We start from the raw sequence: 56,441 nt of genomic DNA on the forward strand, positions 1-56,441 counted from the left end.
TCCCATGTTGCACGGTAGATCGGCCGAACAGTCCGTCATCGACCGGTTGCTGGCGGACGCCCGCGAGGGCCGGAGCGGCGCCCTGCTCGTCCGGGGCGAGCCCGGCATCGGCAAGACCGCGCTGCTCGACCACGCCGCCGAGACGGCCGAGGCCGCCGGGGACGCGCGGGTGATCCGCGGCACCGGGGTGGAGCCGGAGTCCGAGCTGCCGTTCGCCGGCCTGCACCTGCTGCTGCGGCCGGTGCTCGACCGGGCGGGGGCGCTGCCCGCGCAGCAGGAACGGGCGCTGCGCGCGGCGTTCGGCCTGGCCGCCGCCGAGCCCGGGGACCGGCTGCTGGTCGGCCTGGCCGTACTCTCGCTGCTGAGCGAACTGGCCGAGGACGGCCCGCTGCTGGTGCTGGTGGACGACGCGCAGTGGCTGGACCGGGCGTCGGCCGAGGCGCTGCTGTTCACCGCGCGGCGGCTGGACGCCGAGGGGATCGCGCTGGTCCTCGCCGCCCGTGAGCCGTTCACCGCGCCGGGCGTGGCGGAGCTGACGCTCGGCGGGATCGACCCCGTCGCCGCCGCGGCGCTGCTGGGGTCGGTCGCGGGCGAGACCATCGACCCGGTCGTCCGCTACCGCGTGCTCGCCGAGGCCCGGGGCAACCCGCTCGCGCTGATCGAGCTTCCCGCCGCCCTCTCCCGGGCCGGAACCCCCGGCGTCCCGCCCGGCGACCCGGACGACGGTACGGCGCTGCCGCTCACCGAGCGGGTCCAGGACGCCTTCCTCGACCGGTTCAGGCGGCTGCCCGAGGCGACGCAGGGGCTGCTGGCGGTGGCCGCGGCCTCCGGGACCGGCGGCCTGGACGTCGTGCTGCCGGCGGCGGCCAGGTTCGGGGACCACCTGGAGGACCTGCACCCGGCGGAGAGCGCGGGGCTGGTCCGGGTCGAGGCGGGTTCCGTCGTGTTCCGCCACCCCCTGGTCCGCGCCGCCGTCTACCAGGGGATCCCGCCCAGCCTGCGGCTGGCCGTGCACCGGGCGCTGGCCGAGGCGCTCACCGGAGAGGACGACGCCGACCGGCGGGCCTGGCACCTGGCCATGGCGGCGACCGGCCCCGACGAGGAGGTGGCCGCGGAACTGGAGCGCACCGCCGCACGGGCGAGCGAGCGCAGCGGGTACGCCGCCGCGACCTCGGCCTACGACCGCGCGGCCCGGCTCAGCGCGCTGCCGGAGACACGGGCCCGGCGGCTCACGCTGGCGGCCGAGGCGGCGATCTGGGCCGGTGAGCTGGACCGGGCCGGGGCGCTCGCCGAGCAGGGCGCCCGGCAGCTCGCCGCGCTCGCCGGTGACGCCGGACGTACGGACGGAGCGGACGGCCACCACGACCCCGGAGGCCCCGGCCACGACGGCGAGGGCGATGGGGCCGGCGAGAGCGACGGGAGCGGCGGGAGCCCGGCGCTGCGGGCCCGGCTCACGCACGTCCGGGCGACGGCGGCCTTCCTGCGGGGAGCGCCGCGCGAGGCGTACGACGCGCTGCTCGACGGCGCCGCGCCGGTGGACGGCGCGCGGGCGGCCCGGATGCTGATCCAGGCGTTCCACAGCGCCTGGTACCTCGGGGAGCCCGAGGTGGCGCGCGTCACGGAGCGGCTGCGCGCGCTGACCCTGCCCCCGGGCGACCCGCTGGCCCCGGTCGCCGGTTTCGTCACGGCGGTGCTGTCGGGGCCCGATGATCTCCCCCCGCTCACCGAGGTGGTCGCCGAGGCCCGCCGGGCGGGCGCCGACAGCCCGCGCGACCTGGTCCAGGTCTGCGGGATCGGGCTGGCGGCCGGGCAGGACGCCGAGGTCGGCGAGGTCGCCAGGTCCCTGGTGGACGAGGCCCGCACCCGGGGCACCATCGGGGTGCTGCCGACGCTGCTGTTCTTCTCCGCCGAGACGGAACTGTTCCACGGGCGGCACCGCGACGCGCTGGCCGCCGCCGACGAGGGGCTGCGCATCGCCCGGGACACCGGCCAGGCGCAGTGGGCCGGCCAGCTGAGCGCCTTCCTCGCCTATCTCGCCGCGGTCGAGGGCGACGACGGGCGCTGCCACGCGCTCGTCAACGACGCCCTGGCCGACGGCGTGATCGGGACGGGCTGGACGGCCTGGGCGCTGGGCACGCTCGACCTGGGCCACGGCCGCGTGGAGGCGGCGCTCACCCGGCTCGCGCCCCTGGCGGGCGGGTACCAGGTGTCGGAGACGCGGTGCGTGCCCGACCTGGTGGAGGCGGCGGTACGGCTCGGCGACCCGGAGCGGGCGGCCGGCCCCTTCGCCCGTTACCGCGACTGGGCCCGCCGTACCGGGCGGCCCTGGGCGCACGCCCTGGTGCTGCGCTGCCGGGCCCTGCTGGAGGACTCCGAGGAGTGCTTCACCGCGGCGCTGAAGACCGGAGCGCGGCCCTTCGAGCAGGCCAGGACGGAGCTGCTCTACGGCGAGTGGCTCCGCCGTACCCGGCGCAAATCGGATGCCCGCCCGCACCTGCGGTCCGCGCTGGAGACCTTCGAGCGGCTGGAGGCCGCGCCGTGGGCCGCGCGGGCCCGCACGGAGCTGGGCGCGACCGGGTCCGCCGCGCCCGAGGCGCCCGCCCCCGGCGTGCTGGCCCGGCTCACCCCCCAGGAACTGCAGATCGTACGGCTGGCGGCCCGCGGGCTGTCCAACCGGGACATCGCCGCCCAGCTCTTCCTCAGCCCCCGCACGGTCGGATACCACCTCTACAAGGCGTATCCCAAGCTCGGCGTCGCCTCTCGGGGCGAACTGCCGGATATTGTCCTTTTCACGTAAAAAGTCGCGAAAGGTCTTCCTGCTTTACCCGCCGCCGAATGTCCGGCTCCTAGTGTTTGGTGAGTGCCCGACCGGAAGGAGACCGGAGGAGGTCCGTGACCGTTTGGCGAGGCCCGCGCTCCTTGCAGGGGAGGGCGACGCTCATCACCGTTCTGATCTTCGCCCTCGTGCTGGGGATCGGCGCGCTCGCGACGTCGACGGCCCTGCGGAACAAAGCGCTGAACGACGTGACGGACAGCGCCGCCCGGGCCGCCCGGCTGGCGGTCAGGGAGGTCCATCAGGGGGCGCCCGACGGGGTCATCCCTGCTGACACCGTCAGCCGGCTGCAAGCCGTCGACCGCGCCGGCCGGGTCGTCGCGGCCAGCCCCATGCTGGAGAGGAGGCCGCCGATCAGCCGGGTGTGGCCTGGCGCCGATGACACCCGTGTGGTGGACACCCCCTGCGTGACGGTTTCTAGATCCGGGCGGACGTGCTTCGTCGTCGTCGGCATGGAGGACAGGTCCTCCCCATACGGCGACGTCATGGTCTATGCGGCCGAGCGGAAACCGCCGCTGCTGGTCGGCCACACCCTGGAGGGCGCGCTGGCCGCCTTCTGCCTCGTGCTCCTCGGCCTGGTGGGCTGGGGCACCTGGTGGCTGGTCGGCAGGGCCCTCGAACCGGTACGGCGGATGCGCGCCGAGATGGCGGAGATCGCCGTGTCCGGCCTCAGCCGCCGGATAGCCGTGCCCACCTCCGGCAGCGAGCTGAGCACGCTCATCGAGTCGATCAACGGGACCATCGACCGGCTGGAGCACGCCAGGGAGACGGAGCGCCGCTTCGCCTCCGACGCCTCCCACGAGCTGCGCACCCCGCTGACCGGCCTGCGCACCAAGCTGGAGCTGGCGCTGGCCGCTCCGGACGCCGAGGACCCGGCGACGGCGATGCGGTCGGCGCTGAAGGACGCCGAGCGGCTCCAGGCCGTCATCGAGGACCTGCTCACACTCGCCCGCCTCGACGCCGGGGCACGGCTCGAACACCATCGCGTCGACCTGGCGGAGCTGGTCACCAGCGAGATGGAGCAGCGGCCGTCCCGGCACGAGGTGCTCCTGCGGCTGCATCCGAACGTGACCGTCCGGGGCGACCGGCTCCAGCTCTGCAGGGTCCTGACCAACCTGCTGGCCAACGCCGAACGGCACGCCGCGGGCATGATCGAGATCAACGTCTGCCGGACCGGAGAGGACGCCGTGCTGGAGGTCGTCGACGACGGCCGCGGTGTCCCGCAGGCCGACCGGGAACGGATCTTCCAGCGGTTCACCCGCCTGGACACCGCCCGCAGCCGGGAGGCGGGCGGGACGGGACTCGGCCTGTCCATCGCCAGGGACATCGCGACGGCGCACGGGGGCACGCTGTACGCGACGGACCCGCCGCGGGGAGAGGGCGCCCGGTTCGTCCTGAAGTTGCCGCTCTTCAATGACGCGAAGGCGCCGTCCGGCGTCATGGAGGACGCTCCCCGACTGGGGAGACCGGACGAAGTCCGGCAAAACTAGACCAAGCCAGCGAAACCCGATGAAGGGGGCGCCATCGTACGGCGGACAGGCCGGCGGGACGGCGGGCCAGGCACGGGCCGAAGGGGGCGGCACGGCCGACGGGACGGGCGGATCAGGCGTGGCGCAGGTGCTCGCGGCTGAGGTCGAGCAGCATCCGCACGTGGAGATCGGCGAGGCGGTAGTAGACCATCCGGCCCGCCCGGCGGGCGGCCACGACACCCGAGGTCCGCAACAGCCGCAGAGCGTGCGACACGGCGGTGTCACTGACCTCCACCGTCTCGGTGAGATCGCAGACGCACAGCTCGCCGCCGTCGAGCAACGCGTACAGGAGGCGGGCCCGGGTCGGGTCGCCCAGCAGCCGGAACAGCTCGGCCAGCCGGGTGGCCTCCTCGGCGCTGAGAAGCCGGTCGCGCGTCGCCGCCACCCGGTCCGCGTCCGGCTCCCTGCCGGCGCAGGCGTCCGGGTCGGCGAGGACATCCATGAGAAAACTCCTGAACAACTGCTCAAGTGATAATGGGTATCGTACCAAGCCTTTCACCGTCTCCCCGGTTCCGCCGGCCACGGCGGGCCGACCGGGTTCCGTCCGCGAACGACCGAGCCCGCCGGGATGAGGCCCGGCGGGCTCGGAAACGGCCGGATCCGGCCGCTGCGACGATCTTCGGCTGAATCCGGCCGTAGCGGTGCGCTTCAGCCCGATCAGGCCGCCGCGGTGCTCTTGGCCGACGCGCTGCTCAGCGGCTCCGCGATCTCCTCAAGGCTCTTGCCCTCGGCCTTCACCCCGAGGAACACCTCGACCAGCCCGGCCGCGATCATCAGGACCGCGCCGATGGCGAAGGCCAGGGCCGTGTCACCCGGCCGGCCGCTCTCGACCAGGCTCGAGAAGATCAGGGGCCCGGCGACGCCGCCGACGAGGGTGCCGATCGCGTAGAAGAAGGCGATGGCCATGGCCCGGGTCTCCATCGGGAAGATCTCACTGACCGTCAGGTAGGCCGCGCTCGCCCCCGCCGAGGCGAAGAAGAGCACGACGCACCAGCAGGCGGTCAGCGTGACGGCGGTCAGCACGCCCTGGTTGAACAGCCAGGCCGTACCGAGCAGCAGCACCCCGGACCCTATGTAGGTGCCGGAGATCATGGGCACCCGGCCGACGGTGTCGAACAGGTGGCCGAGCAGCAGCGGGCCGAGGAAGTTGCCGACCGCGATGACCGCGAAGAAGTAGCCGGTGTTGGTGTCGATCTTGAAGAACGTCGACAGGATCTGGGCGTACCCGAAGGTGATGGCGTTGTAGAGGAACGCCTGCCCGATGAAGAGCGAGAAGCCGAGAACGGTGCGCTTGGGGTAGCGGGCGACCATCGTGTGCGCGATCTGGCCGAACCCGATCGACCGGCGCTGGTGGATGGTCATGGAGGAGGAGGGCTCGGAGAGGCGCTCGCCCTTCTCGGTCTCGACGCGCTCCTCGATGCCGTCGACCAGTTCCTCCGCCTCCCGGCCCCGGCCGTGGATGAACAGCCAGCGGGGGCTCTCCGGCACGTGCCGCCGGACGAGGAGGATGGCGAGGCCGAGGAACACGCCCAGGCCGAACGCGACGCGCCAGCCGATGTTGACCGGGAGGTCGTTGAGCAGGGGGACGGTCAGCAGCGCGCCGCCGGCGGCGCCGAGCCAGTAGCTGCCGTTGATGACGACGTCGATGCGGCCGCGGTGCCGGCTGGGGATCAACTCGTCGATGGCGGAGTTGATCGCCGCGTACTCTCCGCCGATGCCGAACCCGGTCAGGAAGCGGAAGAGGAAGAACCACCACGCGGAGAACGAGAAGGCGGTCGCCGCGGTGGCGACCAGGTAGACCACCATCGTGATGATGAACAGCTTCTTGCGGCCGAACTTGTCGGTGAGCCAGCCGAAGAAGAGCGCGCCCACGCAGGCGCCGGCCACGTAGAGGGCCGCCGCCGTGCCGGCGACCTGGGCCTGGGTGATCGCCAGGCCGCTTCCCTCCTTGGCGAGCTGCGCGGAGAGGTTCCCGATGATGGTCACCTCGAGCCCGTCGAGGATCCAGACGGTTCCGAGGCCGATGATGATCATCCAGTGCCATCGTGACCATGGCAGCCGGTCCAGCCGTGCGGGGACCTTCGTGGTCACCGTCCCCGTCTCAACGTCGCTCATAGCGCCACCGGCTACCCCGTGAAAAACATCTCATGCCACCCTAGACCAGCGCGAACACCTCGGAACGGTCCGGGTCCGGCGGCGGCTCACGTGAGGACCGGTGCTCGCGGACGATGGCGACGATCCCGGCCGTGACCAGGCCCGCCGCGAAGACGACGCGCAGGCCGACCCTGGGGAACAGGGCGAGCGCGTCGAAGATCGGGTAAACGGCCGGGGACGGGGGACCGCCGTCCGTCAGGGCGGGCAGGCAGAGCGAACGGACGGCGGCCAGCCCTGCGGTCAGCACGACCATGCTCGCGGCCAGCCCGAGCCCGGCGCCGGTGAGCGCGTCCCCGCGGTCGCCCGCGAGGATCATCCCCGCCGCCAGCGGCGGCACGGGCAGCAGCGGCAGCACCCATTTCAGCCGGACCAGCCAGCCGCAGACCGTCCGCGCGTCGTGCAGCGCCCGCACGGGGAACAGCCCGATCCGCGGGTGCAGGACGGGCAGGCGTGAGGCGCCCGCCAGCCCGGCCGCGGCCAGCTCCCGCCGGGCCATGCCGTACACCGGGGTGAGGTCCAGGTCCACCCGCTCGGGGACCGTCCGCCCGGGGCCGCCGAGCAGCGCGGAGACCGCCCGCCGGTGCGCCGCCCGGTTCAGCTCGGCCCACACGGCGGGGAAGTCTCGGCCGGTGACGACCGCGTTCACGGACCTGTGGACGAGGTCGGCGGTGGCCGGGCGGTCCATGCCGTGCAGCGGCCGGGAGAACGCGGCGGTGACGCGGTCGGCGACGGCGTCACGGACCGCGGGGTCGGCCGCCGCCGGCGCGACGTCCGCCACATAGCGGCCGGAGCCGGATATCTCGTCCGCCACCCAGAAACCGGCGAGCGCGAACGGGGTGAGCGCGCAGCCGAGCATGATCGAAAAGACGCTTATCGCTCCCCGCACCGCTCTCCCCACCGCCCGCCGGTCACCCTCGGACCGATTCCCTCACTAGCCCCTTAGCGGGAAATCCCCGAATTCATCGCGGAAAACCGTATATGTCGCTCTTTTGGCCGTGATTTGAGCGTGGTCAATTACCGGAAACGGCAGGGACCCCCCAACGAACCTTGACTCGGACTTCCCCGCGCGTCGCATCGCCTCATAGCGCATTCATCCGAAAACCGTTACTAACCTGTGACGTCTGGGGCCAACGGACAGGAGATGTTAGAGAGATGGCAGGTCAACGGGGTCGTTTGAACATTGGGCCGAGCCTGGCGATCACCTTGGGGTCGGCCGTCCTGTGGGGTCTGGCCCACCTGTGGACCGGGCGGCGCGCGGTCGGCGTCGCCCTGATGGGGACTTACGTCACCCTCGTCGGAGGGGTCGCGGTCCTCCTCCTCACCTCCCGGGACGAGCTGCTCGCCCTGATCGTCCAGCCGGCCTGGCTGTGGGCCTTCGGGCTGGCCGCACTGCTGTTCGCCGCCGCGACCGTGGCCGTGGTCGTGCGCTCCTACCAGCTCGTCCGGCCGGAGTCGCTGTCCGGCCCGGCCCGGCTGCTGTCGGCCCTCGCCGTGGGCGTGCTGTGCGCCCTGGTCATCGCCCCCATGGCGTACGCGGCCCGGCTCGCCTACGTCTCCCAGCACGTCGTGACCTCGGTCTTCGCCGCCGACAGCGCGCCGATCCCGGTGGACCCCTGGCAGGGCCGCGACCGGATCAACATCCTGCTGATCGGAGCCGACGCCGCGGCCAACCGGGTCGGGGTGCGCACCGACAGCATGACCGTGGCCAGCGTGGACACCCACACCGGCGACACCGTGCTGTTCGGCCTGCCGAGAAACCTGGAGAAGGTCCCGATGCCCCCCGGCCCGGCCCACCGGCACTTCCCCTACGGCTTCGGCGGCGAGCCGCCCTACACCCCCGGCCTGCTCAACGAGGTCTGGCAGTACGCCGAGGACCATCCCGAGGTCGTCCCGGGCGTCCCCCGGGGACACCGCGGCCCCACGCTGCTGAAGCGGACCGTCAGCGGCATCACCGGCCTGCCGGTCCACTACTACGCGATGGTCGACATGTTCGGCTTCGCCGACATCATCGACGCGATGGGCGGCGTGCGGGTCACCGTACGGGACCCCATCGTGTACGGCCGGCAGAACGAGGGACTGATCCCCGCCGGCACCCGCCGGCTGACCGGCGAGCAGGCCCTCTGGTACGGCAGGGCCCGTACCTACAGCGACGACTACGTCCGGATGGGCCGGCAGAAGTGCCTGATGAACGCCGTCGCCAAGCAGGCGAACCCGGTGACGGTCCTCCGGAGCTTCGAGAAGCTGGCCGACGCCACGATGCACGCCGTCTCCACCGACATCCCGCAGGGGATGCTGCCGAACCTGGTCGAGCTGGCGGAGAAGGTGAAGCGGTCCAAGATCCGGACCCTGCAGTTCGTCCCGCCGCTGATCAACACCGCGTACCCCGACTACGACCTGATCAAGCACAAGATCGAGGCCACCCTGACCAGGCCGGCCCCCGCCGTCGTGACGCACCGCGGAGACTCCCAGCGGTTCCGTCCGAACACCGCGACGGTCCTCGACACGGTCTGCGGCTGACCCTCCGGGGGCGTCCGGAACGGCGGGCACCGCACGGACCCCCCGGGGCCCCGTCCGAAACGGCGGGCACCGCGCGGACCCTCCGGGAGCGATCCGGGACGGCGGGCACCGCGCGGACCCGCCGTCCTCATCCATCTCGAAGCTCGCGGCACAGGACCCGCCTCGAAGCGCGCACCGCGGAACCCGTCGCGCCCGGCGCCCGCCGGAGGGGGTCGTGACCAGCTCGTGCCAATTTCCTACTTGACAGGTGGGTAGACTCGGCCTTTATATACGCATAGCCGACTTGTTTAGTAGGAATTAGGAGTGGCCATGAAGGCTCGCAGGGCTCGCGGGGTGGTGGCGGCACTGGCCGCACTGGTGCTCACGACCTTGGCGACCGCCTGCGGGGGATCGGAGACGGCGGGCACCGCGACCGCCTCCGGTGGCGGAGACAAGCTCGCCGAGGTGCGGCTCGGGTTCTTCCCCAACATCACCCACGCCACGGCGCTGGTCGGCGTGGAGAAGGGTCTCTTCGCCAGGCACCTCGGCTCGACCAAGCTCAAGACCAGCACCTTCAACGCCGGACCGGCCGCGATCGAGGCGGTCTTCTCGGGCGCGGTCGACGCCACCTACATCGGTCCCAACCCCGCCATCAACGCGTGGGCCAAGTCCAAGGGCAAGGCCATAAAGATCGTCGCCGGGGCGGCCTCGGGCGGCGTCTCGCTGGTCGTCAAGCCCGAGATCAAGAGCGTCGAGGATCTGCGGGGCAAGAAGATCGCCACCCCCCAGCTCGGCAACACCCAGGACGTCGCCCTGCGTTACTGGCTGCAGCAGAAGGGTCTGAAGGCCGACACCAAGGGCGGCGGCGACGTCAGCATCGTCCCCCAGGAGAACTCCCAGACGCTGCAGACCTTCGCCACCGGCGACATCGACGGCGCGTGGGTTCCGGAGCCGTTCGCCAGCCGGCTGGTCCTGGAGAGCAAGGGCAAGGTCCTCGTCGACGAGCGGGACCTGTGGCCGGGCAAGCAGTTCGTGATCACCCACCTCATCGTCCGCCAGGAGTTCGCCGCCGAGCACCCCGAGACGGTCCGGCAGCTCCTCGAAGGGCACGTCGAGGCCAACGCGGCGATCGAGGCCGACCCGGCCGACGCCGCGAAGACCGTGAACGCGGCCCTCGCCGAGCTGACCGGCAAACCGCTCAAGCAGGAGGTCCTGGACCGCGCCTTCGCCAACATCACCTTCACCGACGACCCCATCGCCTCCTCGCTGACCGCCAGCGCCGACCACGCGATCAAGATCGGCCTGCTCCAGCCCGTCGACCTGAACGGCATCTACGACCTGTCGGTCCTCAACCAGATCCACAAGGCCAAGGGCCGCCCGGAGATCGCCGACAGGTGAGCGCCGGGCCCGCCGTACCCGCCGAAACCACAGAACCCGCAGATCGGAAGGAGGAGGACGTGAGGACTCCGCTCGGAGAACGCGCCCGGGACGACCGGGGCGACCGGAACGGCCCGCACGCCCGGGGCGGCGGGGACGCGCCGGACGGCCGGACCGCCCCGGCCCCGGGGACCATCCGTTCCGGGATCGCCGGAGACGCCGGAACCACCGGGGACGCCGGAGACACCGGGGACACCGGCCCCGCCGTCCGGCTGGACGGCGTCTCCAAGGTCTACGGCCAGGGCAGAAAAGGGCTGCACGCCCTGGACGACGTCACGCTCTCCGTCGCCCCGGGCGAGTTCGTCTGCCTGCTCGGCGCCTCCGGCTGCGGCAAGAGCACGCTGCTCTCCCTGGTCGCCGGGCTGGACAGCCCCACGGCCGGCCGGATCGGCACCGGCGGACGGAAGATCGCCATGATGTTCCAGGAGCCGGCCCTGTTCCCCTGGCTCACCGTCTCGGCCAACGTCGAGATGGCGCTGCGGGTCCAGGGCGTGGCCTCCCGGGAACGTCGTGAGCGGGCGACTGCGCTCCTGGAGACCGTCCACCTGGGCGGTTTCGGCGGCAAGCGCCCGCACGAGCTGTCCGGGGGCATGCGCCAGCGGGTCTCCCTGGCCCGCGCGCTCGCCCAGGACGCCGACGTCCTGCTGATGGACGAGCCGTTCGGCGCGCTGGACGCGATGACCCGCGACCTGCTCCACGACGAGCTGGAGCGGATCTGGCGGGAACGCCGGCTCAGCGTCCTGTTCGTCACCCACAACGTCCGCGAGGCCGTACGGCTCGGCGACCGCGTCGTGCTGCTCAGCAGCCGTCCGGGGCGGGTCGTCGAGCATTTCCCCATCACGCTCGAACGGCCCCGCCGTACCGACTCCGCCGAGGTGGCGGAGATCGCCGGCGCGGTGACGGGCCGGCTCCGGGAGGAGGTCATGCGTCATGGCCGCTGACACCAGGATCACCACCGGCGTCGACGCCGGTCACACCGCGACCGCCACCGCGACCGCCGGGAGCCCCGGGAGCACCGCCGGCCCCGGAGACATCGGAGACAACGGGGCCGGCGGAGGCGGCGGGGTCGATGGAGCCGCCGCGGTCACCGGCGGCGCGGACGGTGTGCCCGCCGACGCCCACGCCCGGCAGCTCGCCGGACTCGACGCGCTGGAGCTGGGCGGCGAGTCGTCCGGTGGCCCGGCCGCCCGCGTCTGGGGCCGCCTGTGGCCGATGGCGCTGGCCGTGGCCATCGTGCTGGCGGTGTGGCAGAGCGTGGTGTGGGCCGGTTTCTGGCCGGAGTACGTCTTCGCCGGGCCCGCCGACGTCGCCCCGGTCCTGCTCGACCGGCTGACCAGCGGCGAGTACTGGGAGGCGATCGGGGTGACGATGCGCCGCGCGGTGACGGGCTTCGCCGTCTCGGTGGCGGTGGGGCTGGTCGTCGGCGCCCTGGTCTCCCGGGTCCGGGTGCTGCGGGCCGCCTTCGGCTCACTGATCACCGGCCTGCAGACCATGCCGTCGATCGCCTGGTTCCCACTGGCCATCCTGCTGTTCGGGCTGACCGAGAGCGCGATCACCTTCGTGGTCATCCTCGGCGCGACGCCGTCCATCGCCAACGGGCTGATCACCGGGGTGGACTACACGCCGCCCATCCTGCTGCGCGCCGGGCACGTGCTCGGCTTCCGCCGCCTGCAGCTCTACCGTCACGTGATCCTGCCGGCGTCGCTGCCGTCGTTCCTGGCCGGGCTGAAGCAGGGCTGGGCCTTCGCCTGGCGGTCGCTCATGGCCGGGGAGCTGGTGGTGATCATCGCTCACCAGTCGTCGCTGGGCGAGCGGCTGTTCTTCGACCGCGAACTCGCCGACTCGGCCGGCCTGCTCTCCACGATGATCGTGATCCTGGCTATCGGCATCGGGGTGGACCTGCTGTTCGAGACGGCCGACACCTCACTGCGCCGCCGCTGGGGCCTCGCGCGGACGAGCGCCTGACGGCATGCGCGTCTCCGCCAGGACCCAGTACGCGCTGCGGGCCGTCGCCGAGCTGGCCGCCACCGGCCCGGGGCCCGTGCCCGCGGAGAAGGTCGCCGCGGCGCAGAACATCCCGCGGAGGTTCCTGGACAACATCCTGTTGCAACTGCGCCGCGCCGGTCTGATCCACAGCCAGCGCGGCCCCGACGGCGGCTACTGGCTGGCCCGGCCCCCCGAGGAGATCACCCTGGCCGATGTGATCATGGTGATCGAGGGCCGGCCCGAGCACTTCAGGAACGACGACTACCCCGGCGTCGCCCGGCCCATCGCGCACGTCTGGAGCGTGCTGCGCGAGCACGAGGAGACCCTGCTCTCCGAGATCACCATCGCCCACATCACCCGGAACACCGTCCCCGGCGGCCGCGCGGAACCGGCGGCCGGGTCTCGCGAGCCGACCGTCCCGTGGGCCGGGGATCCCGCCGGGGGTCCCGCGAACCGGTGACCCGGTCTCCCGGCCGGCCCGCCGGACCGGCCGCGCGGCTCAGTGGAAGACCTTCAGGCCGACGACCCCGGCGACGACCAGCAGCAGGCAGGCGATCCTCGCCAGGGACGCGGAGTCGCCGAGCCACACCATGCCGGCGACCGCCGTGCCGACCGCGCCGATCCCGACCCACACGGCGTAGGCCGTACCGACCGGGATCGACTTCAGCGCGTACCCCAGCCCGGCCATGCTCAGCACCAGCGTGATCGCGAAGATGACGCTGGGCACCGGCCTGGAGAACCCGTCCGACCGGTCCAGGGCCACCGCCCACGCGGTCTCCATCAGACCCGACAACACCAGCAACACCCATGCGAACGTCATCTGGCCGAGCCTCTCACAGTGTTTCCGCCCCCGCTCACCCACCCTCCGTGGCATGATGATCCAGCGGAGTGAAACGGTTTTCATAATCATGATTGGACGGTCGACGTGAGGGTGGCATTCGTCGGTAAGGGCGGCAGCGGCAAGACGACCCTGTCGGCGCTGTTCGCGAGATACGTCGCCGCCAGGGGCGGGCCCGTCGTGGCGATCGACGCCGACATCAACCAGCACCTCGGCATGGCGCTCGGGATGCCGCAGGACGCGCTGCCACGCCCGATGGGCGCGCACCTGACCGAGATCAAGGAGTACCTCCGCGGCGACAACCCGCTCATCTCCTCCGCCGCGGCGATGGTCAAGACCACCCCGCCCGGCCGCGGGTCGCGGCTGCTGCACCCGGGGGAGCCCGACGACCCCGTGCACACCCGCTTCTCGGCCATCACACCCGACGGGCCGCGCCTGATGGTCACCGGCCCGTTCGAGGAGACCGACCTGGGGGTTGCCTGCTACCACTCCAAGGTCGGCGCGGTGGAGCTGTACCTCAACCACCTCGTCGACGGCGCCGGCGAATACGTCGTGGTCGACATGACCGCCGGGGCCGACTCCTTCGCCTCCGGGTTGTTCACCCGTTTCGACCTGACGTTCCTGGTGGCCGAACCCACCCGGCAGGGGGTGGGCGTCTACCGCCAGTACCGCGACTACGCCGCCGACTTCGACGTGCCGGTCGCGGTGGTCGGCAACAAGATCCACGGACCGTCCGACGTCGCGTTCCTGCGCGAGCACGTGGGCGACGACCTGCTGGTGTGCCTGGAGCACTCCGCGGCGGTCCGGGCCATGGAGCAGGGCCGTCCGTTCACCCTCGGCGAGCTGGAACCGGCCGGCATGAAGGCGCTCGGCACGCTTCTCGCGCGCCTGGACGCCCAGGAGAAGGACTGGTGGAAGTTCGGGCAGCAGGCGGTCGAGTTCCACCTGCGCAACGCCAGGGCCTGGGCGAACCGGGCGACCGGCGAGGACCTGGCCGCCCAGGTCGACCCCGGGTTCGTCTTCGGACCCACACGAGTGTCGCTCCCACGCTAGGTGGAGCGGCAGACAAGCCGACCTAGTGTCGGAAAACGTCCCCTTTGCGATCCGCGAGAGGAGAACGCAGCATGTCGCTGACCGTTTCGAAAGATCTTCTCGACCAGGCCAGGACCGGCGAGGTCGACGACGAGGCGTTCGTCGCCTGCGTCCGAGACTCCCTGCCCTACGCCTGGTCGGTGATCACCGAGCTGGTCGAGAGGCGTGAACGCACCGGCGCCGAATTCGCCGACAACACCGTTCCACCGCCGGACGAGCAGGCCCGCGGTCAGCTCCTGCGCTGCCTGGCCAGCGACTCCATGCGCGGCGCCCTGGAGCGCCACTTCGGCATGAGGCTCGCCTTCCAGAACTGCCACCGGGTCGCGGTCTTCGACCCGGCGGCCACCGGCGCCCTCGCCGAGTTCGTCACCGCGAGGTCCCAGATCCTCAACCAGTCACCCGAACTCGTCGACTGCTGACGATCAGAGACTCCTGACCTCGGGGAGCACCTGCTCCCCGAGCCGCCGGATGTTGTCGAGGGTGCGGGCGTGGTCGCCCGCACCCTCGACCATGAGGATCAGGTGCCGCAACCCGGTGGCCGCGGCGGTACGCGCGATCATCTCGACGCAGCGTCCCGGCGAGCCGACCGGGTGCGTGTCGCACAGGAAGTCCACGTACGCCCCGATGTCACGCCGCGGACCGGGCCGGCCGTCCACCGCCACGTGACCGGCCAGCCCCGGCCCCAGCCACCCGGGCATGGCCTCCCTGAGCTCCCGTACGGCCCGCTCGGTGGTGTCGGCCACGTACCCGACGGCCGCCCCCACGTGCCCGGGATCCCCGCCGCCGTCCCGGCCTCCGGCCCCCGGACCATCGTCCCCGTTCTCCGCGGCCAGGCCCTCGCTCGCCGTACGGTAGGAACCGATCATCGCGGCCCGCTCGGCGTCGCCGACGTGCATCCCCAGCAGCATCGGCAGTCCCCGCTCCGCGGCGAGCGCGACGGTCGCCGCGGAGGTGCACGCCACCACCGGCCGCAGCCGCGCGGGCGGGACCACCGGCACCGGACGGAACCGGAAGAACTCCCCCTCCGCCGAGACCGTCCCCCCGCCCAGGGCCGCGCACAGCAGGTCCAGCGACTCGCCGAACCCCCGCTCGAACCGCGCGAGCCCCGTGCCGAACACCTCCAGGTCCACCCACGGGCCGCCCCGCCCCACCCCGAGCGTGAACCGCCCGCCCGAGACCCGGTCGAGGATCGCCGCCTGCTCGGCCAGGTCCACCGGGTGCCGGGTCGACAGCACGCTCACCGCCGTCCCCACCCCGATCCGGGACGTACGGCCCAGCGCCACCCCGGCCAGGGTGGCCGCCGACGGGCACACGCCGTACGACATGAAGTGGTGCTCGGCGATCCACGCGTCGTCGAAACCGGCCTCCTCGGCGACGGCGACCGCCTCCACCGTGTCCCGCAGCACCTCTCCCGCGTCCCGTCCGGGAAAGCCCGCCGCGATCAGAAAGACGCCCATCCGCATGCCGCCCACTGTGGATCAGCGGACCCGCCCGGGAAAGACCAGACCACCGTTACCTCTGGTCCCCGGAGGCCGGTGACGAGATCGTCGTTCACCCGGGCACGAGCCGGACGGCGTGGCACGATCTCCTGTACGTCCACACCGAAGGCGCTTCCCTCGGCCTCTTCGAGCTCATGGCTCTCCAGGAGGAGCTGGAAGACCTCTTCGGCCGCCCCGTCGACCTGGTGGCCAAGCGCTACCTCAACGAAACGATCAAGGACCAGGTCCTCCATGACGCGCGAGTCCTCTACGCGGCTTGACCGGCTCCACCTCGCCGGCGTCGTCACGCCGCCTCAGTGAGCCTTCAGCCGAAGAGCCCCAGTTGGCCCTCGCCCGCCAGTGGGTTGCGGTGCCGCTTGAGGTGGCGCCAGCGGGGGAGGTCGTCGAGATAGGACCACGACAGGCGGTGGTGCTCCGTCGGCCCGCGCTCGGCCAGCGTCCGCTGGTGGACCGGCGACGGGTAGCCCGCGTTGTCGGCGAAGCCGTACTCCTCGAAACCGAGTGAGGCCATGTGGGCGTCGCGGCGGACCTTCGCGACCACCGACGCCGCGGCCACCGAGACGCATGACAGGTCGGCCTTGACCTCACACCGCACCGGCCACGGTGCGCCGAGGTAGTCGTGCCTGCCGTCGAGGACGACCACATCGGGCCGGACCGGCAGCTCGGCCAGCGCCCGGCGGGCGGCCCGGCGCAGGGCCTCGGTCATGCCCAGCTCGTCGATCTCCTCGCACGACGCCTCGCCGTACCCGATCCCGGCGGCCCAGCCGGTGATCTCGGCGGCCATCGCGGTGCGGCGGGCGGGGGCGAGCATCTTGGAGTCGGTCAGCCCCGCGGGCGGCTCCGACAGGTCGGTGACGACGGCGCAGACCGCGACGGGCCCGGCCCAGGCGCCCCGGCCGACCTCGTCGATCCCGGCCACCGTCTTCGAGCCGCCGGCCGCGAGCAGGCGTTCGAGCGCGTAGGAGGGAGGCACGGCCCCGACGTTACCGGTCGGCGGGCTGGACCGGGGCGAGGTCGGCGGACAGCAGGCGCGCGGCGACGTGCAGGGCGCGCAGCGTGACGGCCACGGCGGGACGGTGAACGCTCCCGGCCCGCGCCACGGCGTGGACCTCGCGGACGGTCGGGGAGCCGGGGAGCTCGCGTACGGCGACGCCGCGCACTCCGGCGGCCAGGGTCAGGGCCGGGACGGCCGCGATGCCGATGCCCTTGGCGACCAGGCCGAGGACGGTGCCCAGTCCCTCGAACTCCCACGGCACCGGCCGGGCGCCGCCGACGCCGGCCAGCAGGCGGTCCACGGCCAGGCGGGACGGCTCCCCCTCGGGGGTCGCCATCCACGGTTCGTCGCGCAGTTCCCGCAGGTCGACCGGGTTCTCCGGGTCGGCCAGCCGGTGCCGGCGCGGCACCGCGAGCACCAGGGGGTCGCGCAGCAGCGGGAAGACCCGCAGCGGGGCCGGTTCCTCGCGCGTCCCGCCGTGCCAGTCGTCCACCAGGGCGATGTCCGCCTCACCCGACCGCACCTGCCCGATTCCGCGTCCGGCGGGCGCCTGCCGCATCCGCATGGTCAGTTCGGTGTGCCGGCGCAGCGTCCGGGCCAGGGCGGGCGCGAAGGCGACCGCGGCGGTGGGGAAGGCGGTGACGGCGACGTGACCCGAGGGCGTCCCCGCCTGGGCGGACAGGTCGGACTCCGCGGCCTCCACCATGGCCAGGATGCGCTCGGCGTGCTCGACGAGGCGGCGGCCGGCGTCGGTCAGCGCGGCGCTGCGAGCCGTCCGGTCGAGCAGGGCGGCCCCGGCCTCACGCTCCAGGACCGCGAGTTGCTGGGAGACGGCGGACGGGCTGTAGCCGAGGGCCTCGGCGGTCGCCGCGATGCTGCCCCGGCGGGCGAACTCGCAGATCACCGTCAGGCGGCGCAGATCGAGCATCGGTTTTCCTTACGCCTTCCCACGGTGACCGGTGGTTGTTCCGGGGCACTCACCTCACCATGCTGGGGAGCGTTCCGCAACGACCGGAGGCACCCATGGGCATCGCCCTTTCCGCCACGCTGGCGGCCAACGAGGAGATCGAACGCAGGCGGCTCGCCGGGGAGCGCGTGCTGAACCTCGCCTTCGGCGAGGCGGGTCTGCCGGTCCACCCGGTGCTGCGGGAGCGGCTGGCCGACGCCGCCGGGCACAACGGGTACGGCCCGGTCGCCGGGATCCCGGAGCTGCGCGAGGCGGCGGCCGGGTACTGGAGCCGCAGGGGGCTGCCCACCGACCCGGACTCGGTCGTCTGCGGTCCCGGCAGCAAGGCCCTGCTGTACGGCCTGCTGCCGGCGATCGGCGGCGACATCGTGCTGCCCGTGCCGAGCTGGGTCAGCTACGCCGCCCAGGCGGAGCTGGCCGGGGCGCGCCCGCTGCCCGTCCCGTCACCGCCCGGCGAGGGCGGGGTGCCGGATCCCGATCTCCTCGCCGGCGCGGTCCTGGACGCGCGGTCCCGGGGACGCCGGGTGAGCGCTCTGCTGGTCACGCTGCCGGACAACCCCACCGGCACGCTGGCCGGCGCCGCGACGGTCCGGCGGATCGCCGAACTGGCCCGCGAGCTCGACCTTCTGATCGTCTCCGACGAGATCTACCGCGACCTCGTCCACGACCCGGCGACGGAGTTCCTCAGCCCGGCCGACGTCGCGCCCGAGCGCACGATCGTCACCAGCGGGCTCAGCAAAAGCCTCGCCCTGGGCGGCTGGCGGATCGGCGTGGCCCGCCTCCCCTCGGGGGAGCTGCGCGACCGGCTGCTCGCGGTGGCGAGCGAGATCTGGTCCAGCCCCGCGGCGCCCGTCCAGCGGGCGGCGGCCCACGCCTACACCGAGCCCCCCGAGCTCACCGAGCGGATCGAGCGGAGCCGGCGGCTGCACGGCGCGGTCGCGCGGGCCGTTCACGGGCTGCTCGCCGGGGCGGGTGTCCCGGCCGGCGCGCCGCGCGGCGGCTTCTACCTGTACCCCGACTTCTCGGGGCTGCCCTTCGGCGACTCCGCCGAACTGGCCGCGCACCTGCTCGGCGCGCACGGCGTCGGGGTGCTCCCCGGCCACGCCTTCGGCGACGACCCGCGGGCCCTGCGGGTGCGGATGGCGACCAGCCTCCTGTACGGCGGGACGGCCGAGCGGCGGCTGGCCGCGCTGGCCGCTCCCGACCCCCTGGAGCTGCCCTGGATCGCCGCCTCCCTGGACCGTCTGTCCGAGGTTCTGGGCCGTCTTCGCGCGGGTGCCGGAACGGCCGCCGGACGCCGGCCGCCGCGGGCGTTCGGCGATGCGGGAGCTTGACCGAAAATTTACCTGTGAGCCGACCGCCCCAGGGGTGGGCCGCACGTCCCTGACCTGCGGTTTTGTCGCGAAAAACGGGGCATAGAGGGTGATTCACCCGGTGGACACCGAAACACCCCACATCATTTGGCAAAAGCCCACGTCGGCAGCCCTCATCATGTGCTCATGCCCGCTTTCGTCACCCTGTCCGGGCGCCTCGTGCGCCTGGAGCCGCTCAGCCTCGAGGTCGTCGACGACCTCGTCGCCGCGGCGAGTGAAGACCGCTCCACCTACGGCTTCACTCGTGTGCCCCATGGTCGGGGCGAGGTGGTCTCCTACGTGGAGGCCGCCCTGGCTGAGCAGGCGGAGGGCCGCACGATGCCCTTCGCCATCCGGTGGCTGCACACCGACCGCGTCGTCGGTGCCACCCGTCTCATGAACCTGGAGTACTGGCAGGGCCCCATGCCCTGGCCACCGGGCGCACATGGAGCGGTGGGCGAGGTCCCGTCCGTGGCGGACATCGGTTACACCTGGCTGGCGGCGTCGGCCCAGGGCACCGGTGTCAACCGGGAGAGCAAGTACCTGATGCTCTCCCTCGCCTTCGAGACGTGGCAGGTCCACCGCGTCACCCTCAAGGCCGACGTGCGCAACGCGCGCTCCCGGACCGCCATCGAAGCCCTCGGCGCACACCTCGACGGTGTACGGCGGGCGGAATCCCGAGGCGCCGACGACACGGTCCGAGATACCGCGTACTACTCGATCCTCAGCTCCGAGTGGCCGCTCGTGCGAGAACGGCTGCACGCCCGGCTGGGTCTGGTCGAGGCCGCCTGACCGCACGACGGCCGCACGCCCGGCCCGGTCCGGTCCGGCCGGGACCGTGTGACAGCACGACGGCCGCACGCCCCGCCCGGTCCGGCCGGGGCCGCGCGGCCGAACCGCGGGGAGGGGACCCCTCCCCGCCGTCCGTCACTTCGACGATCTTCTAGGAACGGAGGGCCCGCCCGGGGAACGGGCGGGCCCGAGGTTCGTCCGGGACCCGGCGGACCGGACATCCGCCCGGGAGCGGAACCCGGCGTCACTCGTCGTCGCCGTCGGCCTCGTAGACGTAGTTCCACCTGCCGCACATCTTCGTCCGGCCCTCGCCCTGGTGCCAGTAGCAGACCCGGACCTGGGCGCTGTCGACGTCCTCGGAGGCGAAGTGGAAGGAGCGGTAGCCGCTGGAGCCGCACTTCTTGGCCCAGTAGGTCGACTCGTCGCCGTCGGTGTCCTCGAACTTGACCTGGACGTACCCGCAGAGCCAGCTCGGCGAGTACCTGTCGTAGAGCCTGCCCTCGACGTGGACCCGGTCGGAGTCGTCGGTCCACACCCCGCCCCTGGCCGCCATGGCACGGGAGTGACCGAAGTACTTGGAGTAGTAGGGGCCCCAGCGGTCGTCGTAGTCGTGGCCCGGGGCCGTCACCGCGGTCGCCGTGGTCGCCGCGGCGGTGCCGGAGGCGAGCGTGGCGGCCGAGGCGGGGGAGGCCAGCGCCGGGGTGGCGGCGAGGACGGCCGCGGCGGCGGCGAGGCCGAGGAGGGTACGGGCGGTGGTGCGCATTGCGGTTCTCCAAGGGGGTGAGGTGGCTCCCGTCTCCGTTCGGGGAGCCATGGCTCATTGATAGGACGGACCGCCTGCACCCCGCTTACCGCATCTTTCTTCATACCTGCAATTGACTGACATGTCGGGCATGGCAGCCCCCGTATGGCGCCATGCCCGACATAGGGAATCATCGACATCGAGGCTCAACAGCTGATCAATACCCGATCAACGATGTCGATTGCCACCGAGGGGTAACCACCGCTCTCCTGTGGATCGGGGATAAAGGATCTATTATTTGCGAATAAAACTTCCCATTAGGGCGGAGATCCACGGAATGGCTGATCAGGGCAGCGCGGGCGGGTTGCGCTTCGCCGTACTCGGCCCCGTCCAAGCCTGGCGTGACGGTGGGGAGCTGGACCTCGGCACGCCCCTGCAACGTTCCATCCTCGCGATGCTGCTGCTGCGCGGGAACCGGGCGGTGACCCCGGCCGAGATGATCGACGGGGTCTGGGGCGAGGAGGCCCCGCCCCGCGCGCTGGGGGCGCTGCGCACCTACGTCTCCCGGCTGCGGTCCGTGCTGGAACCGGGCAGGTCGCCACGCACCCGCCCGGAGCTGCTCACCTCGGTGGGCCGGGGCTACGCGCTGCGCCTGGCCGACGACGCCCTCGACCTCGCCCGTTTCGAACACGGAGTACGGCAGGCCGAGGCGGCCCGGGGCTCCGGCGACCTCGCCGCGGCCGCCGGGCACCTGCGGGCGAGCCTGGCGCTGCACACCGGCGAGCCGCTGGCCGGAGCCGTCGGTCCCTACGCCGAGCACCAGCGCGACCGGCTCGCCGAACGCCGGATGAGCGTGCTGGAGACCCTGCTGGACCTCGACCTGGAGCTGGGCCGGCACGCCGACGTCGTCTCCGAACTGATCGCGCTGACCGCCGAGCACCCGCTCCGCGAGCGGCTGCGCGCCCAGCTGATGCTGGCCTACTACCGGTGCGGGCGGCAGGGGGACGCGCTCGCCGTCTTCGCCGACACCCGGACCGTGCTGGTCGGCGAGCTCGGCATCGAGCCGGGACCCGAGCTGACCGCGCTGCACCGGCGGGTCCTCAGCGGCGACCCGAGCCTGGTCCCGCCGCCGCCCGTTCCCGTCCCGGGCCCGGCACGGGTCCCGGCCCCGCCGGGCGCCGGGGAACCGGCCGGTCCCACCACCGGCTCCGCGGGGCCCACCGCGTCCTCCGTACCCACTGTGTCCCCGGCGTCCCCGGCGTCCGCCTCGTCCGCCGGGCCGAACCCGCCGGCGGCCGGGGCGGCGGGTTCCGCACCCGCCGGGAGCCCGGACCGCGACGGGCCGCAGACCGCCGGGCAGCACCCACAGCACCCCCAGCACTCACGGCATTCGTCGCATCCGGCCGCGCCGCCGCACCCGCCGGGCCCGGCGGGTCCCCCGGAGCTGCCGCGGCCCGCGCAGCTCCCCGCGGCCGTGAACGACTTCACCGGCCGCCACCGGATCATCTCCCGGCTGCGCGCCCTGCTGTCGGCCGGGGACGGCGCCGACGGCGTCCCGGTGGCCGCCATCTCCGGCATCGGCGGCGTCGGCAAGACGACGCTCGCCGTACACGTCGCGCACACCCTCCAGGAACTGTTCCCCGACGGCCAGCTCTACGCCGACCTGCGCGGCTACGGCGAGGACCCGGTCGCGCCCGACTCCGCGCTGGCGGCGTTCCTGCGCGGGCTGGGACTGCCGCCCGACGTCATCCCGGACGGCCTGGCCGAGCGGTCGGCGCTGTTCCGCTCGCTGCTGGCCGAACGCCGGATGCTGGTGCTGCTGGACAACGCCCGGGACGCCGAGCAGGTCGCCCACCTGCTCCCCGGCACGCCCGGCTGCGCGGCGATCGTGACCAGCCGCGGCAAGCTGGCCGACCTGACGGCGGCCCGGCTGTTCGACCTCGACGTCATGGAGCCCGACGAGGCGCTCACCCTGTTCGGCACGGTCGCGGGCGCGGACCGGGTGGCGGCCGAACGCGCCGCGGCCATGGACGTCGTCGCCGCCTGCGGATTCCTGCCCCTCGCGGTGCGGATCGTGGCGGCCCGCCTGGCGGCCCGCCCGTCCTGGACGGTCGCCTCGCTGGTGCCCCGGCTGGCCGACGAACGCCGCCGCCTCGACGAGATGCGGGTCGGCAACCTCGCGGTGGAGGCCACCTTCGCCCTCGGGTACGGCCACCTCGGCCCCGATCAGGCCCGCGCCTTCCGGCTGCTCTCCCTGCCCGGCGGACCCGACATCTCGGTCGGGGCGGCCGCCGCCCTGCTCGGCCTGGGTCAGGCCGACGCCGAGGACGTCCTGGAGTCCCTGGTGGACGCCAGCCTGCTGGAGGCCCCGGCGCCAGGCCGTTACCGCTTCCACGACCTGCTCAGGCTCTTCGCCCGCCGGATCGCGGAACGGACCGAGGCCGAGGCGGGGGCCGCCGGCACGGGGGCGGCTGACACGGGGGCGGCCGCGCTGGGCCGGTTGCTCGACTTCTACCTGGCCTCCGCGCGGTCGGCGCACCGCCTCGCCTACGACGGCAGCACGGTCGCCGACCGGATCGCGGTGGCCGCGCCAGGTCACGCGTTCACCTCCGCCGACGAGGCCGTGGCCTGGCTGTCCGCCGAGGCGGAGTCGCTGTTCGCGGCCATCACCCAGGCGTCCGGCGCCCAGGCGTCCGGCGCCCAACCGTCCGGCGCCCAGGTCTCCGGCGGTCAGGACGTCTGCGGGCTGCTGCCCGGCGCGGACCTGCTGCTGGCCATGGAGCCGCTGCTGGAGTCGGGCAGTCACGTCCGCGAGTTCGAGCAGCGGGCCAGGGAGACGCTGACCGCCGCCCGGCGGCTCGGGGACGCCTCCTGCCGGATGCGCTGCCACTACGTGCTCGGCCGGGTGCTGTTCAACGCCAACCGGCTCGCCGAGGCCGAGGAGGAGTTCCGCGCCTCGCTGGACCTGGCCGGCGCGGGCGACGGGATCGTCACCGGCGAGACGATGAACGCCCTGGCCGTGGTGACCGGCCGCCGGCGTCGGCACACCGAGGCGCTGTCCTGGTTCGAGGCGGCGCGGGCCGCGTTCCGGGAGGCGGGCGCGCGCGGCGGCGAGGCCCTGACGCTGAGCTACTCCGCCCGCGACCACCTGTTCCTCGGCCAGGCCGAGGAGGCGATCGCCGCCGCCGAGCAGGGCCTTGCCCTCTTCACCGAGATCGGCTCCGGTCCCGGCACCGCACGGGCCCGCTACCACCTGGGGATGGTGCTGTCGCGCGTCGGGCGGCTGAACGAGGCCGTCCACCACCACGCCGAGTGCCTGGCCTTCTTCCGGGCGAGCCGGCAGCGGGTGTGGGAGCAGCGGGTGTGCTCCCGGCTCGCCGAGACCCTGATCGCCGCCGGGCGGTTCGCCGACGCGACCCGGCACGCCGAGCAGGCGCTGACGGTCAGCCGCGAGATCGGCCACCCGTACGGCGAGGCGCTGTCACTGTGGGTGCTCGGCCGGGCCCTCGAAGGCCTCGGGGACGCCGCCCGCAGCCGCGACTGCCTCCGGCGCGCCCATGACGTCTTCGCCCGGCTCGGCGCCCCCGAGGCCGCCGACCTGCGGGCGCTGCTCGACCGGGCCGCCGCCGACGGCGACCCCGCCACCCGCTGAGACCGCGGGACCGTCCACCGGGGCCGCCGAAGCCGCCGGACCGTCCGTCGAGACCGCCGCGTCGCCCGCCGTGACCGGCGAGCCGTCCGTCAGCGCTCCCTTCCCGCCCGCCGAGGCGGCCGGGGCCGGACCGTCCGCCGCCGGGGCCACCGGCTCCAGCCCGTCGTACAGGCCGTCGTCGAGCCGCGTCATCCAGGCGTGGTTGTTCATCGGGTTCCCGTCTTGGTTCCCGCACCGGGGACCTGACACCGGGCGGTCGGACAGCGAGGGCAGGTGTCCGGCCGGTCGCTGACCGCCGGGGACGCATAGGGGGCCCGGTTGTCCGGCGCGTCTCCCGACGGCCGGCCGCCTCATGCCGGCGACCGGCCGGACCGGACGCGGTCCCTTCCCCCCGGGTGCCGCGTCCGTGGTCAGAGCCTCTCCCACCGGGTTCAACATCCGATCAACAACCGATCGCCGGGGAATGTCCACAGGCTGTGGACGGTCACCCTGTGGATATGTGGAAAAACCCCTCGGCGACCAGCGGCCGGATGGCCTCCGGCGCCTTCTCCAGCAGGTCATCGGCGTCCTCGCCGGTGAGTTCGGCGATCGCCGCCAGCAGCGGGCCCAGTGGATACTCGCCGTCGCACACCCCGGCGAGCGCCGCCTCCACCGTCCCCACCCGCGCGGTACGGCGCAGCCCCCGGGTCTGCCGGAGCACGATCCCGGACGGGTCCTCGGCGCCGGGCGGGCCGATCCGCTCCTCCAGCACGCCCTCCGCCAGCGCGAGCCGTACACCCGGAAGTTCCGCGCCGGACAACCGGTGCGCCGCCGCGATCGAGCCGAGCACCTCGTCCACGTAGCCGCCCACCGGCAGCTCGACCCGCTGGCCGAGCTCCTCCACCCGCACGACCGGGTCGAGGCTGCCCGAGTCGTGCAGGGTGATCCAGCCGAACCCGATCCCGGTGACGTCCATGGACTCCAGCCACCCGAGCCAGCCGTCGTACAGCTCGCGGTAGCGGGCGGTGCCCTGTTCGGCGGCGTCCCGCAGCCACAGCTCCACGTACTCGGCGGGGTCCTGGACGTCGCGCTGGACCACCCAGCCGTCGCATCCGGTGCCGGTCAGCCAGCCGCCCACCCGGTCGCGCCAGTCCTCGCCCCGGACGTGCAGCCAGTTGGCCAGGAGCTGGCACGTGCCGCCGGGCGCCAGGAACCGGGGGGCCTGCCGTACCAGCTCGCGGCAGAAGCCGTCGGCTTCGAAACCGGACTCGCGGTAGGTGAACCGTCCGGCCGGGGAGATCACGAACGGCGGGTTGGAGACGACGAGGTCGAACCGCTCCCCGGTGACCGGCTCGAACAGCGACCCCTCGCGGGCGTCCACGTCGCGGACCCCGGAGAGCGCCCAGCTGATCCGGGCCAGTTCCAGGGCGCGCGGGTTGACGTCGGTGGCGACGATCTCCCGGGCCCGCCCGGCCAGGTGCAGCACCTGGACCCCGCATCCGGTGCCCAGGTCGAGGGCGCGCTCCACCGGGCGGCGGGTCACGAGCTGGGCCAGGTTCGCCGACGCGCCGCCCGCGCCGACGACGTGGTCGGGGCGCAGCGCCGGGTCCCCGGGGCGGACCTTGCGGTCGGAGACGACGTAGCCGCCGGTCTCCCAGGGCTGGAGGTGGACCGTGGAGACCACCCGGTCGCCGTCGGCGGCCACCAGGCCCGCGGCGGCCAGCTCGGCCACCGGCAGGCCCGCCGGGGCGTCCACCGGCACCCCGAGCCACCACAGCCGGATCAGTGTGCCCAGCGGGTCCCCGTCGCGGGTGGCGCGCAGCGCGGGCACCGTCTCCTCCCGGGACAGCGCGGTGGCGGCGACCTCGCCGAGACGCTCCCGGACGCCGTCGATGGTGTATCCGGCGTCGAGCAGCAGCTCCCTGAGCCGGTCAAACAGATCGTTCACCGGCCCATCCTCGCACCGCGGCCCGGCCGTACCGGACGGATCGGTGTTTCGGTCCGGTGTTCCGGGCGGAGCGGGCCGTACGGCCGGGACAACCGGCGGAAACGGAAAGTGCCGATGGGCCACGGAGAGTGGCAAGCGCCATGAAAGTGCAGGTCAAGCGCGGCAGGATAGCCGTTGATCACGGTGAGTGACCATGACCGGCCGGCACAGCGGCCCCTGGAGGACTTGGATGCCGATCCCCTGCCTCGCCTGCGACACCCCTTTCCGGCCCGACGAGTACTTCCCCGCCTGCCACGACTACGACCGCCGCGCCGACCTGGTGGCCTGGACCTGCCCCCGGTGCGGCAACCGGGACGAGCTGCGGGTCTTCACCGGCGAACTGGTGTACGGCCACGCCCGGCGCGGCGGGTTCGACGCCGAGGACCGGGTGCCCGTCCCCGGCCTGCGCCGCAGGCGGCACGACGCGCGGCTGGACATCACCCTGGACGGGACCACCTGGCGGGTCGCCGCCCGTGCACGGCGGCCGGCGAAGGCTCCGGGGCCTCTTCGCGAGCCCTGAGGAGAGCCGCGCCGCGCGGCGGACGAGGTCCACCGTCCGGGACCCCTGCGCGGGCTCCTCCTGCGCGGGCCCTTCCATCGGCCCTTCCTGCGCGGGCCTTTCCTACGCGGGCTCCTCCTGCGCGGCCTCCTCCTGCGCGGCCTCCGCCTGCGCGGGCTCCGAGGAGGACCGCTGGCGCAGGCTCTGCCAGGCGGCGTCGCACAGACCCGATATCTCGTCCTGGGTCGGCTGGTGGGCGCCGGCGAACCACAGGCGGCACATCTCGGTGGCCGGGCCCAGCCACAGCACGTAACACATGGTCGGGTGGACCGGCTGGAGCAGTCCTTCCTTCATGTGCGGGCGCCACCAGTCGGACACCTGGCGGAAGAAGGCCCGCCGCGACTCCGAGACCTCGGTGCCGCCGGGCTCGTCGCGCCGGGGCGGCCGCTCACTGATCAGCAGATGGGCGCGCTCGCGGTTCTCGCCGCACCAGGCCATGTGCATCGCGACGATGGCCTCGATGCCCTCCCGTGCGGTCTCGTGACGCCGCAGCTCGGCGAGGAACGCCTCCTGGTACATGCGCAGGGTGTCGGCGTAGAGCACGCCGAAGACGTGTTCCTTGCTGGCGAAGTGGTGGTAGAAGCTTCCGACGCTGACGCCGCTCTCGTCGCGGAGGCTGGCCAGAGTGGTGGCCGACACGCCGTCCTGGCTGAACCGCCGCAGGGCGCCCTCGATGATGCGGGAGCGGCCGTCACGTCCGCTCTTGGCAGTCTTCACGGATCCCATGGTGCGGCAACAGAACCTTGTTCCGCAAACGATTCGGGAAACGGCTCCGGCCCGGCCGATCCTAACGCCTCCGTCTCACGGCACCAAGCCGCCGTCCCACGTCACCGCCCACCCGGAAGGACGGGGCGGTGCCCGCGGTGCCTACCCTGAATGCGTGTACCGGTTTCTTCTGACCCCTCGCTGGATCGCCCTGCACGTGGTGGTGCTGCTGGTCATACCCGCCTTCGTGTTCCTGGGCCGGTGGCAGTTCGGGCGTTACGAGGAGCGGTCCACCACCAGCCACCAGACCACCGCCAACCTGGCGGCCGGCCCGGTGCCCGTGGACCGGCTGACCACGCCCGGCGGAGCCGTGCGCGCCCAGGACAAGTACCGCATCGTCACGGCCACCGGGGCGTTCGACACGGCCCACCAGCTCCTGGTGCGCCGCCGCCCCCAGGAGGGTGTACTCGGCTTCTACGTCCTCACCCCGCTGGTCACCGGCGACGGCCAGGCCGTGCTGGTGAACCGGGGCTGGGTCAAGGCCGGCGCGTCGGCCGACGCCGTACCCGACGTCCCGGCCCCGGCGCCGGGCCGGGTGACCGTCACCGGACGGTTGCGCCCCGCCGAGACCGAGGACACCAGCGGCATCAAGGACCGGCCCGGACTTCCCCCGGGCCAGGTCATGCTGATCGACACCGGCCGGATCGGCGACGGCCTGCCGTACCGGCTCTACGGCGGGTTCGTGGAGCTGACCGACCAGTCCCCCCGGGCGGCCGTCGCGCCCGTCCCGGTGCCCGCGCCGGACGTCGGCGAGGGCGGCGGTCTCAACCTCGCGTACGGCGTGCAGTGGTGGCTGTTCATCGCCGTCGCGATCGGCGGCTGGATCCTGCTGATCCGCCGCGAGGCCGCCGACATCCGTGCCGGCCGGACGGCGGACGGATCGGAGCGGGACACGAAGGAGCCCGCCGAACCGATCGACGCCTGACCGGCTCCCACGCCCATCGGCGCCCGGCCGCTTCCCCGGGCAGGGCCCGGGTTCCGTTCCGTGGACCTTTTCGCCTGCCGCGGCCGGTCAGGCGGCCCACGGAACCTAGCCCAGCAGCAGCCTCGCCAGCATGCCGACGCCCATCGCGACGAGCACGGCGACGAGCGCCAGGCCGATCGACATCGCCAAGCCCTGCCAGCCGTTCATCCTCTTCATCGGCGCGGGCCGCCGGTCGCCCCGGAACCACAGCGGCCGGGGCTCCAGCAACAGGAAGCCGATCGCGCCGACCTGTCCCACGGTGAACAGCCAGATCCACGCCCACCGACTGGCCAGCCGGGGCGTCGAGCCGAGCATGATCAGGAAAGAGATCCCCCAGGCGCCCGCGAGCCAGGGGATGCCGCCGTACCGCAGGACCCGGAACGGCCAGTCGGGGAGGATCCTCGACGGGTCGTCCCGGTCGCCGAAGGAGGACACCGCCCGCGGGGGCACCCTGGAGACCTCCGGCCAGAACTCGGCCGCGGCGTACCCCTGCTTCCCGCGGGAGACCGGCAGGTCGACGAGCTGGTGCCAGACGAGGAGTCCCTCGGACCACCTGACCTCCCTGATCAGGCCGCCGTGCTCCCGGTAGAGGACGGCCGACACCCGGTCCGCCGCCACGGCGGCGCGGAAATCGGTCAGGGTCCGCGCGGTGGGCGCGTAGCTCAGCACCGCCACCAGCGCGCCCGTGAGGAGGACCGCCAGCAGCACGATCCGGACGGCCAGGCCGGCGATCCGCCAGGCGTTCCGTACCTCGGCGGGAAAGGGGGTCACCTTTCCTTCATACCTCAGCGGCCCGCCCGTTGGGGGCGATCAGGCGGGGGTGGTCAGCATCGTCAGGGTGAGCATGGCGGTCACGGCGAGGATGAACGCCGCCGGGCCGCCGAGCCTCGCACGCGGCGGCAGCACCTCGTACGGCCGGCGCCACAGCGGGTACGGCTCCAGCAGCGCGTAGAGCGGCGAACCACCGGCCAGCAGGATCCAGAACCACGCCCGGCGGCCGGCGAGGCGGTGGTCCCCGCGGGTGAGCATCATCATCCACACCAGCACCTCGGCCGCCACCGCGAACGGCGCGAACGGCGGCCACCACCGCGCGTAGGCCGGTGAGCCCGCCCGGAGCCACGCGGGCCCGCCACGCACGATCTCCACCGACGGGCCCGCGGCGGCGCGCACCCGGGCCAGGAACGCGCCCTGGCGGCGCTCCAGGGCCGGGCGGACCAGCTCACCCGTCCGGTGGTCCCAGACGTCGTCCGGCTGGCGGTGGGTGGCCTGGGTCCAGGACAGCGGGCCGCGTGACCACGTCAGGGTGCCGTAGGCCGGCCAGTCACGGTCGTAGACGACCGTGGCGACCCTCCCCGCGCGCAGGTCCGCGATGAGCTCCTCGGCGTCACGGCGCGGCAGGTCCTGGTCGGCCAGGACGACGACGAAGGACAGCGCGAGGACGAACAGCAGCACCAGGCGCGCGCCGTGCTCCAGACCGTCCCGCGCCGGAACCACCGTCGGCATGCCGCCCCTCCCGCTCTCGGACCCGCCGGACAGGTTACGGCCGGCGGACCCGCACCCCCGCCCCGCCCCACCTCACCACATGGCACCCCGCCCCGCCGGCCCCCACCTCGCCCCGTCCCGCCTGGCCCCGCCTCACCGCACGGCACCCCGCCGGTCCCCACGCCCTGGCCCGCCGGGCCCCGCCCCGTCCCGCTTGTCAGGCTCACCCGTTGCTCCACCGGTTCTCGTCGCCCGTTCAGCGCGGAACGGATCTTTTTCGGGGAATGCCGTTATCCCGACGATCTACGGGTAGGGGCATTTCTCAGGGCCCGCCACGAGTGGCACCCTCATCGGCGGGCCCGCCCTCCCGGGGCCGCTGCCATCCCCCGGACGGCGGTCCCGGGCCCGGGACGCGAGGGCCGGAAGGCTCGGCCGGGCCCGGCCGAGCCCCTGCGCGCCGCCCCGCGAAGTCGCGAGGTCATGACCCCGGCGCGGGCTTTCGGACCACGCGCGTCAAACCGTGACCCTCTGGCTTGTCCAGTGTTATGGCGGGGACGTACGGTTTACCGCGTGACGACGCCGCTGCTCCCCGACCCCGAGCCCAGGCGGCGGGATTATGTGATCATCTCGGTCGACGACCATCTGATCGAGCCGCCGGACATGTTCGAGGGCCGGCTTCCCGGCAAGTACGCCGAGCTCGCCCCCAAGGTCGTGGAGACCGAGGCCGGACACCAGGTCTGGCGGTACGGCGGCGCGACCTACCCGTGCGCGGGTCTCGACGTGGGCGCGGGTCTGCCCCGGGAGCAGTGGACGCTCGACCCGGTGCGCTTCGAGCACATGCGGCCGGGCTGCCATGACATCGAGGCCAGGATCGACGACATGGACCGCGCCGGGGTCTGGGCGTCGCTGTGCTTCCCCGGCATGCTGGCCCTGCAGTCCGGGATGCTCTTCGCCAAGACCCGTGACCAGGAGCTGGGCCTGGCCGTCACGCGGGCCTGGAACGACTGGCACGTGGAGGTCTGGGCGGGCACCTACCCCGAGCGGATCATCGCCCTGCAGCTCCCCTGGCTGGCCGATCCCGAGATCGCCGCCAAGGAGGTCCGCGACAACGCGGCCCGAGGTTTCAAGGCCGTGCTCTTCCCCGAGTTCCCCACCCGGCTGCGCCTGCCGTCCGTCCACAGCGACCACTGGGACCCGTTCTTCCAGGCGTGCGAGGAGACCGGCACCGTCGTCTGCCTGCACGCCGGGGCCGGTTCGTGGGCCCCGGTGCCGTCCCCGGACACCCCCATCGAGGCGATCACCACGCTGATGCCGGCCAGCGCCATGTTCGCCTGCGCCGACTGGCTCTGGTCGGGCGTCCCGCTGCGGTTCCCGGCCCTGCGCATCCTGATCGTGGAGGGCGGCGTGGGCTGGCTGCCCATGCTCGCCGAGCGGGCCGACTACGCGCTGGACCACCCGGTGGCGGGCGAGGCGCAGTGGGAGGGCGGCCTGAAGCCCAGCGAGGTGCTGCGCCGCAACTTCTACTTCGGCACGCTCAACGACCACGCCCTGTCGGGGGTGCGCCTGGCCGTCGGCCTGGAGCACGTGCTGCTGGAGAGCGGCTACCCGCACTCCGACTCCACCTGGCCCGACACCCAGCAGGCCGTCGCGACGAGCCTGGGCAGGCTGCCGCCCGCCGACATAGCCCGGGTGGCCTACGGCAACGCCGCCCGCCTGTTCGGCCACCCGCTGCCCTCGCGGGCCTGGCTCAGGATGGAGCAGCTCTAGGCTCTGTCCCGCCGCCCCCTCGCGGGCCCGGCTCAGGGCGGCGCAACTTCAAGCTCTGTCACCCGCCGCCCTCGCGGGCCCGGCTGGGGACGGAACGGCTCCGGTCCGCGTGACGGGCCGGCTCAGTCGTGCCGTCCGTGGGGGAACGGACCCGTCGCGGACGGGAACGCCCTGACGCCGTGCCGCTCCCAGTCGACGTAGCGGCCGCTCTCGCCGAGCAGGGAGCCCATCAGCCACAGGAAGACGCCGAAGTCGTCGGCGACCCCGATGAGCGCCAGGAAGTCCGGGACGAGGTCTATGGGAGAGATGATGTAGGCGACGCCGAGACCCAGCATCGCCAGCTTGCCCTTGGTCATGCCCGGATACTGACCGCGCATGACCGCGCCGATCATCTTCGGCACCGCGCGCAGGCGGGTGGCGACGCCGGGGGAACCCGGCCCGGACACCTGCCTGTAGACCCGCCACGCCTGTGCCGCACGCGCCGCCTTCGCCATGGGGGAACCTCCTCGGAAGCACGCTCTTCTGGCGGGGGTCATCTACCCGGCCGCCACACGATATAACGCGTGATTCCTCCGGCCGGTTCCCGCGCGGTCCCGTCCCGTACGCGGACCTCACGATTCCCCGGCCCAGGCTCCCGGGATCCGGCGCCCCGCCTCCGTCCCTCGCCTCCACTCCGTTCCCACCCCCACCCCCGCTTCCGCTTCCGCTTCCGCTTCCGCGACGGAGATCGTGTCCCGTCAGTCCCCGGCCGGCGCCAGCTCCCGTACGGCCCGCTCCAGCGGGACCCCGCCCACCGGGATCGGCGCGAGCACCGGGGTGGTGAGCCCGTTGTCCACGTACTCGCGGATCCTGGCCCGGCACGTCGCCGCGTCGCCGTGCACCACGAGCGCGTCCACGAGCTCGTCCGGGATGGCGCGCAGTGCCCCCTTCCGGTCGCCGGCCGCCCACGCCTCGCGCATCGGGCGCAGCGTCTCACCGCGCCCCAGCCATTCATGGAACGCCGCGTAGGCCGGGACGGTCAGGTATCCGGCGAGCATGCGGCGGGCGAACTCGCGCACCCGGGCGGCGTCCTCGCTGACGCACACGAACAGCCGGGCGATCAGCTCGACGTCCGGGCCGATCTCCGCCCTGACCTTCCGGACGTCCTGCGGCGAGAGCCAGTTCGTGATCGCGCCGTCGGCCTCGGCGGCGGCCAGGCGGAGCATGCGGGGCCGCAGCGCGGCAAGGACGATCTTCGGCGGTGTCTCGGGGGCGCGCTCCAGCCGGAAACCCCTGACCTCGAACGTCTCGTACCGCTCGGTGACCTTCTCGCCGGACAACGCCGCCCTCAGGAAACGGAGCGTGTCTCTCGTCCTGGCGAACGGCTTCGTGAACTCTCCGGCGTTCCAGCCTTCGACGATGACGGGGGAGGAGGCCCCGATGCCCAGGACGAACCGCCCCGGGGCGAGATCGGCGAGCGTGGCGGCCGACATCGCCAGCAGGCCGGGCCCACGGGTGGAGACGGGGACGATCGCGCTGCCGAGCCGTACGCCGGGGGCCCACTCGGCGGCCAGCGCCAGCGGCACGAAGCCGTCGGCGCCGTTCACCTCGGCGGACCAGACGTCGGTGTAGCCGAGCTTCGGCAGCTCGGCCACCAGCTCCCGCGACCCGGCGAGTGTGCGGTCCGAGAAGGGGAGCGTCATTCCCCACCGTGTGCCCGTGGCCATCATGCCGCCTCCGCAGTTACTAGAACGATGTTCTGAAACAGCTTGCCGCATCGGCCCCGGGCCCCGTCAACCGTCCGCCCGCCTCGGCCGTACGGCCGACGACCGGAGAAGATCTTCCCGGGGTGGCCGTTTACCCCTCCGTGACGCTGAGTGAGATGTTAGAACGTTATGGTGACGACGAAGTGGCACGGAAGACGGCACGGAAGACGAGGACGCGGGCCACGGGCGGCGGTCTCGGTGGCCGCCGCGGCCTGCCTGGCGGCCCTCGCGCCGGCCTGGGCCGGTGACGCGGCCGCCGGAGCGCGGCCTGGCGGCCTGCCCGGCACCGCCGCTCGGCCGTACTGCGCGGCCGCCGCCGCACGATCGGGTGTTCCGGGGCGGGACACTCCGACCGGCCCGCTCGATGCGACCGGCGGGAACGATCCGAACGGCCCGGCACGGGTGAGCGTGGGAAACGACCCGAGCGATCCGAACGGCCCGGCACGGGTGAGCGTGGGAAACGACCCGAGCGGCCCGGCACGGGTGAGCGTGGGGCCGGGACTCGTGGAGGTGATCCTGGGCGTACGCCTGGGGACATGCGGGGCGTGCCCGCAACCCTGCCCCCCGGTCATCGTCCCGGCGCACCCCGTTCCGAGTCCTGTACGGCCCTCTGAGCCGCCCGTTCCGGTTCCGGAGCCCGCGCCTCCGACGCCACCCGCCCCGACACCGGTGGCTCCGGTGACGCCGGCGGTGCCGGCGATGCCCGCCGTGCCGGACCCACCGGAGCCACCGGCCTCGCCGGAGCCACCGGAGACGCGGGCCCCCGCCCCGCCCTCCCATCCGCCGCGGCGGCCCGAGCCCCGGCCCGTCGAGCCCGCCGTGCGCTTCCGCCAGGCCGTCGTCCCGCCGGAGGCGCCCGAGCCCACCCCGTCGCCGTCCGCCACGCCCCGGCCGGCCGTACCCTCCTTCGCACCCCTGGCCGCGCGCAGGCCGATGGTGCTGGACCGCTTCGCCGACCGGCGCCGGGGCACCGACCGCAGGCTGGTCATCCTGGTGGTCTTCACCGGTGTCATCTCGGTGAGCGCCGCCGCCGCGCTGAAGAGCCGCTCCCGCCGCTGAGCGGACACCGGGGAGCACGCACGGAAACAGGCCGCCGCCGGGGCCGTGACCCCGGCGGCGAGCCCGGACGGCGCCTCGCTCACCCCTGCGAGGGCTGCGGGAACTGTCCGTCGATCCGGTCGTACTGATGCTGGGCGGTCCGCAGGGCGTCGGGCCCGACCGCGCCGATCCCGGTGAAGGGATGGCTGATCAGCATGATGAAGCCGATGCCGATGACCACCACGCCCACCCGTACGGCGTCGCTGATCACGGACTGACGCGTGGGCCTCATCCCGAGCGTCCAGGGCAGCGCGATGACCAGTGCCCCCGAGACGATCATCGAGATCACGAAGATGCTCTCCAGACCGCCCTCGGCGTCGTCGGCGCGTACGGCGCGCGCGTGCGCGACCTCGGAGGCCCGGAGGAGCGCGTCCTGGCGGAGGCTCTCGGCCTCCTTCCCGGCCGGCCGGAGCCGGAGGGTCGCGGCACGCATGTCCTCGAGGATCCTCGACGGGACGGGGGACATCTCGCCCTCGGCCATCAACGGCCAGTCGAGGTTGGCGCTCTGCGCCGAGTACTCGCGGATCTGGGTCCGGATCTGCGCCGCCTCGGGGATCGGGGCCACCGACCAGTACATCTCGGTCAGGGTCTCCGCCTCCGCCTGGACGTCGGCCTGCGAGGTGGAGATCGCGTCGCGGCAGAGCACCGCGGCGTAGGCCAGCACGAGGAGATAGACGGCGAGGGCGAGGTTGGCGGAGAAGTCGACCGAGGTCGCCCCCCGCTCCTCGTCCGGCCTGCCTCTCCGGCGAAGCGCGAGAAGCGTGAGCAGCGTGACGGCGGTGGTCGAGACCACCAGGACGGTTACCCAGGCCATGGGACCCCCTCGGAGTAGTCATGAGAATAACTACCGAGGGTAATGAATCGGTTACCGAAATTCTCGGGTTCGGGCCCGCCGTCGTACGCGGAATCCGTGAATTCCCGCGACGAGACCGCAGGAGAGGGCCGCGGACCCCGTGACGAGATCACGCGGGAAGGCCGCGGACCCATGACAGAGCTCCGCGGGAAGGACACGGACCTCCGCTGCGAGGTCACGCCCGCAGCTCGTGGAGCCCCGCGATGAAGTCGCGGGCGACGCCGCGCAGACCCGGCAGGTGGGAGAGCCCGACCAGCCGGTCCACCAGTGGGACGACCAGCTCGATGAGCCGGTACGTCCTCCGGCACCCCTCCGACGTGTCGTGCACCCAGAAGAGCACGACCCCCATCGACAGCAGCCACAGCAGTTCGGGCAGCTCGGCCCGCAGCTCGGCGTCCATGCGCTCGGCCGAACCCTCCACCACCGTGCGGTAGACGGCGATCGAGGAGTCCCGGGCGGGCGAGGTCTCGGCGCTGAAGGGGTTGAGGGGGTTGTTCGGCTCGGCCGCGTGCTTGAAGAACTTCACCGCGAACTCGTGGTACGGCTCGGAGACCCGCACCCACTCCCGCAGCACGCCGCTCAGCCGCGCGGCGAAGGCGCTCTCCCGGCGCAGCACCTCCTCGCACGCCGTCTCGTGCTCGTCCTGTGCCCGGTCGTAGTACGCCTGGACGAGGGCCTCCTTGGAGGCGAAGTAGTAGTAGGCGTTCCCCACCGAGACGCCGGCTTCGGCGGCGATGGCCCTCATCGTCGTGGCCTCGTATCCCCGTTCGCGAAACAGCCGCAGGGCCGTCTCGACGATGACTTCACGGGTCTTGTCTGATCCTCGGCTTCTCTGGGTCGGCTCAGCCACGTTCGTCACTGTACGACCCCGTGACCCCGTTGTTGATCCACGACCCGGCGGGCGAACGGGTCAGGTCATCGAGCCGCACGATGATCACCATTAAAGGGCAAATTCGAGACTTTCTGAGGAGTCGTACCAGTTCGATCGTGGGATTGAACCCCTTGGCGGAAGGGCTCCCGCGACAAGGGATGAAGAATGGGAGCACCTCCCCGTAGACGTGGCGCCTCCTGGCTCGCGTCCGGAGCATTTCTGGTTCTGCCCGCGGCGCTCACCACGGTGACCGCGGGAAGCGCCGCCGGAGCCGTCACACGCCCGGCCGGTCTCGTGGCCGCGGACCCGCTGATGGACGCGGGCCCTGTCACGGCGGCACACCCGCTCATGATGTCAGGTTCGCCCACGGTGGCGGATTCGCTGACGGCGACGGGTCCGCTGATCACCGCGGGGTCACCCGCCCTCCTGAGCCCGCTGACCGCCGCGATACCACCCGTCCTCACGGGACCGCTGACCGCCGACCGGCCGATGGCGGGTGCCGGAGCGTCGGCGGGCGCGGGCATGGGGGCGGTGGCGGGCATGGGGGCGGTGGCGGGTGCCGGGTCGGCGGCGGGCGCGTGGACCGCCGGCGCCGAGTCGGCCGCGGAAACAGGGTCGGTCGCGGAAACAGGGTCGACCGCGGACACCGGAACAGCCGCGGACACGGGATCGACCGCGGACATGGAATCGACGTCGGACGATCTGGCCGCCGACCCGAGGTCCCCGAGGGTGCGGGGCGCCAGGACCGCGAGCACCAGGGCGGCTGTGCGGGCGGTGACGAAGACCGCGAGGGCGACGAGGGCCGCCGGACGAGCGAAGGTCGCCGCGGGCGCGAAAGCCGTCTCGGCGCGCCGGACCGTCTCTGCGCGGAAGGCCGTCTCTGCGCGGAAGACCGCCGAAAGCACGAAGACCGCCGAGGGCACGAAGGCCGTTCCCGCGAGGCAGGGCACCGGGAGCGCGAGGACGGCCCCCGTGAGGGGGGTCATCGCCCCGAGGAAGACCGCCCTCGCGGAGAGGACCGCCCCTGGCACGAAGGGCGCCCCGGCGGTGAAGCCCGCAACCGAGGCGAGGAGCGCGGCGACGAAGGCCACGGCGATGAAGACCACGGCCGAGGCGGAATCGACCACGGGCGTCAGGAATGTCCCGGCGGCGAAAACCGCGGCGGCGGTGAAACCCGCGGCGGCGAAGCCGGCCACCGGCACCGAGGCCGCTCCCGTGGCGAAACCCGTAGCGAAGACCGGGGCGAAGACCGGGGCGAAGACCGGGGCGAAGACCGCGACGGAGGCGAAACCGGCCACGGCTTCCGGGCGCGCTCCCGTGGCGAAGACCGCGGCCGAGGCGAAACCGGCCGCGCGCACGGAGGCGGCGAGCGTCAGGACCACGAGCGCGAAGACCACGCGCGTGCTGCCCGTACGTCTCACCCAGGCCCAGGCCGCGCACCGGCTGAAACGCTCGGGCCTGTCCTGGAAGTCCACCGGGGGATGCGTGGACCGCACGGTGGGGCACTGCACCTCGCTGGACACCGTACGGAGGACCACCGTCACCTCCGTGATCGCGCTAAGACGGGCGAGCGGATGCCCGATCGTCATCACCGGCGGCACCGAGGTCGGCCACGCCCCCGGCCGCTACAGCCACGCCAAGGGCTACAAGCTGGACATCCAGCCGAACTCATGCGTCAACGACTACATCACCCGGCACTATCCGTTCGACGGCATCCGCGACGACGGCGCTCCGCTCTACCGGGCACCGAACGCCCTCTACGCCCGCGAGCTGGACCACTGGGACATCCTGTTCTTCGACACCGGGACACCGTGACGCCTTCTCCGGCGCCCGGGACGCATGAAAGCACAGGACCCGCACCCCGGACACCGCGACCGCCGCGGCCCGTGGACACCGCCATGCGACGACCGCCACGACACCCCGGCCCCGCGGGCCCTGACATCGTGATCGGCGAGCGACGGACACCCGCCGCAGGTCAGGCCGCCTTCTGCCGTACGGCGGACCGCCTCCCGCCGTACGGCGCGCCGTACGACGGGAGGCGGTGACGACCGGACCGGCCGGATCCGAACGGGCCGGACCGGTCCGACGGGTCTGCAGGGTCAGGCGAACTCGGCCGCGACCAGCTCGGCGATCTCCGCGGCGTTCAGGGCCGCACCCTTGCGGAGGTTGTCCCCGCAGACGAACAGGTCGAGGGTGTTCGGGAAGTCGAGCGCCTGGCGGATCCGGCCGACATAGGTCGGGTCGGTGCCGACGACGTCGGCCGGGGTCGGGAAGACGCCGTTGGCCGGGTCGTCCATGACGACCACGGTGGGCGCGGCCTCCAGGATCCGGTGGGCGTCGGCGACGGTGATCTCGCGCTCGAAGGTCGCGTGCACGGCCAGCGAGTGGGTCGTGATCACCGGCACCCGCACGCAGGTCGCCGAGACCTTCAGGTCGTCGATCCCGAGGATCTTCCGGGACTCGTTGCGGAGCTTGAGCTCCTCGGAGGCCCAGCCGCCGTCCTTGAGCGAGCCCGCCCACGGCACGACGTTGAACGCCACCGGGGCCGGGAACGGCGACTCGGCCTCGCCCAGCGCGTTCTGCAGGGCCTTGCGCACGTCGCCGGCGGTCTGCCCGACCGTCCGGTCGCCGGCCAGGGCCTCGACCTCGTCGTAGAGGCGCGCCGAGCCCGCCACGCCCGCGCCGGAGACCGCCTGGTAGGAGGCGACCACCAGCTCGCGCAGGCCGTACTCGGCGTGCAGCGCGCCCATCGCGGCCATCATCGACAGCGTGGTGCAGTTGGGGGTGGAGATGACGCCCAGCGGCCGCTCCCGCGCGGCCTCGGGGTTCACCTCCGGCACGACCAGCGGCACCTGGGGGTCCATCCGGAAGGTCCCGGACTTGTCGATGACGATCGCGCCGCGCTCGGCTGCGACCGGCACCCACATCGCGGAGACCTCGTCCGGCACGTCGAAGATCGCGATGTCGACGCCGTCGAAGACCTCGGGGGCCAGCTCCCTGACGACCACGTCCTCACCGCGGACCCGGAGGACCTTCCCGGCAGACCGGGCGGACGCGACGAGCTTGATCTCGCCGTAGACGTCCTCCCGCTGGGAGATGATGTCGCGCATGACGGTGCCCACGGCACCGGTCGCGCCGATCAGGGCGAGGGTCGGCTTGCGGCTCATCGTCCGGTACCTCCGTAGACCACTGCCTCGACCTGGTCGGCGTCGAGGTTGAACGCGTGGTGCGCGGCGGTGACCGCCGCGTCGACCTCGTCCTGCCCGACGACCACCGAGATGCGGATCTCCGAAGTGGAGATCATCCCGATGTTCACCCCCGCGTCGGCGATGGCGGCGAAGAACGTCGCGGTGACGCCGGGGTGCGAGCGCATGCCCGCGCCGATCAGCGACACCTTGCCGATCTGGTCGTCGAAGAGCAGCGACTCGAACCCGATGCGGTCCTGGATCTTCTTCAGTGCGGTCAGCGCCGTGGAGCTGTCGGTCGTGGGCAGCGTGAAGGAGATGTCCGTACGGCCGGTCGCCGCCGCCGACACGTTCTGCACGATCATGTCGATGTTGATCTCAGCGTCCGCCAGCGTCTTGAAGATCGTGGCAGCCTCGCCGACCTTGTCGGGCACCCCGACAACGGTGATCTTGGCCTCGCTCCGGTCGTGCGCGACGCCGGAGATTATCGGCTGCTCCATCTCTGTTCCCTCACTGTCGGGGTCGGAGACGACCCACGTGCCTTCCTTGGTGCTGAACGAGCTTCTGACGTGGATCGGCAGGTCGAACCGGCGCGCGTACTCCACGCAGCGGAGGTGCAGGATCTTCGCCCCGCAGGCCGCCATCTCCATCATCTCGTCATAGGAGATCCTGGGGATCTTACGGGCGGCCGGGACGATGCGCGGGTCGGCGGTGAAGACGCCGTCCACGTCGGTGTAGATCTCGCAGACGTCGGCTTCCAGCGCGGCGGCGAGGGCGACGGCGGTCGTGTCGGAACCGCCCCGGCCGAGCGTGGTGATGTCCTTGGTGTCCTGGGAGACTCCCTGGAATCCCGCCACGATCGCGATCTGGCCGTCGCCGAGGGCCTCCTGGATCCGGCCGGGCGTCACGTCGATGATGCGCGCGCGGCCGTGGGAGGAGTCGGTGATGACACCGGCCTGGGAGCCGGTGAAGGACCGGGCCTCGTGGCCGAGGTTGGCGATCGCCATCGCCAGCAGCGCCATCGAGATGCGCTCACCGGAGGTGAGGAGCATGTCGAGCTCGCGGCCCGGGGGCAGCGGCGAGACCTGCTGGGCGAGGTCCAGCAGTTCGTCGGTGGTGTCGCCCATCGCCGAGACGATCACCACGACGTCGTTGCCGGCTTTTTTCGTCGCGACGATCCGCTGCGCGACCCGCTTGATGCAGGACGCGTCGGCGACGGACGAACCACCGTATTTCTGTACAACGAGCGCCACGAGATCTCTCCGAAGCAATCTGGGGCTGTGGAGTCCACAGTCTACTTGCGCCCCGTCGAGCTCTCTCGGGCCTGACCACCATGTGGGACGGTCAGACCGTGGTACGCTCCTCCGCCACGTCGAGGCGCGTGTGCGCGACGAGCGCCTGGAGTGCCCGCAGGGCGGCGCCCGCGTGGTTGCCCCACGTGTTGAAGTAGGAGTACTGCCACCACCACAGCGCCTCCAGCGGACGGCCCGCCTGGTAGTGCCGGAGCCCGTGGATGAGATCGGCGGCCACCGCGGTCAGGTCGTCCGACAGCCGGTAGGGCGTCACCGAGGTGTCCTTGTAGGGGTCGAAGACCTCGGCGTAGTCGTCGACCGGGCCCAGGCGCTCGGCGAGGTCGGTGCGGACGCCGTCGACGTCGGGGTCCTCACTCAGGTGCGGCTCCCAGTTTCCTGACAGGATCACGTCCTGGCAGGCGCCGAGCTGGGCCCCGGCCGAACTGACCTGGGCCACCTCCACCAGCAGCAGCGGCAGGATGGCGTCGCCGCCCTCGCCGCCCGCCAGCCGGGTCAGCCCGTCGATGTAGTCACGCGCGTGGACGGCGATCCGGTCGGCCAGAGCGGCCCATGCGTCAGACATCCAGCAGCCTTCTTCCTTCGAACGCGCGGCCCAGGGTGACCTCGTCGGCGTACTCGAGGTCACCGCCCACGGGCAGGCCGCTGGCGAGTCGTGTGACTTTCAGACCCATCGGCTTCACCAGACGGGCGAGGTACGTCGCCGTCGCCTCCCCCTCCAGGTTGGGGTCGGTGGCGATGATCAGCTCCGTCACCCGGCCGTCGGCCAGGCGCGTCATCAGTTCCCGGATGCGCAGATCGTCGGGGCCGATCCCGTCGATCGGGCTGATCGCCCCGCCGAGCACGTGGTAGCGGCCACGGAACTCACGGGTCTTCTCGATGGCCACCACGTCCTTGGACTCCTCCACGACGCAGATGACGTGGGTGTCGCGCCGGGCGTCACGGCAGATCCGGCACTCCTCCTCGGCGGCGACGTTGCCGCAGACACGGCAGAAGCGGACCTTGTCCTTGACCTCCAGCAGGGCGTGGGCGAGCCGCTTGACGTCGGCGGGCTCCGCTGCCAGCAGATGGAACGCGATCCGCTGCGCGCTCTTGGGACCGACGCCCGGCAGCATGCCGAGCTCGTCGATCAGGTTCTGGAGGACCCCTTCGTACATGGCTTCAGAATCCGGGAAGCTGGCCGAGGCCGCCCCCGCCGCCGAGGCCCTGCGCGAGCGGCCCGAGCTTCTCCTGCTGGAGGTCGGCCGCCGAGCGCACGGCGTCCCGGATGGCGGCGATGACCAGATCGGCGATCGTGTCGGCCGTCTCCTGGCGGTCGCCGGCGTCGACGGCCTCCGCGCTGATCTTCAGTTCGAGCAGTTCGCCGCTGCCGTTGACCGTGGCCACGACGAGCCCGCCGCCCGCCGAGCCCTCCACCTGGGCGTCGTTCAGCTCCTGCTGGGCGCTGACGAGCTGCTGCTGCATGAGCTGCGCCTGCTCCAGCAGTTGCTGCAGGTTTACATCCCCTGGGTTCACCGTCGTGTGCTCCTCGTCCGTGACGTCAGTCGTCACGAGCCTACGGGGTCCGGACCGGCTGTTGCACTGGCCCGGGCACGTGTTCCCCAGGGGAGGCGGCTAAACCACTGTCGGGTCCCGGCCCCCCTCCAGACGTCCGGGACCCGACATGACACGCACCGGATCGGCCGCGTACGGCGACGTGTTGACGGAAATTTAACCGGACCCGGGCCCGTCACACATTGCATTTGTTCAATAACCCCGCGCATCTTCCCCGCGCCGGCTCCGTACAGCCCTGCCCGTACGGCCCTGTACGGCTTCCGTACGGCGCGGCGTCGCGCGTCGGCCGCGCGTCAGGTGTGGTCGATCTCCTCGATGATCTGACCGCCCAGCTCACGCTGGATGAGCGCCATGCCGGTCAGCGCGTCGACGTCGGCGTCCGCGTCGTTCAGCGGGTCGACCTCGTCGCCGTCCGGCGCGGGGCCGCGCCCCGGCACCTTGTCCGGCCAGGCGGGCCTGGCGCCGCCGGCTCTCGGGCCCGTCTGCGCCGCCGCCCTCGCGGCCGAGCGGGCGGCGGCGAGACCGGGGGCCGGGGAGGGCGGTGAGCCGGGGTCGTCGGGAAGCGGCGCGTCCGGCCACGAGTCGTCGGCGGGCGGGGAGGACCGGCGCGCGGGAGGGGCCTGCCGGGCCGCCGGGACCTGCGCGGAGCCGGCCCCCGGAACCGGTCCCTGCGCGGAACCCGGGGCGGATCCCGGAGCCGGCCCCGAAGCGGGCCCCGGGGCGGGGTCCTGGCCCGGCCGGGCCGGCTGCGGGGCGGGCTGGACCGGCTGGGGCGGCGGGCCCGCCGGGGGGCGGGCGCCGCCGGGCGGGCCGCCGCCCACCACGACGGCCTCGACCTTCCAGGAGCCGCCCAGGACGTCCTGGAGGGCCGCCGCGACGACGACGTCCTTGCCGCCGCCGGTGAAGTTGCGCATCGCGCCGACCTGGGCGAACCCGAGCGTGACGAGCTTCCCCTCGACCCCCACGACCTGGGCGTTGGTGTTCACGTTCGCCCAGACGACGATGCTGCGCCGCTTCAGGGCGGCGAGCACCTGCGGCCACGCCTGCTGCACCGCCGCGGCCCCCGTACCGGTCACCGCGTCGGCGGCCGGGGCGGCCGGAGCCGTCGAGGGGGCCTGGGCCGTGGGCGCCGCGGGGGCCTGGGATTCCGCCGCCGGGACGCCCGGCCGGTTCACGGCGGGCCAGTCCTCGTCCGCGCGGGGCCGCTGCGCCGGGGCGGGAGCCGTACCGGCGGAGGGCGCCGGAGCCTGTGCGGGCGGTGGGACCGGGGACTGCGCGGACGGCACGGCCTGGGCCGCCGCGGAGAGGCCCGCCGCGGCCGGAGCCGCCGGCGACGCGTCCCCCGGGGAGGCGACCGCTGGGGAGGCGACCGCCCGCACGGGCGGGACGCCGACGGCGGGGACGGCGGGAGCCGCCGTGAGGCCGCCGCGCTCCAGCCGTTCCAGGCGGGTCAGCAGCGCCGCCTCGTCACGGCCGGTCCCGGGCAGAAGCGTCCGGGCGCACATCAGTTCCAGCATCAGCCGGGGCGAGGCCGCGCCGCGCATCTCGGTCAGGCCCGCGTTGAAGATCTCGGCGGCGCGGGTCAGCTCGGCCGGACCCATCGAGGCGGCCTGCTCGCGGAGCCGGTCGAGCTCGTCGGCGGGCCGGTCGAGCAGCCCGCTCTCGGCCGCCTCGGGCACGTTGGCCAGGATCACCAGGTCGCGGAAGCGCTCCAGCAGGTCCATCGCGAACCTGCGGGGGTCGTGGCCCCCCTCGACCACCCGGCCGACCGTCTGGAAGACCCGGGCGCCGTCGCGGGCGGCGAAGGCGGCGACCACGTCGTCGAGCAGGCCGCCGTCGGTGTAGCCCAGCAGGGAGACGGCGCGCGCGTAGGTGATGCCCGATTCGTCGGACCCGGCGAAGAGCTGGTCGAGGATGGACAGCGAGTCACGGGCCGAGCCGGCGCCCGCCCGGATCACCAGCGGCAGCGCGGCCGGCTCGAACGGGACCTTCTCGGCGGTGAGGATCTCCTCCATGAGCGCGCGCAGCGCGGCGGGCGGGATCAGCCGGAAGGGGTAGTGGTGGGTCCGGGACTTGATCGTCCCGATGACCTTCTCGGGCTCGGTCGTCGCGAAGACGAACTTCAGGTGCGGCGGGGGCTCCTCGACGAGCTTTAGCAGCGCGTTGAAACCCTCGCGGGTCACCATGTGCGCCTCGTCGATGATGTAGATCTTGAAGCGTGCCGACACCGGCGCGAAGAAGGCCCGCTCACGCAGGTCGCGGGCGTCGTCCACGCCACCGTGCGAGGCGGCGTCGATCTCGATGACGTCGAGGTGTCCGGGACCGGTGGGGGCCAGCGCGACGCAGGACTCGCACTTTCCGCAGGGATCGGGCGTCGGCCCCTGCTCGCAGTTCAGCGAGCGGGCCAGGATCCGGGCGCTGGAGGTCTTGCCGCAGCCCCTGGGCCCGCTGAACAGGTAGGCGTGGCTGATCCGGCCGCTCCGCAGCGCCTGCCGCAGCGGCTCTGTGACGTGCTCCTGGCCCTTGACCTCGGCGAAGGTCCCGGGCCGGTACTTGCGGTAAAGCGCAAGACTCATGCGACGATCCCGCCTGCGAGAGGTCCTGAAACGAAGAGAACCCCTCGCACACCCGCCAGAGCCTGCTTATCCTTGCTGCCTTCCGGCCCTGGGGAGGTTCACAGGATGACGCCGCGCGAGGGGTCCGAGGACAGTCTAACGTCTGATCGGAGTGTTCGGAGCACCGAATATCCGTTCATCGCACTCCGAAAGTTCGGTAAGCTTCTCCACGGAGGATTCGCCTAGTTGGCCTAGGGCGCACGCTTGGAAAGCGTGTTGGGGGCAACCCCTCAGGAGTTCGAATCTCCTATCCTCCGCCACGGCTCACCAGCCACGACAGGGAAGCCCGCTCCATCTCGGAGCGGGCTTCTTCTGCTTCCGGGTCTCGGTTCGGGTCTCAGTCGGCCTCTCCGGAGGGCTCTTCGGCCCCCTCGGAGACCTGCCAGAGCAGTCCGCCGACCTGCTCCGCCACGGTCTGCCGAATGGGATCGATGACGTGCTGGTAGCGCTTGGCCATGTCGGCACTCGCCCATCCCATGATGGACATGACCGTGGGCATTGGCACGCCGAGAATCAGGAGGACGGTCGCGGCCGTGTGCCGGGCGTCGTGCAGCCGGGCGTCCCGGAGTCCGGCTGTCTTCAGTAGATCTTTCCACTGGCGGTAGTCGGTGTTCGGGTTGAGCCCATGGCCGGTCGGGGTGGTGAAGACCCACCCTTCCTCATGCCAGAGCTGCCGAGCGTCCGCGCGGTCCCTGGTCTACTCCTCCCGGTGCCTACGGAACAGGGTGACCAGCTGCGCGGGCAGTCCTATCGTGCGCCGGCCCGCCCGTGACTTGGTGTCGGCCGTGTCGGGGTTGGTCTGCAGGCGCTCCGGGCAGTAACCCGCCTTCCTGCCGCAGGCCTCCCCGCACCCGTGGGCGTACTTCGGGCGTTGGCGACCTCGCCGTACGCGGAGGGTTCCCCTGTCGAGATCCAGGTCCACTTCATCCCGCGAGCTTCGCCCTGCCGAAGACCGAGGGCGAGCGCGGGCCCATCGCGCGCTGTTCCGCGGCAGCGCGTCCGCGGCCTTGAGCAGCCGCTGAATCTCAGCGATCTCGTACGGCTCTATTTCCCCCTCTGAGAGCGTCGGAGCCTTGGTGAGAGTCGCGGGGTTCCGGATGAGGTATCCGCGCCGTACGGCCACGTTGAGCGCCGTTCTGACTGTTCTGTGGACGTGGTGCGCAGTGCCTGCGGACTTTCCCGCCCGCTGCATCTTGGCGTAGAGCTTTTCGAGGTGTTCGGGGCTCACCTGGAAGTGGCTTCGGGGGAGAGCTTGCCCACGTGCGCCAGCTCTTCCCGAAGCACCGGTAGCGCTGGGCGGTCCGGGTAAGACCGATGCCGAACTCTTCGCCGATGTCTACCGGCTGCACATCGAGAGCCCCAGCGAGATTCGGCGCCTGTTCGCAGCAGGCCGATCCGCTGACATCCTGCTTCGGGTCAACCTCGACATTCCGATCAGCGGGGCGTCCCTGGCCATGGGAGGCGGCGCTACTCCCTTCGGCATGGACCCTGCGGGCATCTCCGAATGCCTTGACCTGCTCGCAGGTCAGGACGCGGTACGGTTCCGCGGAATCCACGCTCATCTCGCCAGCGGCTTGGACACGCCCCGCATGCTGAAACTGGCGGTTTCGATCCTCGACTACGCACGCAGCCTGGGTGCCACTGAGATCAACCTCGGTGGTGGCATGGCCGTCGACTACGCCGATCCGAGCGCCCGGTTCGACTGGAAAACCTACGGTGGTGGCCTGGCGGCACTACAGCGTCCCGGTGAGGTCCTCCGGATCGAGCCGGGCCGGTCGTTGTCGGTCTACTGCGGCCGGTACGTCACCCGAGTCATCGACGTCAAGCGCGTTCATGACGAGTTGCTCGCGGTGGTCGCCGGCGGCACTCATCACATCCGCACTCCGGCGACCAAGGGGCACAGCCAGCCCATGGTCATCGAAGAACCGGGGGAACTCACTACGATCGTCGGTCAGCTCTGCACGCCCAAGGACACCATGGCCAAGCATGTGCCAGTGTCCTTGAAGCCGGGGGACGTGGTCGAGTTCTTGATGGCCGGCGCCTACGCCTGGAACATCTCCCACCACGACTTCATGATGCATCCGAAGCCGACCTTCCACTACCTCGGCTGAGATCTACCCATTCACCACGAGAGCCCCGGAAAAGATCTCCGGGGCTCTCGTCTTAAGAACTTTAGGTCCGCCGATCATGCAGGCTGAGCGTGAAGGGTTCTGCACATAGATCGCGAAGGCTCTTGGATCACTTCACCAGTTGAAGCGCGGGCGGACGGGTCGGTGTTGTATGCCCTCCGCCCCGCACCGCAGCGATAGGACTCGGCACCAGGCCGAATACATGCTGGTTGATCTCTTCGGGGCTGATATGCAGGGCACGAGCTATGTGGGCGACGGTAACTCCCTCAGCACGAAGCACGCTGAAGACCTTAGCCAGCAGCTGCGAGGACTCCCGGGCGATACCATCGGGTTCCTGACGCCGGTAGCCCATTCGCGACAGGTTCGTAGCTAGGGTGCGGTAGCCCCATTCGGTCACCAGGTCGAGTTCGTGCAGTCGGTAGGTAAGTGCCATCGCCGAGACCTTCCAGGTCTTTTTCGCGGCTAGGACCCGATCCACGGTCGCGTTGTTGAGCCGCTTGGCGTGTACTGCAGTAGGCGGCATCAAGAAGGCCGAAGCAAAGCGTTGAGCCTGCTGCTCGGCCAGCTTGCCCTGTGGGATCTCATGTTCAGGATGCAGCACCAGGTGGCCAAGCTCATGGGCAGCGTCGAAGCGACCACGCTCGCCTGACTTCCGGGTGTTAATGATCACATACGGTGTGCCCTTCCAATAGAAGGAGAACGCATCGACCTCCAAGCATTCCTCAGCTAGAGAGAACACCCGTACCCCATGCGCCTCCAGCAGGTGCACCAGGTTGGGGATCGGTGCTACGCCCAACTGCCATAGGTTACGCACCTGCTCGGCCGCTAGCTCTGGATCCCGTCCAGTCAGGGTGGGAATGTCGGGCGCTGGCAGGCGGAACCGTTCCTCTACCCATTCATTGATCATGATGGCGATGCGAGCAGCGGCCAACGCCGTATCCCGCTGGCCAGCGGTGAGCTTGCTTGGCGCGCGGAAGCTCACTGCCTCCAGCGGGATCTCTTCTATGTCCTCTGCGGTCAAGAAGGCCGCTGGCACTTGCAGGGCATGCGCCAGCGTCTCCAACACCTTGTTGGTCATATGTTCTCGGCTGTCGCTGCGGACGTTCTCGTATCCCGACAAGGTCCGCGTGCTGATGCCGCTGAGCTGCTCTAGCCGGACCAGGGTCATCCCCCGGCGCTTACGTGCCAGCTTCAACCGCGATGGGCTGAACTGATGCTTTTGGTTCATAGTGCCGCTTTCTACCCCATCGGGCGTCAGCGGCGCTCAACGGCAACGTTGACACCCTGCTCGCCCTCCCCGGGCTCTTCCCCTTCGCTGTCGATGGGCACGTTCTCGATGACGTAGGGCGGGATCAGGATCCGCTCACGCCAGTAGTCGACGTACCCCTGACTGGTTATGGATCCCGGTAAGGACAGCTCAGCCGAGACAGCACTCTCGGTCACGTAGTACAGCAGGATCCAGGTAGCACGAGGCTGCTCAGCCGCCACATCATGCAACACGGGGCCGACCTCGGGATCGACAAACAGCGGCAGCTGCATCTGCTCGTTATCCTTGATGACCTTCTGGTAGGTCGCGCCCTTGGCGTACTTGGTGGTCGGCGGGGCCCCCGTCTCCGAGCCCGTCTGCGCGTCGCCAGTGGTGGCTACGATCGCGAAGGCTCCCGTTGGGTGGATCGTCAGGGGCAAGTTCCGAGGGTTTTCGTACTTCCAGTCCTTTTTTCCCTTGCTGATGCGCAGGTACTCGTTGATCCGCCCCCATCGCGCCATGCCGGCCATCGCCACCGGGGCGGCCTCCGACCATGTACGCGACTCGCCCACGCCCACCCTCAGCGCCGCGTGGATCTCCTTCACTTCGAGCCCTAACTCAGCGAGCCGGTCCTCGGCTGCTTGTTCCTTGTAGACAGCCCGTTCCACAGGCGCCTCCTTACCTTGACTGCCGGAAATCCTCCCTCAAATGAGGGAGGAAAACAAGAAGATCGAGAAAAAACCCCAGGTGAAAACGCGAGGTTGGATCATCTCCAGCCAACCGATCAAGTGCCTTCACCGAGGGACCTGAGCAGCTCTCCCGACCGACCTTCAGGGGGGCCTTGCCAAGCGGCAAGCCTCACGGGCGTCCCGGAGTCCAGCTGTCTTCAGTAGATCCTTCCGCTGGTGGTAGTCGGTGTTCGGGTTGAGCGCGCGGCCGGTCGGAGTGGTGAAGACCCATCCCTCCTGTCGAAGCTGAAATGCTCCCCCGCTTGAACAAACTAAGTCTCCGCAAGATGTCCCGATGTGTCCTGATTCGGGGAAGCCCATGCCTATGTCTATGGCGCGCGCACGCGCGTATACCACATCGCCCTGCTGCCACCTCTAGCACGATGGCTGGAGACGATCGCCAGGTTGGGTGAGAGCTGCAAGCTGCAGAGCCAAAGACGCCTGCCCTAGCGGAAGCCCTTCTCACTACGGATGCGGGCTTGCCTGCAACGCAGGGCAGCCATCACACCCGAGCGGTGAGCTGAGCATTTCGCCAGCGCAGACAGGTGTCAGCACCTGAGCCTGAACAATGTGGCGCGGGTTGGCGTCAGGATGCCTCAGATGTGGTCGATGCCCTTATGCGCTCGGTTAGCGTCCCATAGCAGACCGTCAGCGATCACCCACTGAGGGAAGAGGTAGGCCGGCCTGGTTTCGTTGAAGCGATAGGTCACACCGCACACTCTGCCTGCGTCGGCATGTATCAAGAGGGCGATGACTGAGACAGTGTTGCCGCCGGACCAGGTTGGCAGGATCATCGCTCGCCAGCAGTGGAGCGTGCTGGTCGTATCGTGCCGCGCGGTCCGCTGCAACTTCTGCCACCGCTTGGTATGCAAGCCTGCAGACCTTAGCTAGTCACGCCACCCGGCCTTCCGAGCACTGATCGAACACGATCAGCACCGTCCGACTGGCAATGACGCTCTATATACCAACCTAATGATCATTTCGGTCACAGGATAGGAACACTAAGTAGCTGCTGCCAGGCGTGGAAGATCTGGCTAGGCGTGTCAATATGCCTACTCCTGGTGCGCGCGTGCGCGCGCACGCGCATAACACAAACACTCATCCACAGAAGTCGCTTATCTAAGGTCCCCGAAGATGCGACCTCTCAAGAAAACCGACCAGTATACAGATATGGCGCGCCACCGCACCCTCTATCCACGAGCGAAGGGCACAAGGCATGGACCAAGCATCCCGAGGTAACCCCTTCACAGCGCGGGAGGGTCTGGTATATCGCGCGAGCGAACGCGTGACGCGCGAAATACCCTCCACGAGGCCCTGTAGTCAAGCCTGAAGCCGCCAATCGGGTGGTCCTCATCCACTACCGGGGGCATGTACACTCATGCCTCAGAATCGATCTGAGGGCCATCTGGGACCATTCCTGCGACTGGCACGACCGGAAGGGAAAGCAAGTGGGTCGAAAACGCAGAAATCAGACAGAAGAGGATGTGCAGGATACGCACACCGAAATTGCAAGGGCGGTCCGCTATGCCCTGGAAAGCAATCCACGGACCGCCCGCGCGATCGCGATCATCGGGGCAAGTGCCGCGATGATCGCCGCTCTCGCCTGGTACCACCAGGCGAAGACCGGTGAGGGAAGCAAGCCCTCCACGGTCACCATCATCGTACCTGACGGCAAAGCCGCAGGTCACGGTGCCATGTGTACCGATATCGTGACAAAGTCCGAGGCTGCCTGAGTAGAGGCCGTCGCACGGTGACGGCCTCCCAGGGCCTAGAAAGGACGGGGAACGTGCCCCGCCGGCAAAGAGTCGGCGGGGCATCCCGGGAACTCGGTTGTGAGTGCCAGCCGCCAGACCATCGAGTCCGGCCAACGCCGGTTCCGTCTCATTTTTGGTCTCAGTTCATCGCCGTTCGCCCTTGTTCACTTGCATGACAACCACCCGCACCCACCTGGCCAAAGCACGGTTTGAACGTGTTTGTACGGAGATCCGCAGACTTGGAAAGCGTGTTGGGGGCAACCCCTCAAGAGTTCGAATCTCCTATCCTCCGCCACGGCTCACCAGCCACGACAGGGAAGCCCGCTCCATCTCGGAGCGGGCTTCTTCTGCTTCCGGGTCTCGGTTCGGGTCTCAGTCGGCCTCTCCGGAGGGCTCTTCGGCCCCCTCGGAGGTAGTTTTCCTCCGGTGACGACGATGTGGGCCGGGGTGCGCGAGCGGGTGCTCGCCCTGCGCGCCGCCCCGGGAGCGCGCCGGGTGTTCGGCGCCTTCTTCAAGGGCCACGGCCACGGCTTCGAGCTGTCGCCCCCGCTCACCGGGGGCGAGGTGGCGGAGATCGAGACGGCCCTGGGCACGAGTCTGCCCGGGGAGTACCGCGGTTTCCTGCTGGAGGTCGGCGCGGGCGGTGCGGGTCCCGACTACGGGCTGTTCCCGCCGGTCCTCCCTCCGGAGGAGAGCCGGGCCGCGTTCGCCGGACGTCTGCGGCGTCCCTTCCGGCCGGACCACGCGCAGCGGGCGCTGGACGAATACGACGAGCGGGAGCCCTCCCGGGACGCCTACCCGGACGAGGAGGGATACCGCCGCGCCTTCGGAGCCTGGGACGACGAGCTCGACGAGGCTCTGGTCGCGGGCACGCTCCGCGTGGGCGACCGGGGATGTGGCTACCACACCCTCCTCGTGGTGACCGGTCCCGAGCGCGGCACCGTGTGGGAGGACGTCCGGGCCGTCGGGATGGGGGTCGTACCCCTCGGCGGCGGGGACGGCGGGCGCATGATGTTCGCCGACTGGTATCTGGAGTGGCTCTCCCACGCGGAGCACCGGGCCGCAGAGGAACCGCAGGGCGCGGCGGGAGAGGAGCGGCAAGGCGCGGCAGGGGTGGAACCGGAGAGCGCGGCGGGAGCCGGGGAGGACGCCGCGACGCCGTGACCTCCCCGTCGTCATCCGGTTCCACCGGAATGTCCGGCCCTTCCCGGGGCAGTGGGAGGTTCCCCAGCGGATCGAAGGGACATCGGCGATGGACTTCAGAGATGACGCCAAGCTCGACTCCTCACAGGTGGAGAGCGGCGGCAGGGGCGGCTTCCCCGGCGGCGGACTCGCCGTCGGCGGCGGCGCGGCCGGGATCATCGCGCTCATCGTGGCTCTGATATTCGGCGTCAACCCCGGGAACATCACCGGCGGCGAGGACCCGGCACCCGTGAACCCCAGCTCCAACCTCGCCTCCGAGTGCAAGACCGGCCAGGACGCCGACCAGAAGGAGCAGTGCCGGATCGTCGGCGTGGTCAACAGCATCCAGGACTACTGGCCCGGGGTCGTGCAGAACTACACGCCGGCCAAGACGGTGATGTTCTCCGGCCAGGTCAACACGGGCTGCGGCGCGGCCGACGCCTCGGTCGGCCCGTTCTACTGCCCCTCCGACAAGCGGGTCTACCTCGATCTGAGCTTCTTCGACGAGCTCCAGAGCCGGTTCGGCGCCAAGGGCGGCCCGTTCGCCCAGGCCTACGTCGTCGGCCACGAGTACGGCCACCACGTACAGAACCTCCTCGGCACCAACGCCAAGGCGGAGGGAGACCGGCAGGGACCGGAGAGCGGCTCGGTCCGGCTGGAGCTTCAGGCCGACTGCTACTCCGGAGCCTGGGCCAAGAACGCCTACGAGACCGGCCTGTTCGCCAAGCCGTTCAGCCAGACCGACATCGAAGAGGCGATCAGCGCGGCCTCGGCCGTCGGCGACGACAGCATCCAGAAGCGCACCCAGGGCCGGATCGACCCCGAGGGGTTCACCCACGGGACGTCGGCGCAGCGTGTCAAGTGGTTCACCACCGGTTACGAGAGCGGCGACCCCAACAAGTGCGACACCTTCGCGGGCGACATCTGAAAGGCCTCGTGACCTGCGAAACGAACCGCCGGATGGGCATCCGGCGGGCATGACGCCCGATACTCTCATAAACTACATAGTGTGATCTTCAAGATGATCGGCGACGGACGGCCCTACCCGGACCACGGCCTCTCGCACCGCGAGTGGGCGCAGATACCGCCACGGCAGATCCGGCTCGACACCCTGATCACCACGAAGGCGGTGCTGGATCTGCACTCCCTGCTCGCCAAGGACTCCACCTTCTACGGCGACCTGTTCCCGCACGTGGTGCAGTGGCACGGTGATCTCTACCTGGAGGACGGCCTGCACCGCGCGCTGCGGTCGGCCCTTCACCAGCGCTCGGTCCTGCACGCCAGGGTGCTGGAGCTGCCGGACGACTGAGCCCGCCCGCCGGAGAGGTCCGGAGGGGCGGGGGAGCGGAAAACCGAAGGGCTCCCGGCCGACGGCCGGGAGCCCTTCGCTGTGGCGGTGGAGGTGGGATTTGAACCCACGGATGAGTTGCCCCATCACACGCTTTCGAGGCGTGCGCCCTCGGCCACTAGGCGACTCCACCGCGGAGCAGCTTACCGGATAACCGCTATTGCTCGCGCATCCGTCTGACGGAGAAGAAATCGGTGAGGACCCCGGCGCATTCGTCGGCCAGAACGCCCCTCACCACCTCGGGCCGGTGGTTGAGGCGGCGGTCCCTGACGACGTCCCAGAGCGAGCCCACGGCGCCGCCCTTGGCGTCGGCGGCGCCGTACACGACGCGGTCGACCCGCGCCAGCACGGCGGCCCCGGCGCACATCGTGCAGGGCTCCAGGGTCACCACCAGCGTGCAGCCGTCCAGCCGCCACCCGCCGCGCGCCCGCGCGGCGCCCCTCAGCGCGAGGATCTCGGCGTGGGCGGTGGGATCGGCCAGGGACTCGCGGTCGTTGCCCGCCCGGGCCAGAACGGCGCCCCCGGCGTCCACGACGACCGCGCCGACCGGCACCTCGCCGCGGGCGCCGGCCCGCGCCGCCTCGTCGAGGGCGAGCCGCATCACGGGGACGTGACCGGCCTCCGCACCGGATACGCCGGACCCGCCGGGCTCGGCGGGCCCGTCGGACTCCGGCCCGGTCTCCCGTCCGCCCGCGGCTCCGTCTCCCGGCCCGCCCGCCCCGGGACCCCGCCCGCCACCCGTCACGACGACGGCGGCCGTACGGCCGTCACGGTCATCGCAGCCTGTCGAGCTCGTCGGCGAACGAGAGCCGCTCGGCGATGACGGAGAGCGTGTCCGCGGGGAGGACGCCCTCCTCCACGCTGAGCTCGATCAGCTCCTCGGAGGTGACGCCGAGGTCGTCCAGCAGCTCGAAGTCGCCGGCGGGCCGTACCCCGATCTCGGCCGTCTCCTTGGCCGGCGCGACCCCGGCCAGCTCGCTGAAGAGCTCCCCGAGCCTCGCCGAGACACCGGCCTGCTCGTCGGAGAGGAAGGTGCGGGGCTCCCCGTCACCGTCGTAGCGGACGATCCCGAACCATTCGTCCTCCACCTCCACGCACAGCAGGACCAGTTCGTCGCCGTCGAGTCCCAGATGCTCGGCGACGGCGTCGCCGAGGTCGTCCGCCGTCTCGGCGGAGCCTAGATCGACCTCCGCGCCCTTCCACCCGCCGGGGGTGCGGACGAAGGCCGCCGAGAACACGCTGCTTGCTGATGGGCTGGAGGACATGGCCGATCTCCCAAGGTCAGCCGAACATCGAGTCGATGGCGCGTTCGAACGGCTCGGAGAAACCCAGCCGCGCGGCGATGCTGGACAGCACGTCCTCGGGAAGCAGGTCGACGTCGCCGGAGAGGATGCCGAGCTCCATCTCGTCGAGGCCCAGATCCGCGAAGATCGAGAGGTCCCCGGCGGGAAGGGCGGTGTCCTCGTCCTGGAGGATCGCGTCGAGCTCCTCCTCGTCCGGCACCGGAACGTCGAGGTACTCCAGCACCTGCTCGGCGAGGGGGAAGTCCCAGGAGGCGGCGATGTCGGACAGGAAGACGTCCACCCGCTCGCCGAACACCCTTAGCGCCACGAAGAACTCATCCCCAACGGCGACCAGACCAATCGTGCCGCTCATGCTCGGCTGCTGGCGCAGGGCGTAGATCAGGCCGTCCAGGTCGGAGGTGAGGGCGGTGGGGAGGACCTCCGCCTCCCAGACGTCGTCCTCGCGGTAGACGACGATGGCGAAGTCGAGCGCCTCTTGATCTGACATGGCCATCCCCACCGATGCGTTCTCTCCGGAAGTCAATGCTTTCAGAACCAGCCTGCGAGCGTACGTCTCTCCTACCAAATCGTGATCAAACTCAAAGTGAAAGTGGGTCACATCACGTACGGACCCTGCCGTTATCCCTCACCTCGGCATACCGGATACCGTTGGCCTCCATGGAGACCCTGGTCGTCGACCACCCGCTGGTGGCACACAAACTGACCGTGCTGCGGAACGCGGAGACGGATTCACCCACATTCCGTCGCCTCGCCGACGAGCTCGTGACCCTCCTCGCCTACGAGGCCACCCGGCACGTCCGCGTGACCGACGTGACCGTGCGGACCCCGGTCGCGCCGGCCGAGGGGGTACGGCTGGCTCAGCCGTACCCGCTGGTGGTGCCGATCCTGCGGGCGGGCCTGGGCATGCTGGACGGCATGACGAGGCTGCTGCCGACGGCCGAGGTGGGCTTCCTCGGGATGATCCGCAACGAGTCGACGCTGAAGGCCGAGACCTACGCCACCCGCCTGCCGGACGACCTGTCCGGCCGCCAGGTCTACGTGGTCGATCCCATGCTCGCCACCGGCGGCACCCTGGCCGCGGCCATCGAGTTCCTCTTCGAGCGCGGCGCGGACGACGTGACCGCGCTGTGCCTGCTGGCGGCCCCGGAGGGCATCGCCCACATGGACCGGGCGTTCGCGGGCAGCGGCCGGCCGATCCGCCTGGTCACCGCGGCGGTGGACGAGCGGCTGAACGAGAACGGCTACATCGTCCCGGGCCTCGGCGACGCCGGTGACCGTCTTTACGGGGTCGTCTGAGAAAACTTCCCTTCCGATAGAAGGGACGTTCTGCAGCTTTCGACTCCGTAATGTTACTCTCTGGGTACTCAGAGTAGCGAAAGCGGCTCTTGCGCGCTCCGGTCCGCGAGGGCCGCGGGCGCACACCAGGGAGAACCATGAGCGAGCGAATCACGCCGGGCGCGGAGCCCGACCCGTACGAGGGCGTCAGCGCCACGCTGCGGGCCGAGTTCTCCGGGATCCATCCGGCCGCCACGGTGACCCGCTGCGTGGAGGCGGCGCACTACGGCGCGCTGGAGGTGACCGGCCACGTCCATCCTGGAATGGTGGAGCGGATCGCCCGCAAACATCTCGAGGTCCTCGCGCTCGTCGCGAGCG

53 protein-coding genes, 2 tRNA genes, 1 other RNA gene and 1 pseudogene (1 of these 57 cut by a window edge) are annotated in these 56,441 nt (G+C 71.6%); 26 read left to right on the top strand and 31 right to left on the bottom strand.

Annotation, left to right across the window (positions count from 1 at the left end; genetic code table 11):
* The first annotated feature begins 4 nt into the window (after positions 1–4).
* Complete coding sequence (locus ACFYSC_RS15225) at positions 5–2,797, top strand: AAA family ATPase (protein ID WP_389961387.1); 2,793 nt, start codon at positions 5–7, stop codon at positions 2,795–2,797.
* Between the two features lie 95 nt (positions 2,798–2,892).
* Positions 2,893–4,323: a sensor histidine kinase gene (locus ACFYSC_RS15230; RefSeq protein ID WP_389961389.1), complete on the top strand. Its 1,431-nt coding sequence runs from the start codon at positions 2,893–2,895 to the stop codon at positions 4,321–4,323.
* Between the two features lie 112 nt (positions 4,324–4,435).
* Here the strand turns inward: ACFYSC_RS15230 and ACFYSC_RS15235 are convergent, their stop codons facing one another.
* From ACFYSC_RS15235 to ACFYSC_RS15245, 3 genes are all read right to left on the bottom strand, one after another.
* Positions 4,436–4,804: a metalloregulator ArsR/SmtB family transcription factor gene (locus ACFYSC_RS15235; RefSeq protein ID WP_362932658.1), complete on the bottom strand. Its 369-nt coding sequence runs from the start codon at positions 4,802–4,804 to the stop codon at positions 4,436–4,438.
* 215 nt (positions 4,805–5,019) lie between these two features.
* Positions 5,020–6,477, bottom strand: a complete 1,458-nt coding sequence (locus ACFYSC_RS15240) for an MFS transporter (protein ID WP_389961392.1) — start codon at positions 6,475–6,477, stop codon at positions 5,020–5,022.
* A gap of 40 nt (positions 6,478–6,517) precedes the next feature.
* Positions 6,518–7,402, bottom strand: a complete 885-nt coding sequence (locus tag ACFYSC_RS15245; RefSeq protein WP_389961394.1) for a hypothetical protein — start codon at positions 7,400–7,402, stop codon at positions 6,518–6,520.
* Positions 7,403–7,689: 287 nt separating this feature from the next.
* On the opposite strand from ACFYSC_RS15245, the gene ACFYSC_RS15250 reads away from it, so the two are divergent.
* From ACFYSC_RS15250 to ACFYSC_RS15270, 5 genes are all read left to right on the top strand, one after another.
* A complete protein-coding gene (locus tag ACFYSC_RS15250; RefSeq protein ID WP_389961396.1) occupies positions 7,690–9,033 on the top strand; it encodes an LCP family protein in 1,344 nt (447 codons plus the stop codon).
* A gap of 309 nt (positions 9,034–9,342) precedes the next feature.
* Positions 9,343–10,410 (top strand): ABC transporter substrate-binding protein, encoded by a 1,068-nt coding sequence (locus ACFYSC_RS15255; protein WP_389961398.1) that lies wholly within the window; start codon positions 9,343–9,345, stop codon positions 10,408–10,410.
* A gap of 185 nt (positions 10,411–10,595) precedes the next feature.
* Positions 10,596–11,390: an ABC transporter ATP-binding protein gene (locus tag ACFYSC_RS15260; RefSeq protein WP_389961842.1), complete on the top strand. Its 795-nt coding sequence runs from the start codon at positions 10,596–10,598 to the stop codon at positions 11,388–11,390.
* Positions 11,380–12,414, top strand: a complete 1,035-nt coding sequence (locus tag ACFYSC_RS15265; RefSeq protein ID WP_389961400.1) for an ABC transporter permease — start codon at positions 11,380–11,382, stop codon at positions 12,412–12,414. Before ACFYSC_RS15260 ends, ACFYSC_RS15265 begins: the two co-directional genes overlap by 11 nt.
* A gap of 4 nt (positions 12,415–12,418) precedes the next feature.
* A complete protein-coding gene (locus tag ACFYSC_RS15270; RefSeq protein WP_389961402.1) occupies positions 12,419–12,895 on the top strand; it encodes an RrF2 family transcriptional regulator in 477 nt (158 codons plus the stop codon).
* A 39-nt stretch (positions 12,896–12,934) separates the two neighbouring features.
* Here ACFYSC_RS15270 and ACFYSC_RS15275 read toward each other — a convergent pair whose 3' ends face one another.
* Complete coding sequence (locus ACFYSC_RS15275; RefSeq protein WP_389961404.1) at positions 12,935–13,255, bottom strand: DMT family transporter; 321 nt, start codon at positions 13,253–13,255, stop codon at positions 12,935–12,937.
* A 105-nt stretch (positions 13,256–13,360) separates the two neighbouring features.
* Here ACFYSC_RS15275 and ACFYSC_RS15280 point away from each other — a divergent pair, with 105 nt between their 5' ends.
* Both ACFYSC_RS15280 and ACFYSC_RS15285 read left to right on the top strand, forming a co-directional pair.
* Complete coding sequence (locus ACFYSC_RS15280) at positions 13,361–14,326, top strand: ATP-binding protein (protein WP_389961406.1); 966 nt, start codon at positions 13,361–13,363, stop codon at positions 14,324–14,326.
* A gap of 71 nt (positions 14,327–14,397) precedes the next feature.
* Positions 14,398–14,784, top strand: coding sequence for an SCO5389 family protein (locus tag ACFYSC_RS15285; protein WP_389961408.1), 387 nt, complete (start codon positions 14,398–14,400; stop codon positions 14,782–14,784).
* A 3-nt stretch (positions 14,785–14,787) separates the two neighbouring features.
* Here ACFYSC_RS15285 and ACFYSC_RS15290 read toward each other — a convergent pair whose 3' ends face one another.
* Positions 14,788–15,828 (bottom strand): LLM class flavin-dependent oxidoreductase, encoded by a 1,041-nt coding sequence (locus ACFYSC_RS15290; protein WP_389961410.1) that lies wholly within the window; start codon positions 15,826–15,828, stop codon positions 14,788–14,790.
* A 170-nt stretch (positions 15,829–15,998) separates the two neighbouring features.
* Between ACFYSC_RS15290 and ACFYSC_RS15295 the strand changes: the two genes are divergently transcribed.
* Entirely contained in the window at positions 15,999–16,124 is a 126-nt protein-coding gene (locus tag ACFYSC_RS15295) for a hypothetical protein (RefSeq protein WP_389961412.1), read from the top strand.
* A 44-nt stretch (positions 16,125–16,168) separates the two neighbouring features.
* On the opposite strand, the gene ACFYSC_RS15300 is transcribed toward ACFYSC_RS15295, so the two are convergent.
* Together ACFYSC_RS15300 and ACFYSC_RS15305 are read right to left on the bottom strand one after the other, a co-directional pair.
* Entirely contained in the window at positions 16,169–16,837 is a 669-nt protein-coding gene (locus ACFYSC_RS15300) for a ribonuclease HII (protein WP_362932625.1), read from the bottom strand.
* A 10-nt stretch (positions 16,838–16,847) separates the two neighbouring features.
* Complete coding sequence (locus ACFYSC_RS15305) at positions 16,848–17,786, bottom strand: LysR family transcriptional regulator (protein ID WP_389961414.1); 939 nt, start codon at positions 17,784–17,786, stop codon at positions 16,848–16,850.
* Positions 17,787–17,881: 95 nt separating this feature from the next.
* Between ACFYSC_RS15305 and ACFYSC_RS15310 the strand changes: the two genes are divergently transcribed.
* Positions 17,882–19,159 (top strand): pyridoxal phosphate-dependent aminotransferase, encoded by a 1,278-nt coding sequence (locus ACFYSC_RS15310; RefSeq protein WP_389961416.1) that lies wholly within the window; start codon positions 17,882–17,884, stop codon positions 19,157–19,159.
* A gap of 165 nt (positions 19,160–19,324) precedes the next feature.
* A complete protein-coding gene (locus ACFYSC_RS15315) occupies positions 19,325–19,969 on the top strand; it encodes a GNAT family protein (protein WP_362932619.1) in 645 nt (214 codons plus the stop codon).
* Positions 19,970–20,213: 244 nt separating this feature from the next.
* Here ACFYSC_RS15315 and ACFYSC_RS15320 read toward each other — a convergent pair whose 3' ends face one another.
* A complete protein-coding gene (locus ACFYSC_RS15320) occupies positions 20,214–20,732 on the bottom strand; it encodes a hypothetical protein (protein WP_389961418.1) in 519 nt (172 codons plus the stop codon).
* A gap of 316 nt (positions 20,733–21,048) precedes the next feature.
* Between ACFYSC_RS15320 and ACFYSC_RS15325 the strand changes: the two genes are divergently transcribed.
* On the top strand, positions 21,049–24,363 hold the full coding sequence (locus ACFYSC_RS15325) for a BTAD domain-containing putative transcriptional regulator (protein ID WP_389961420.1): 3,315 nt from the start codon (positions 21,049–21,051) through the stop codon (positions 24,361–24,363).
* 484 nt (positions 24,364–24,847) lie between these two features.
* On the opposite strand, the gene ACFYSC_RS15330 is transcribed toward ACFYSC_RS15325, so the two are convergent.
* Positions 24,848–26,290, bottom strand: a complete 1,443-nt coding sequence (locus ACFYSC_RS15330; RefSeq protein WP_389961422.1) for a methyltransferase — start codon at positions 26,288–26,290, stop codon at positions 24,848–24,850.
* Between the two features lie 229 nt (positions 26,291–26,519).
* Here ACFYSC_RS15330 and ACFYSC_RS15335 point away from each other — a divergent pair, with 229 nt between their 5' ends.
* Positions 26,520–26,849 carry a hypothetical protein gene (locus ACFYSC_RS15335; RefSeq protein ID WP_389961424.1) on the top strand — a complete coding sequence of 110 codons (330 nt, stop codon included), beginning with the start codon at positions 26,520–26,522 and terminating at the stop codon, positions 26,847–26,849.
* 102 nt (positions 26,850–26,951) lie between these two features.
* Here the strand turns inward: ACFYSC_RS15335 and ACFYSC_RS15340 are convergent, their stop codons facing one another.
* Positions 26,952–27,605, bottom strand: coding sequence for a TetR/AcrR family transcriptional regulator (locus tag ACFYSC_RS15340; RefSeq protein ID WP_389961426.1), 654 nt, complete (start codon positions 27,603–27,605; stop codon positions 26,952–26,954).
* 163 nt (positions 27,606–27,768) lie between these two features.
* Here ACFYSC_RS15340 and ACFYSC_RS15345 point away from each other — a divergent pair, with 163 nt between their 5' ends.
* Positions 27,769–28,578: an SURF1 family protein gene (locus ACFYSC_RS15345; protein ID WP_389961428.1), complete on the top strand. Its 810-nt coding sequence runs from the start codon at positions 27,769–27,771 to the stop codon at positions 28,576–28,578.
* A 105-nt stretch (positions 28,579–28,683) separates the two neighbouring features.
* Here ACFYSC_RS15345 and ACFYSC_RS15350 read toward each other — a convergent pair whose 3' ends face one another.
* Positions 28,684–29,388, bottom strand: coding sequence for a hypothetical protein (locus ACFYSC_RS15350; protein ID WP_389961430.1), 705 nt, complete (start codon positions 29,386–29,388; stop codon positions 28,684–28,686).
* 39 nt (positions 29,389–29,427) lie between these two features.
* Entirely contained in the window at positions 29,428–30,120 is a 693-nt protein-coding gene (locus tag ACFYSC_RS15355; protein ID WP_389961432.1) for a hypothetical protein, read from the bottom strand.
* A 549-nt stretch (positions 30,121–30,669) separates the two neighbouring features.
* Here ACFYSC_RS15355 and ACFYSC_RS15360 point away from each other — a divergent pair.
* Positions 30,670–31,866 carry an amidohydrolase family protein gene (locus tag ACFYSC_RS15360; protein WP_389961434.1) on the top strand — a complete coding sequence of 399 codons (1,197 nt, stop codon included), beginning with the start codon at positions 30,670–30,672 and terminating at the stop codon, positions 31,864–31,866.
* Positions 31,867–31,988: 122 nt separating this feature from the next.
* Here the strand turns inward: ACFYSC_RS15360 and ACFYSC_RS15365 are convergent, their stop codons facing one another.
* The gene (locus ACFYSC_RS15365) at positions 31,989–32,360 is read right to left on the bottom strand and encodes a YkvA family protein (protein WP_389961436.1); all 372 of its coding nucleotides are present in this window, start codon (positions 32,358–32,360) and stop codon (positions 31,989–31,991) included.
* Positions 32,361–32,603: 243 nt separating this feature from the next.
* Positions 32,604–33,548 carry an LLM class F420-dependent oxidoreductase gene (locus ACFYSC_RS15370; protein ID WP_362932597.1) on the bottom strand — a complete coding sequence of 315 codons (945 nt, stop codon included), beginning with the start codon at positions 33,546–33,548 and terminating at the stop codon, positions 32,604–32,606.
* Between the two features lie 882 nt (positions 33,549–34,430).
* Here ACFYSC_RS15370 and ACFYSC_RS15375 point away from each other — a divergent pair.
* Positions 34,431–34,670: a hypothetical protein gene (locus tag ACFYSC_RS15375; RefSeq protein WP_362932595.1), complete on the top strand. Its 240-nt coding sequence runs from the start codon at positions 34,431–34,433 to the stop codon at positions 34,668–34,670.
* Between the two features lie 79 nt (positions 34,671–34,749).
* Here the strand turns inward: ACFYSC_RS15375 and ACFYSC_RS15380 are convergent, their stop codons facing one another.
* The 3 genes from ACFYSC_RS15380 to ACFYSC_RS15390 form a co-directional block, all read right to left on the bottom strand.
* A complete protein-coding gene (locus tag ACFYSC_RS15380) occupies positions 34,750–35,523 on the bottom strand; it encodes a hypothetical protein (RefSeq protein WP_362932593.1) in 774 nt (257 codons plus the stop codon).
* A gap of 214 nt (positions 35,524–35,737) precedes the next feature.
* A complete protein-coding gene (locus tag ACFYSC_RS15385; RefSeq protein WP_389961439.1) occupies positions 35,738–36,412 on the bottom strand; it encodes a TetR/AcrR family transcriptional regulator in 675 nt (224 codons plus the stop codon).
* A 65-nt stretch (positions 36,413–36,477) separates the two neighbouring features.
* Positions 36,478–37,830 (bottom strand): hypothetical protein, encoded by a 1,353-nt coding sequence (locus ACFYSC_RS15390; RefSeq protein WP_389961441.1) that lies wholly within the window; start codon positions 37,828–37,830, stop codon positions 36,478–36,480.
* A 4-nt stretch (positions 37,831–37,834) separates the two neighbouring features.
* Between ACFYSC_RS15390 and ACFYSC_RS15395 the strand changes: the two genes are divergently transcribed.
* Positions 37,835–38,248: a hypothetical protein gene (locus tag ACFYSC_RS15395; RefSeq protein ID WP_389961443.1), complete on the top strand. Its 414-nt coding sequence runs from the start codon at positions 37,835–37,837 to the stop codon at positions 38,246–38,248.
* A gap of 284 nt (positions 38,249–38,532) precedes the next feature.
* On the opposite strand, the gene ACFYSC_RS15400 is transcribed toward ACFYSC_RS15395, so the two are convergent.
* The 7 genes from ACFYSC_RS15400 to ffs form a co-directional block, all read right to left on the bottom strand.
* Positions 38,533–39,600 carry an aspartate-semialdehyde dehydrogenase gene (locus tag ACFYSC_RS15400; RefSeq protein ID WP_389961445.1) on the bottom strand — a complete coding sequence of 356 codons (1,068 nt, stop codon included), beginning with the start codon at positions 39,598–39,600 and terminating at the stop codon, positions 38,533–38,535.
* Positions 39,597–40,871: an aspartate kinase gene (locus ACFYSC_RS15405; RefSeq protein ID WP_362932585.1), complete on the bottom strand. Its 1,275-nt coding sequence runs from the start codon at positions 40,869–40,871 to the stop codon at positions 39,597–39,599. The genes ACFYSC_RS15400 and ACFYSC_RS15405 overlap by 4 nt, the downstream gene beginning before the upstream one ends.
* A 91-nt stretch (positions 40,872–40,962) precedes the next feature.
* Positions 40,963–41,493: a DUF5063 domain-containing protein gene (locus tag ACFYSC_RS15410; RefSeq protein ID WP_362932583.1), complete on the bottom strand. Its 531-nt coding sequence runs from the start codon at positions 41,491–41,493 to the stop codon at positions 40,963–40,965.
* The gene (recR, locus tag ACFYSC_RS15415; RefSeq protein WP_362932581.1) at positions 41,486–42,085 is read right to left on the bottom strand and encodes a recombination mediator RecR; all 600 of its coding nucleotides are present in this window, start codon (positions 42,083–42,085) and stop codon (positions 41,486–41,488) included. The genes ACFYSC_RS15410 and recR overlap by 8 nt, the downstream gene beginning before the upstream one ends.
* A gap of 4 nt (positions 42,086–42,089) precedes the next feature.
* The gene (locus tag ACFYSC_RS15420) at positions 42,090–42,443 is read right to left on the bottom strand and encodes a YbaB/EbfC family nucleoid-associated protein (RefSeq protein ID WP_362932823.1); all 354 of its coding nucleotides are present in this window, start codon (positions 42,441–42,443) and stop codon (positions 42,090–42,092) included.
* A 332-nt stretch (positions 42,444–42,775) separates the two neighbouring features.
* Positions 42,776–45,058, bottom strand: a complete 2,283-nt coding sequence (locus tag ACFYSC_RS15425; protein ID WP_389961449.1) for a DNA polymerase III subunit gamma and tau — start codon at positions 45,056–45,058, stop codon at positions 42,776–42,778.
* A gap of 32 nt (positions 45,059–45,090) precedes the next feature.
* Positions 45,091–45,186: signal recognition particle sRNA small type (gene ffs / locus ACFYSC_RS15430), an RNA gene on the bottom strand.
* A gap of 82 nt (positions 45,187–45,268) precedes the next feature.
* Here ffs and ACFYSC_RS15435 point away from each other — a divergent pair.
* Positions 45,269–45,357 (top strand) — tRNA-Ser (locus ACFYSC_RS15435).
* 77 nt (positions 45,358–45,434) lie between these two features.
* On the opposite strand, the pseudogene ACFYSC_RS15440 reads toward ACFYSC_RS15435, so the two are convergent.
* Positions 45,435–45,746 (bottom strand): annotated as a pseudogene (locus tag ACFYSC_RS15440) (tyrosine-type recombinase/integrase); the annotation flags it as partial.
* A 727-nt stretch (positions 45,747–46,473) separates the two neighbouring features.
* Here ACFYSC_RS15440 and ACFYSC_RS15445 point away from each other — a divergent pair.
* Positions 46,474–47,208 (top strand): hypothetical protein, encoded by a 735-nt coding sequence (locus ACFYSC_RS15445; protein WP_389961844.1) that lies wholly within the window; start codon positions 46,474–46,476, stop codon positions 47,206–47,208.
* A gap of 127 nt (positions 47,209–47,335) precedes the next feature.
* Here the strand turns inward: ACFYSC_RS15445 and ACFYSC_RS15450 are convergent, their stop codons facing one another.
* Positions 47,336–48,454, bottom strand: coding sequence for a helix-turn-helix domain-containing protein (locus ACFYSC_RS15450; protein WP_389961451.1), 1,119 nt, complete (start codon positions 48,452–48,454; stop codon positions 47,336–47,338).
* 26 nt (positions 48,455–48,480) lie between these two features.
* Positions 48,481–49,140, bottom strand: a complete 660-nt coding sequence (locus ACFYSC_RS15455) for a hypothetical protein (RefSeq protein ID WP_389961453.1) — start codon at positions 49,138–49,140, stop codon at positions 48,481–48,483.
* Between the two features lie 1,508 nt (positions 49,141–50,648).
* Here ACFYSC_RS15455 and ACFYSC_RS15460 point away from each other — a divergent pair.
* The 4 genes from ACFYSC_RS15460 to ACFYSC_RS15475 all read left to right on the top strand — a co-directional run bounded on the left by ACFYSC_RS15460 (position 50,649) and on the right by ACFYSC_RS15475 (position 53,445).
* Positions 50,649–50,933, top strand: a complete 285-nt coding sequence (locus ACFYSC_RS15460) for a hypothetical protein (RefSeq protein WP_389961455.1) — start codon at positions 50,649–50,651, stop codon at positions 50,931–50,933.
* Between the two features lie 447 nt (positions 50,934–51,380).
* Entirely contained in the window at positions 51,381–52,118 is a 738-nt protein-coding gene (locus ACFYSC_RS15465) for an SMI1/KNR4 family protein (protein WP_389961457.1), read from the top strand.
* Positions 52,119–52,206: 88 nt separating this feature from the next.
* The gene (locus ACFYSC_RS15470) at positions 52,207–53,064 is read left to right on the top strand and encodes a neutral zinc metallopeptidase (RefSeq protein ID WP_362932573.1); all 858 of its coding nucleotides are present in this window, start codon (positions 52,207–52,209) and stop codon (positions 53,062–53,064) included.
* Positions 53,065–53,145: 81 nt separating this feature from the next.
* On the top strand, positions 53,146–53,445 hold the full coding sequence (locus ACFYSC_RS15475) for a type II toxin-antitoxin system VapB family antitoxin (RefSeq protein WP_362932571.1): 300 nt from the start codon (positions 53,146–53,148) through the stop codon (positions 53,443–53,445).
* Between the two features lie 82 nt (positions 53,446–53,527).
* On the opposite strand, the gene ACFYSC_RS15480 is transcribed toward ACFYSC_RS15475, so the two are convergent.
* The 4 genes from ACFYSC_RS15480 to ACFYSC_RS15495 form a co-directional block, all read right to left on the bottom strand.
* A tRNA-Ser gene (locus ACFYSC_RS15480) sits at positions 53,528–53,617 on the bottom strand.
* A 24-nt stretch (positions 53,618–53,641) separates the two neighbouring features.
* The gene (gene tadA / locus ACFYSC_RS15485) at positions 53,642–54,085 is read right to left on the bottom strand and encodes a tRNA adenosine(34) deaminase TadA (RefSeq protein ID WP_362932569.1); all 444 of its coding nucleotides are present in this window, start codon (positions 54,083–54,085) and stop codon (positions 53,642–53,644) included.
* 172 nt (positions 54,086–54,257) lie between these two features.
* Positions 54,258–54,749, bottom strand: a complete 492-nt coding sequence (locus tag ACFYSC_RS15490) for a tRNA adenosine deaminase-associated protein (RefSeq protein ID WP_389961460.1) — start codon at positions 54,747–54,749, stop codon at positions 54,258–54,260.
* Between the two features lie 16 nt (positions 54,750–54,765).
* Positions 54,766–55,275, bottom strand: coding sequence for a tRNA adenosine deaminase-associated protein (locus ACFYSC_RS15495; RefSeq protein ID WP_179821743.1), 510 nt, complete (start codon positions 55,273–55,275; stop codon positions 54,766–54,768).
* Between the two features lie 170 nt (positions 55,276–55,445).
* On the opposite strand from ACFYSC_RS15495, the gene upp reads away from it, so the two are divergent.
* Together upp and ACFYSC_RS15505 are read left to right on the top strand one after the other, a co-directional pair.
* On the top strand, positions 55,446–56,084 hold the full coding sequence (gene upp / locus ACFYSC_RS15500) for a uracil phosphoribosyltransferase (protein ID WP_362932565.1): 639 nt from the start codon (positions 55,446–55,448) through the stop codon (positions 56,082–56,084).
* 137 nt (positions 56,085–56,221) lie between these two features.
* A protein-coding gene (locus ACFYSC_RS15505; RefSeq protein WP_362932563.1) for a hypothetical protein crosses the window boundary here: on the top strand, positions 56,222–56,441 show its 5' portion. The gene runs 11 nt beyond the window's last position; only the first 220 of its 231 coding nucleotides appear in the window; the start codon lies at positions 56,222–56,224; its stop codon lies beyond the right edge, outside the window.

Source organism: Streptosporangium sp. NPDC004379 (assembly GCF_042873875.1).
Taxonomy (GTDB): domain Bacteria; phylum Actinomycetota; class Actinomycetes; order Streptosporangiales; family Streptosporangiaceae; genus Streptosporangium.

Coding starts and splice junctions, on each gene's coding strand:
- ACFYSC_RS15450 (WP_389961451.1), bottom strand. CDS start 48,454: ATGAACCAAAAGCATCAGTTCAGCCCATCGCGGTTGAAGCTGGCACGT.
- ACFYSC_RS15325 (WP_389961420.1), top strand. CDS start 21,049: ATGGCTGATCAGGGCAGCGCGGGCGGGTTGCGCTTCGCCGTACTCGGC.
- ACFYSC_RS15295 (WP_389961412.1), top strand. CDS start 15,999: ATGGCTCTCCAGGAGGAGCTGGAAGACCTCTTCGGCCGCCCCGTCGAC.
- ACFYSC_RS15285 (WP_389961408.1), top strand. CDS start 14,398: ATGTCGCTGACCGTTTCGAAAGATCTTCTCGACCAGGCCAGGACCGGC.
- ACFYSC_RS15310 (WP_389961416.1), top strand. CDS start 17,882: ATGGGCATCGCCCTTTCCGCCACGCTGGCGGCCAACGAGGAGATCGAA.
- ACFYSC_RS15425 (WP_389961449.1), bottom strand. CDS start 45,058: ATGAGTCTTGCGCTTTACCGCAAGTACCGGCCCGGGACCTTCGCCGAG.
- ACFYSC_RS15235 (WP_362932658.1), bottom strand. CDS start 4,804: ATGGATGTCCTCGCCGACCCGGACGCCTGCGCCGGCAGGGAGCCGGAC.
- recR (WP_362932581.1), bottom strand. CDS start 42,085: ATGTACGAAGGGGTCCTCCAGAACCTGATCGACGAGCTCGGCATGCTG.
- ACFYSC_RS15270 (WP_389961402.1), top strand. CDS start 12,419: ATGCGCGTCTCCGCCAGGACCCAGTACGCGCTGCGGGCCGTCGCCGAG.
- ACFYSC_RS15410 (WP_362932583.1), bottom strand. CDS start 41,493: ATGTCTGACGCATGGGCCGCTCTGGCCGACCGGATCGCCGTCCACGCG.
- ACFYSC_RS15470 (WP_362932573.1), top strand. CDS start 52,207: ATGGACTTCAGAGATGACGCCAAGCTCGACTCCTCACAGGTGGAGAGC.
- ACFYSC_RS15335 (WP_389961424.1), top strand. CDS start 26,520: ATGCCGATCCCCTGCCTCGCCTGCGACACCCCTTTCCGGCCCGACGAG.
- ACFYSC_RS15400 (WP_389961445.1), bottom strand. CDS start 39,600: ATGAGCCGCAAGCCGACCCTCGCCCTGATCGGCGCGACCGGTGCCGTG.
- upp (WP_362932565.1), top strand. CDS start 55,446: ATGGAGACCCTGGTCGTCGACCACCCGCTGGTGGCACACAAACTGACC.
- ACFYSC_RS15320 (WP_389961418.1), bottom strand. CDS start 20,732: ATGCGCACCACCGCCCGTACCCTCCTCGGCCTCGCCGCCGCCGCGGCC.
- ACFYSC_RS15225 (WP_389961387.1), top strand. CDS start 5: ATGTTGCACGGTAGATCGGCCGAACAGTCCGTCATCGACCGGTTGCTG.
- ACFYSC_RS15255 (WP_389961398.1), top strand. CDS start 9,343: ATGAAGGCTCGCAGGGCTCGCGGGGTGGTGGCGGCACTGGCCGCACTG.
- ACFYSC_RS15380 (WP_362932593.1), bottom strand. CDS start 35,523: ATGGCCTGGGTAACCGTCCTGGTGGTCTCGACCACCGCCGTCACGCTG.
- ACFYSC_RS15355 (WP_389961432.1), bottom strand. CDS start 30,120: ATGCCGACGGTGGTTCCGGCGCGGGACGGTCTGGAGCACGGCGCGCGC.
- tadA (WP_362932569.1), bottom strand. CDS start 54,085: ATGCGGCTCGCCCTCGACGAGGCGGCGCGGGCCGGCGCCCGCGGCGAG.
- ACFYSC_RS15365 (WP_389961436.1), bottom strand. CDS start 32,360: ATGGCGAAGGCGGCGCGTGCGGCACAGGCGTGGCGGGTCTACAGGCAG.
- ACFYSC_RS15490 (WP_389961460.1), bottom strand. CDS start 54,749: ATGTCCTCCAGCCCATCAGCAAGCAGCGTGTTCTCGGCGGCCTTCGTC.
- ACFYSC_RS15370 (WP_362932597.1), bottom strand. CDS start 33,548: ATGACGCTCCCCTTCTCGGACCGCACACTCGCCGGGTCGCGGGAGCTG.
- ACFYSC_RS15305 (WP_389961414.1), bottom strand. CDS start 17,786: ATGCTCGATCTGCGCCGCCTGACGGTGATCTGCGAGTTCGCCCGCCGG.
- ACFYSC_RS15495 (WP_179821743.1), bottom strand. CDS start 55,275: ATGTCAGATCAAGAGGCGCTCGACTTCGCCATCGTCGTCTACCGCGAG.
- ACFYSC_RS15240 (WP_389961392.1), bottom strand. CDS start 6,477: ATGAGCGACGTTGAGACGGGGACGGTGACCACGAAGGTCCCCGCACGG.
- ACFYSC_RS15265 (WP_389961400.1), top strand. CDS start 11,380: ATGGCCGCTGACACCAGGATCACCACCGGCGTCGACGCCGGTCACACC.
- ACFYSC_RS15290 (WP_389961410.1), bottom strand. CDS start 15,828: ATGCGGATGGGCGTCTTTCTGATCGCGGCGGGCTTTCCCGGACGGGAC.
- ACFYSC_RS15275 (WP_389961404.1), bottom strand. CDS start 13,255: ATGACGTTCGCATGGGTGTTGCTGGTGTTGTCGGGTCTGATGGAGACC.
- ACFYSC_RS15315 (WP_362932619.1), top strand. CDS start 19,325: ATGCCCGCTTTCGTCACCCTGTCCGGGCGCCTCGTGCGCCTGGAGCCG.